The organism is Staphylococcus sp. HMSC069D12 (genome assembly GCF_001810405.1).
Lineage (GTDB): Bacteria > Bacillota > Bacilli > Staphylococcales > Staphylococcaceae > Staphylococcus > Staphylococcus haemolyticus.
Genome location: NZ_KV801108.1, coordinates 77,219 through 134,889, shown reverse-complemented (window position 1 = coordinate 134,889; position 57,671 = coordinate 77,219). Strand labels below are relative to the sequence as shown.

General features: G+C 32.6%; 54 protein-coding genes, 2 pseudogenes and 1 riboswitch. Of the genes and pseudogenes, 19 read left to right on the top strand and 37 right to left on the bottom strand.

Annotated elements, in window-relative coordinates:
* Positions 1-61: 61 nt before the first annotated feature.
* The 4 genes from HMPREF2737_RS06415 to HMPREF2737_RS06400 all read left to right on the top strand — a co-directional run bounded on the left by HMPREF2737_RS06415 (position 62) and on the right by HMPREF2737_RS06400 (position 4,477).
* Positions 62-922 (top strand): DMT family transporter, encoded by an 861-nt coding sequence (locus HMPREF2737_RS06415; protein ID WP_037548523.1) that lies wholly within the window; start codon positions 62-64, stop codon positions 920-922.
* 30 nt (positions 923-952) lie between these two features.
* Positions 953-1,453 (top strand): preQ(1) synthase, encoded by a 501-nt coding sequence (gene queF, locus HMPREF2737_RS06410; protein WP_011276427.1) that lies wholly within the window; start codon positions 953-955, stop codon positions 1,451-1,453.
* Between the two features lie 300 nt (positions 1,454-1,753).
* Positions 1,754-3,259: an S-Cys-Gly-3M3SH uptake peptide MFS transporter gene (locus HMPREF2737_RS06405; RefSeq protein WP_037548522.1), complete on the top strand. Its 1,506-nt coding sequence runs from the start codon at positions 1,754-1,756 to the stop codon at positions 3,257-3,259.
* A gap of 291 nt (positions 3,260-3,550) precedes the next feature.
* On the top strand, positions 3,551-4,477 hold the full coding sequence (locus HMPREF2737_RS06400) for a diacylglycerol/lipid kinase family protein (RefSeq protein ID WP_037548518.1): 927 nt from the start codon (positions 3,551-3,553) through the stop codon (positions 4,475-4,477).
* 78 nt (positions 4,478-4,555) lie between these two features.
* Here the strand turns inward: HMPREF2737_RS06400 and HMPREF2737_RS06395 are convergent, their stop codons facing one another.
* The 7 genes from HMPREF2737_RS06395 to HMPREF2737_RS06365 form a co-directional block, all read right to left on the bottom strand.
* Positions 4,556-5,083, bottom strand: a complete 528-nt coding sequence (locus HMPREF2737_RS06395) for a 5' nucleotidase, NT5C type (RefSeq protein ID WP_037548514.1) — start codon at positions 5,081-5,083, stop codon at positions 4,556-4,558.
* Between the two features lie 174 nt (positions 5,084-5,257).
* Complete coding sequence (gene hisC / locus HMPREF2737_RS06390) at positions 5,258-6,313, bottom strand: histidinol-phosphate transaminase (RefSeq protein WP_037548506.1); 1,056 nt, start codon at positions 6,311-6,313, stop codon at positions 5,258-5,260.
* Between the two features lie 107 nt (positions 6,314-6,420).
* Positions 6,421-7,935, bottom strand: a complete 1,515-nt coding sequence (locus HMPREF2737_RS06385; RefSeq protein WP_037548502.1) for a peptide MFS transporter — start codon at positions 7,933-7,935, stop codon at positions 6,421-6,423.
* Positions 7,936-8,102: 167 nt separating this feature from the next.
* Positions 8,103-9,617 carry an ABC transporter permease/substrate-binding protein gene (locus HMPREF2737_RS06380; RefSeq protein WP_037548499.1) on the bottom strand — a complete coding sequence of 505 codons (1,515 nt, stop codon included), beginning with the start codon at positions 9,615-9,617 and terminating at the stop codon, positions 8,103-8,105.
* Entirely contained in the window at positions 9,614-10,582 is a 969-nt protein-coding gene (locus tag HMPREF2737_RS06375) for an ABC transporter ATP-binding protein (protein ID WP_037548496.1), read from the bottom strand. Before HMPREF2737_RS06375 ends, HMPREF2737_RS06380 begins: the two co-directional genes overlap by 4 nt.
* Before the next feature lie 184 nt (positions 10,583-10,766).
* Positions 10,767-12,545, bottom strand: coding sequence for a DNA helicase RecQ (gene recQ, locus HMPREF2737_RS06370; protein WP_037548493.1), 1,779 nt, complete (start codon positions 12,543-12,545; stop codon positions 10,767-10,769).
* A 14-nt stretch (positions 12,546-12,559) separates the two neighbouring features.
* Positions 12,560-14,440: an ABC-F family ATP-binding cassette domain-containing protein gene (locus tag HMPREF2737_RS06365; RefSeq protein WP_037548490.1), complete on the bottom strand. Its 1,881-nt coding sequence runs from the start codon at positions 14,438-14,440 to the stop codon at positions 12,560-12,562.
* Between the two features lie 119 nt (positions 14,441-14,559).
* Between HMPREF2737_RS06365 and HMPREF2737_RS06360 the strand changes: the two genes are divergently transcribed.
* Positions 14,560-15,378, top strand: a complete 819-nt coding sequence (locus HMPREF2737_RS06360; RefSeq protein WP_037548488.1) for a ZIP family metal transporter — start codon at positions 14,560-14,562, stop codon at positions 15,376-15,378.
* 218 nt (positions 15,379-15,596) lie between these two features.
* On the opposite strand, the gene ltaS is transcribed toward HMPREF2737_RS06360, so the two are convergent.
* From ltaS to HMPREF2737_RS06325, 7 genes are all read right to left on the bottom strand, one after another.
* Positions 15,597-17,534, bottom strand: a complete 1,938-nt coding sequence (gene ltaS, locus HMPREF2737_RS06355; protein ID WP_037548486.1) for a polyglycerol-phosphate lipoteichoic acid synthase LtaS — start codon at positions 17,532-17,534, stop codon at positions 15,597-15,599.
* Positions 17,535-18,072: 538 nt separating this feature from the next.
* On the bottom strand, positions 18,073-19,077 hold the full coding sequence (locus HMPREF2737_RS06350; RefSeq protein ID WP_037548485.1) for a 5-oxoprolinase subunit C family protein: 1,005 nt from the start codon (positions 19,075-19,077) through the stop codon (positions 18,073-18,075).
* Entirely contained in the window at positions 19,065-19,781 is a 717-nt protein-coding gene (locus HMPREF2737_RS06345; protein ID WP_037548484.1) for a 5-oxoprolinase subunit B family protein, read from the bottom strand. The genes HMPREF2737_RS06350 and HMPREF2737_RS06345 overlap by 13 nt, the downstream gene beginning before the upstream one ends.
* Positions 19,782-19,805: 24 nt before the next feature.
* Positions 19,806-20,012: a hypothetical protein gene (locus HMPREF2737_RS06340; RefSeq protein WP_037548483.1), complete on the bottom strand. Its 207-nt coding sequence runs from the start codon at positions 20,010-20,012 to the stop codon at positions 19,806-19,808.
* Positions 20,013-20,069: 57 nt separating this feature from the next.
* Complete coding sequence (locus HMPREF2737_RS06335; protein WP_037548482.1) at positions 20,070-20,678, bottom strand: aminotransferase class IV; 609 nt, start codon at positions 20,676-20,678, stop codon at positions 20,070-20,072.
* Entirely contained in the window at positions 20,679-21,824 is a 1,146-nt protein-coding gene (pabB, locus tag HMPREF2737_RS06330) for an aminodeoxychorismate synthase component I (protein WP_037548478.1), read from the bottom strand. It abuts the gene before it with no gap.
* Positions 21,808-22,401, bottom strand: a complete 594-nt coding sequence (locus tag HMPREF2737_RS06325) for an anthranilate synthase component II (protein ID WP_037548470.1) — start codon at positions 22,399-22,401, stop codon at positions 21,808-21,810. Before HMPREF2737_RS06325 ends, pabB begins: the two co-directional genes overlap by 17 nt.
* Before the next feature lie 155 nt (positions 22,402-22,556).
* Positions 22,557-22,603: riboswitch (PreQ1 riboswitch) on the top strand.
* Positions 22,604-22,763: 160 nt separating this feature from the next.
* Here HMPREF2737_RS06325 and queC point away from each other — a divergent pair.
* The 4 genes from queC to HMPREF2737_RS06305 all read left to right on the top strand — a co-directional run bounded on the left by queC (position 22,764) and on the right by HMPREF2737_RS06305 (position 25,288).
* Positions 22,764-23,435 carry a 7-cyano-7-deazaguanine synthase QueC gene (gene queC / locus HMPREF2737_RS06320; protein ID WP_037548468.1) on the top strand — a complete coding sequence of 224 codons (672 nt, stop codon included), beginning with the start codon at positions 22,764-22,766 and terminating at the stop codon, positions 23,433-23,435.
* Between the two features lies 1 nt (position 23,436).
* Positions 23,437-23,856, top strand: a complete 420-nt coding sequence (queD, locus tag HMPREF2737_RS06315) for a 6-carboxytetrahydropterin synthase QueD (protein WP_037548465.1) — start codon at positions 23,437-23,439, stop codon at positions 23,854-23,856.
* The gene (gene queE, locus HMPREF2737_RS06310; RefSeq protein WP_037548462.1) at positions 23,856-24,572 is read left to right on the top strand and encodes a 7-carboxy-7-deazaguanine synthase QueE; all 717 of its coding nucleotides are present in this window, start codon (positions 23,856-23,858) and stop codon (positions 24,570-24,572) included. The genes queD and queE overlap by 1 nt, the downstream gene beginning before the upstream one ends.
* A 104-nt stretch (positions 24,573-24,676) precedes the next feature.
* The gene (locus HMPREF2737_RS06305) at positions 24,677-25,288 is read left to right on the top strand and encodes a DUF2273 domain-containing protein (RefSeq protein ID WP_037548459.1); all 612 of its coding nucleotides are present in this window, start codon (positions 24,677-24,679) and stop codon (positions 25,286-25,288) included.
* 50 nt (positions 25,289-25,338) lie between these two features.
* Here the strand turns inward: HMPREF2737_RS06305 and HMPREF2737_RS06300 are convergent, their stop codons facing one another.
* The 9 genes and pseudogenes from HMPREF2737_RS06300 to norA form a co-directional block, all read right to left on the bottom strand.
* Positions 25,339-26,328, bottom strand: coding sequence for a glycosyltransferase family 2 protein (locus HMPREF2737_RS06300; RefSeq protein WP_037548456.1), 990 nt, complete (start codon positions 26,326-26,328; stop codon positions 25,339-25,341).
* A 163-nt stretch (positions 26,329-26,491) separates the two neighbouring features.
* On the bottom strand, positions 26,492-27,331 hold the full coding sequence (locus HMPREF2737_RS06295; protein WP_011276452.1) for an aldo/keto reductase: 840 nt from the start codon (positions 27,329-27,331) through the stop codon (positions 26,492-26,494).
* A 238-nt stretch (positions 27,332-27,569) separates the two neighbouring features.
* Positions 27,570-28,946, bottom strand: coding sequence for a hemolysin family protein (locus tag HMPREF2737_RS06290; protein ID WP_037548454.1), 1,377 nt, complete (start codon positions 28,944-28,946; stop codon positions 27,570-27,572).
* A gap of 556 nt (positions 28,947-29,502) precedes the next feature.
* Positions 29,503-31,475: pseudogene (locus HMPREF2737_RS06285) on the bottom strand (fructose-specific PTS transporter subunit EIIC).
* Positions 31,476-31,480: 5 nt separating this feature from the next.
* Positions 31,481-32,401 carry a 1-phosphofructokinase gene (pfkB, locus tag HMPREF2737_RS06280; protein WP_037548451.1) on the bottom strand — a complete coding sequence of 307 codons (921 nt, stop codon included), beginning with the start codon at positions 32,399-32,401 and terminating at the stop codon, positions 31,481-31,483.
* 2 nt (positions 32,402-32,403) lie between these two features.
* Positions 32,404-33,159, bottom strand: a complete 756-nt coding sequence (locus HMPREF2737_RS06275; RefSeq protein WP_037548447.1) for a DeoR/GlpR family DNA-binding transcription regulator — start codon at positions 33,157-33,159, stop codon at positions 32,404-32,406.
* A gap of 153 nt (positions 33,160-33,312) precedes the next feature.
* Positions 33,313-33,792: a Cys-tRNA(Pro) deacylase gene (gene ybaK / locus HMPREF2737_RS06270; RefSeq protein ID WP_037548444.1), complete on the bottom strand. Its 480-nt coding sequence runs from the start codon at positions 33,790-33,792 to the stop codon at positions 33,313-33,315.
* 96 nt (positions 33,793-33,888) lie between these two features.
* Positions 33,889-34,374, bottom strand: coding sequence for a hypothetical protein (locus tag HMPREF2737_RS06265; RefSeq protein WP_037548440.1), 486 nt, complete (start codon positions 34,372-34,374; stop codon positions 33,889-33,891).
* Between the two features lie 260 nt (positions 34,375-34,634).
* Complete coding sequence (gene norA, locus HMPREF2737_RS06260) at positions 34,635-35,807, bottom strand: multidrug efflux MFS transporter NorA (protein WP_037548437.1); 1,173 nt, start codon at positions 35,805-35,807, stop codon at positions 34,635-34,637.
* A gap of 240 nt (positions 35,808-36,047) precedes the next feature.
* Between norA and HMPREF2737_RS06255 the strand changes: the two genes are divergently transcribed.
* The 3 genes from HMPREF2737_RS06255 to HMPREF2737_RS06245 all read left to right on the top strand — a co-directional run bounded on the left by HMPREF2737_RS06255 (position 36,048) and on the right by HMPREF2737_RS06245 (position 37,592).
* A complete protein-coding gene (locus tag HMPREF2737_RS06255) occupies positions 36,048-36,467 on the top strand; it encodes a PPC domain-containing DNA-binding protein (RefSeq protein ID WP_037548434.1) in 420 nt (139 codons plus the stop codon).
* A 232-nt stretch (positions 36,468-36,699) separates the two neighbouring features.
* The gene (locus HMPREF2737_RS06250; RefSeq protein ID WP_037548429.1) at positions 36,700-37,317 is read left to right on the top strand and encodes a DUF1361 domain-containing protein; all 618 of its coding nucleotides are present in this window, start codon (positions 36,700-36,702) and stop codon (positions 37,315-37,317) included.
* A complete protein-coding gene (locus HMPREF2737_RS06245) occupies positions 37,314-37,592 on the top strand; it encodes a hypothetical protein (protein WP_037548425.1) in 279 nt (92 codons plus the stop codon). Before HMPREF2737_RS06250 ends, HMPREF2737_RS06245 begins: the two co-directional genes overlap by 4 nt.
* A gap of 302 nt (positions 37,593-37,894) precedes the next feature.
* Here HMPREF2737_RS06245 and HMPREF2737_RS06235 read toward each other — a convergent pair.
* From HMPREF2737_RS06235 to HMPREF2737_RS06220, 4 genes and pseudogenes are all read right to left on the bottom strand, one after another.
* A pseudogene (locus tag HMPREF2737_RS06235) lies at positions 37,895-39,268 on the bottom strand (deoxyribodipyrimidine photo-lyase).
* Between the two features lie 98 nt (positions 39,269-39,366).
* Complete coding sequence (locus HMPREF2737_RS06230) at positions 39,367-40,932, bottom strand: SLC13 family permease (protein WP_037548415.1); 1,566 nt, start codon at positions 40,930-40,932, stop codon at positions 39,367-39,369.
* Positions 40,933-41,107: 175 nt separating this feature from the next.
* The gene (locus HMPREF2737_RS06225; RefSeq protein WP_037536459.1) at positions 41,108-41,404 is read right to left on the bottom strand and encodes a hypothetical protein; all 297 of its coding nucleotides are present in this window, start codon (positions 41,402-41,404) and stop codon (positions 41,108-41,110) included.
* 73 nt (positions 41,405-41,477) lie between these two features.
* Positions 41,478-42,407 (bottom strand): CobW family GTP-binding protein, encoded by a 930-nt coding sequence (locus HMPREF2737_RS06220; protein WP_037548410.1) that lies wholly within the window; start codon positions 42,405-42,407, stop codon positions 41,478-41,480.
* Between the two features lie 223 nt (positions 42,408-42,630).
* Between HMPREF2737_RS06220 and HMPREF2737_RS06215 the strand changes: the two genes are divergently transcribed.
* Positions 42,631-43,068 carry a global transcriptional regulator MgrA gene (locus HMPREF2737_RS06215; protein WP_037548407.1) on the top strand — a complete coding sequence of 146 codons (438 nt, stop codon included), beginning with the start codon at positions 42,631-42,633 and terminating at the stop codon, positions 43,066-43,068.
* Between the two features lie 148 nt (positions 43,069-43,216).
* Here HMPREF2737_RS06215 and HMPREF2737_RS06210 read toward each other — a convergent pair whose 3' ends face one another.
* Together HMPREF2737_RS06210 and HMPREF2737_RS06205 are read right to left on the bottom strand one after the other, a co-directional pair.
* Positions 43,217-44,878: an amino acid ABC transporter ATP-binding/permease protein gene (locus HMPREF2737_RS06210; protein WP_037548403.1), complete on the bottom strand. Its 1,662-nt coding sequence runs from the start codon at positions 44,876-44,878 to the stop codon at positions 43,217-43,219.
* Positions 44,875-46,506 carry an ABC transporter ATP-binding protein/permease gene (locus tag HMPREF2737_RS06205; protein ID WP_037548399.1) on the bottom strand — a complete coding sequence of 544 codons (1,632 nt, stop codon included), beginning with the start codon at positions 46,504-46,506 and terminating at the stop codon, positions 44,875-44,877. Before HMPREF2737_RS06205 ends, HMPREF2737_RS06210 begins: the two co-directional genes overlap by 4 nt.
* 304 nt (positions 46,507-46,810) lie before the next feature.
* Here HMPREF2737_RS06205 and HMPREF2737_RS06200 point away from each other — a divergent pair, with 304 nt between their 5' ends.
* The 4 genes from HMPREF2737_RS06200 (at position 46,811) to HMPREF2737_RS06185 (ending at position 49,603) form a co-directional block, all read left to right on the top strand.
* Positions 46,811-47,686 carry an undecaprenyl-diphosphate phosphatase gene (locus tag HMPREF2737_RS06200; protein ID WP_037536471.1) on the top strand — a complete coding sequence of 292 codons (876 nt, stop codon included), beginning with the start codon at positions 46,811-46,813 and terminating at the stop codon, positions 47,684-47,686.
* A 213-nt stretch (positions 47,687-47,899) separates the two neighbouring features.
* Positions 47,900-48,574 (top strand): hypothetical protein, encoded by a 675-nt coding sequence (locus tag HMPREF2737_RS06195; protein ID WP_037548395.1) that lies wholly within the window; start codon positions 47,900-47,902, stop codon positions 48,572-48,574.
* 6 nt (positions 48,575-48,580) lie between these two features.
* Positions 48,581-48,991 carry a YaiI/YqxD family protein gene (locus HMPREF2737_RS06190; RefSeq protein ID WP_370741139.1) on the top strand — a complete coding sequence of 137 codons (411 nt, stop codon included), beginning with the start codon at positions 48,581-48,583 and terminating at the stop codon, positions 48,989-48,991.
* 45 nt (positions 48,992-49,036) lie between these two features.
* The gene (locus HMPREF2737_RS06185; protein ID WP_037549149.1) at positions 49,037-49,603 is read left to right on the top strand and encodes an LOG family protein; all 567 of its coding nucleotides are present in this window, start codon (positions 49,037-49,039) and stop codon (positions 49,601-49,603) included.
* 90 nt (positions 49,604-49,693) lie between these two features.
* Here the strand turns inward: HMPREF2737_RS06185 and HMPREF2737_RS06180 are convergent, their stop codons facing one another.
* From HMPREF2737_RS06180 to HMPREF2737_RS06165, 4 genes are all read right to left on the bottom strand, one after another.
* Positions 49,694-50,239 (bottom strand): GNAT family N-acetyltransferase, encoded by a 546-nt coding sequence (locus tag HMPREF2737_RS06180; protein ID WP_037548391.1) that lies wholly within the window; start codon positions 50,237-50,239, stop codon positions 49,694-49,696.
* Positions 50,240-50,340: 101 nt separating this feature from the next.
* Positions 50,341-50,637 (bottom strand): hypothetical protein, encoded by a 297-nt coding sequence (locus tag HMPREF2737_RS06175; RefSeq protein ID WP_011276475.1) that lies wholly within the window; start codon positions 50,635-50,637, stop codon positions 50,341-50,343.
* A 180-nt stretch (positions 50,638-50,817) separates the two neighbouring features.
* Positions 50,818-51,306, bottom strand: a complete 489-nt coding sequence (locus HMPREF2737_RS06170) for an SA0632 family lipoprotein (RefSeq protein ID WP_037548386.1) — start codon at positions 51,304-51,306, stop codon at positions 50,818-50,820.
* Between the two features lie 65 nt (positions 51,307-51,371).
* On the bottom strand, positions 51,372-51,821 hold the full coding sequence (locus tag HMPREF2737_RS06165; RefSeq protein WP_037548383.1) for a GNAT family N-acetyltransferase: 450 nt from the start codon (positions 51,819-51,821) through the stop codon (positions 51,372-51,374).
* 125 nt (positions 51,822-51,946) lie between these two features.
* On the opposite strand from HMPREF2737_RS06165, the gene HMPREF2737_RS06160 reads away from it, so the two are divergent.
* Positions 51,947-52,636, top strand: a complete 690-nt coding sequence (locus HMPREF2737_RS06160) for a DUF1129 family protein (protein ID WP_037548381.1) — start codon at positions 51,947-51,949, stop codon at positions 52,634-52,636.
* A 153-nt stretch (positions 52,637-52,789) separates the two neighbouring features.
* Here the strand turns inward: HMPREF2737_RS06160 and HMPREF2737_RS06155 are convergent, their stop codons facing one another.
* From HMPREF2737_RS06155 to HMPREF2737_RS06140, 4 genes are all read right to left on the bottom strand, one after another.
* Positions 52,790-53,278, bottom strand: a complete 489-nt coding sequence (locus HMPREF2737_RS06155; protein WP_037548379.1) for a DUF456 domain-containing protein — start codon at positions 53,276-53,278, stop codon at positions 52,790-52,792.
* On the bottom strand, positions 53,278-54,498 hold the full coding sequence (locus tag HMPREF2737_RS06150; RefSeq protein WP_011276480.1) for an MFS transporter: 1,221 nt from the start codon (positions 54,496-54,498) through the stop codon (positions 53,278-53,280). The genes HMPREF2737_RS06155 and HMPREF2737_RS06150 overlap by 1 nt, the downstream gene beginning before the upstream one ends.
* A 43-nt stretch (positions 54,499-54,541) precedes the next feature.
* A complete protein-coding gene (locus tag HMPREF2737_RS06145) occupies positions 54,542-55,396 on the bottom strand; it encodes a LysR family transcriptional regulator (RefSeq protein ID WP_011276481.1) in 855 nt (284 codons plus the stop codon).
* Positions 55,397-55,538: 142 nt separating this feature from the next.
* Positions 55,539-56,150, bottom strand: a complete 612-nt coding sequence (locus HMPREF2737_RS06140; RefSeq protein WP_011276482.1) for a ribonuclease FAU-1 family protein — start codon at positions 56,148-56,150, stop codon at positions 55,539-55,541.
* Positions 56,151-56,371: 221 nt separating this feature from the next.
* Here HMPREF2737_RS06140 and HMPREF2737_RS06135 point away from each other — a divergent pair, with 221 nt between their 5' ends.
* The gene (locus tag HMPREF2737_RS06135) at positions 56,372-57,475 is read left to right on the top strand and encodes a 5-methyltetrahydropteroyltriglutamate--homocysteine S-methyltransferase (RefSeq protein WP_011276483.1); all 1,104 of its coding nucleotides are present in this window, start codon (positions 56,372-56,374) and stop codon (positions 57,473-57,475) included.
* The last annotated feature ends 196 nt before the right edge of the window (positions 57,476-57,671 follow it).

Here is a 57,671-nt window from a genome sequence, read left to right as displayed (position 1 = left end):
ATTAGCATTTGAATTATGCTACTATGTATACGGTAATTTATTACAAATGAGGCGATTAACCTTGAATCCAAAAGTTAAAGGTATTATTGCAATTTTAATTTCAGCTGTCGGTTTTAGTTTTATGTCAGTCTTTTTTAGACTCGCCGGAGATTTACCTGTATTTCAAAAATCCCTAGCTCGAAATTTTGTTGCAATGTTCATACCATTATTCTTCATATTTAAATATAAACAACCTATGTTTGGGAAATTAAGTAGCCAACCCCTTTTAATTTCTCGATCTACACTAGGCCTTATAGGTGTCTTATTAAATATATACGCTATAGATCATATGGTATTAAGCGATGCGGATACACTGATGAAACTTAATCCTTTTTGGACGATACTACTCAGTTTAATTTTTCTTAATGAGAAAGTTAGAAAATATCAAATCATTGCTATGATTGTAGCAATCTTAGGTATGTTATTTATCGTTAAACCAGAGTTTTCTTCAACAATGATTACTTCTTTAGCTGGATTATTTTCAGGTATCTTTGCTGCCTCTGCGTACACATGTGTTCGTGCATTAAGTAACAGAGAAGCACCATATACTATTGTTTTTTATTTTTCATTATTTTCAGTTGTCGTTTTAATACCGTTTTCAATCGCAACTTATGAGCCAATGACGACAATACAAATAATTTATCTTTTAGGGGCAGGTCTTTCTGCTGCAGTTGGCCAAATCGGTATTACACTAGCCTATAGTTTTGCACCTGCAAAAGATATTTCTATCTTTACGTATGCTTCAATCATTTTCACGGCTATATTCGGATTTATATTATTCGGTGAAACACCTGATTTCTATGCCCTTATCGGTTATGTCATTATTATTGGTGCAAGCTATTATATGTTCGAAAAGGCACGACGACAAAACCGCTATAACTAAACAACAATCTAACACTAAGGAGTGATTCAATTGACTCAAGGACGTCAAAAAGAAGAACTACAAGATATTACTTTATTAGGTAATCAAAATAATAAATATGAATTTGACTATACACCAGAAGTTTTGGAAACATTTGATAATAAACATCAAGGACGCGATTACTTCGTAAAATTCAATTGTCCTGAATTTACATCTCTTTGCCCAATTACAGGTCAACCAGATTTCGCAACGATTTATATTTCGTACATTCCAAATATTAAAATGGTAGAATCTAAGTCATTGAAATTGTACTTATTTAGCTTTAGAAATCATGGGGATTTCCATGAGGATTGTATGAATATCATTATGAATGACTTAATTGACTTAATGGACCCACATTATATTGAAGTTTGGGGCAAATTCACTCCACGAGGCGGTATTTCAATAGATCCATACACTAATTATGGACGCCCAAATTCTAAATATGAGAAGATGGCTGAACACCGATTAATGAATCATGATTTATATCCAGAAAAAATAGATAACAGATAAAAGATTAACTTAACCACTAAATTGTCAAACAATTTAGTGGATTTTTTCATTATTTGTGAGATTTTATTTAAATTTACTATTGCCTATTAGTGAATTAAAGCGTATTTTATTATTATCATTTAAAATTCCAAAAGAGTAAGATGATCTAAATAAAGCAACTTATTCTCATACAATTTTAAATCATCAACTCATTGACTGAAATTTCTAAAAATTTCTATTTTTAAGAAATTAATCAATTACACCTATCATATTCATGATTTTAAATTTCAGTCTTTAAAGAAAGAAAGGATTGGGATACATATGGCAACAAACAATTCCCATGAACAAGCTGTTCAAACAATACCTCAGCGAGGGTTCTTCGGACACCCTAGTGGTTTAGGAGTACTATTCTTTGTAGAATTTTGGGAAAGATTTAGTTATTATGGCATGCGTGCCATGCTTATTTTCTACATGTATGATCAAATTAAAAATGGTGGTTTAGGAATTGATCAAACGACTGCAATGTCTATCATGTCAGTCTATGGCGCATTAATTTACATGTCTTCAATTCCTGGTGCATGGGTCGCAGATAGACTATTCGGTACTAGAGGGGCAACCTTGATTGGTGCAGTACTCATTATCATCGGACATATTTGTCTAAGTTTACCATTCGCAATGTTCGGTTTATTTGCATCAATGTTCTTTATCATTATTGGTTCAGGCTTAATGAAACCAAATATTTCAAACATCGTTGGACGCTTATATCCTGAGAATGATACTCGTATGGATGCCGGTTTCGTTATATTCTACATGTCAGTTAACCTAGGTGCGCTTATCTCACCTATCATTCTGCAACATTTCCTAGACGTGAAAAACTATCATGGTGGTTTCTTAATTGCAGCGATTGGTATGGCATTAGGTTTAGTATGGTATATGATTTTCAATAAAAAGAATTTAGGTTCTATTGGTATGAATCCAACCAACCCGCTATCTTCTGAAGAAAAGAAAAAATATGGATTAATTGTAGGTATCATTGTAGCAGTCATTGCTATTGTACTATTAGTTACATATTTCACAAATACTTTATCATTCAATCTTATTAGTAATACGGTTCTAGTACTTGGTATAGCTCTACCAATCATTTACTTCACTACTATGATTCGAAGTAAAGATGTTACAGATGTAGAGCGTTCTCGTGTTAAAGCATTCATTCCGTTATTTATTTTAGGAATGTTATTCTGGGCAATACAAGAACAAGGATCAAACGTATTAAACATTTATGGTTTAGAACGTTCTGATATGAAAATGAATTTATTCGGTTGGACAACTAATTTCGGTGAAGCATGGTTCCAATCAATTAACCCATTATTTATTCTTTTATTCGCACCAATCGTATCTGCGATTTGGTTGAAAATGGGTAAAAAACAACCAAGCCTTCCAGTAAAATTTGGAATTGGTACGCTATTAGCTGGTGCTTCATACATTTTAATGGGACTTATCGGTATGAGTTATGGTGATACACACTTCTCAGTAAACTGGGTTATCCTATCATACGTTGTATGTGTGGTTGGTGAATTATGTTTATCACCTACTGGTAATAGTGCGGCTGTTAAATTAGCACCTAAAGCATTTAATGCTCAAATGATGAGTGTTTGGTTATTAACAAACGCATCTGCACAAGCACTTAATGGTACATTAGTTAAATTAATCAAGCCTTTAGGGCAAACGAATTATTTCATCTTCTTAGGAAGCGTTGCTATCGTAATTACAGTAATCATCTTAGCTTTCACTCCTAAAATTTCAAAAGCAATGAAAGGTATTCATTAATCACCTTTGTATTGTTAAAAGATGACATTTAAACAAAACAAATAATTATCTTTAAGCATCTTCATAGTAATTTTATAGCTATGAAGGTGCTTTTTTTATTTAAATTATCCTTATTGAGAAGATGACAAGGCATTTAAAAAAAATTCTATCTTGTCATTTCTTTGTATATCAACTAAAAAAATATAATGATAAATACTTAAGCATTTGTTTTACTCAAATTATAATTAAGCAAATAACATTTCGGGTAAATAAATGTTAAATCAGAGTAAATAAATGAAAGTAGGCATACGTATGGGTCAAAAATTTAATCATGGTGTTCTTTTTTACCATGAACATAGTGGTCTCAAAGATATATATGAAGGTTTAGGAGAAGTAACTAAATCACTTACTACTATGTGCAAACACCTATCAATTCAACTAAGTGAAAATGAAGGCGACATTATTAAGTATTGTGAAAGAATTAAAAATCAAGAATATAGTAGTGATGTTGATATCGTTTTTATCCTAGGTGGAGATGGTACAGTTAATGAATTAGTTAATGGCGTTTTAGCAAATGACCTAAATGTACCTATTGGAATTATTCCTGGAGGTACATTTAATGATTTCACTAAAACATTAAACTTGAACCCTAACTTTAGTAAAGCTAGTGAACAACTTAAAACGTCTCACTTGGAATCATATGATGTTATGAAAGTGAATGGCACTTATGTGCTTAACTTTGTGGGATTAGGACTTATAGTTCAAAACGCGGAAAACGTGCAAGAAGGTCGTAAAGATATCTTCGGTAAATTAAGCTATGTTGGTTCAACTGTTAAAACATTAATGAATCCAGAAGATTTTGATTATACATTAACTGTAGATGATAAAGAACTTAATGGTAATACCTCTATGCTAGTCGTTGCTAACGGTCCTAATATCGGTGGCAGTAGAATACCACTTATGGATTTATCACCTCAAGATGGTAAAGTGAATAGTTTCATTTTTAATAAACAAAATTTTACTATTCTCAATGATGTATTCAAAAAACGCGATAGTATGGATTGGAATGAAATTACAAACGGAATTGATCACATAGCCGGCAAACATATTACATTATCGACGGATCCAGTTATGAAAGTAGATGTTGACGGTGAAATTAGTCTTGAAACGCCAATTACAATTGAAGTTCTACCAAAAGCACTTCAGATTCTAACTTTTCCAGAGAATGCTGAACAATAAGAATTTATTATACTAATATAAAAGCGATTAAGGTTAATGATTGGATTATCATACCTTAATCGCTTATTTTAACTACTCCTATAGAAAGAATGCTTCTACATCTTTCCAACCGTTAACACGTTTAAAACGTTCTTCACTTACATTGTGAGACGCAGTAAAAATGATTGGTTCACCTTCAAATATTTGTAATTGACGAGGATTATCATCTATTAAATAATCAGTTTTCACTACATTTTTACGACCACAGAAGACAAATTGCTGCGGATCTAAAAATGGAAAGAATTCAAGTAACCAGTCATATTTATCATGAAATGAAGTTGGAACATCCATAGCTGCAGTAGCAATGTAAACATCATATTGCTCAGTCAATTTCTTAACGACTTCTTGTGCATGGGGCATAACAGTTAAGTTTCTAAAGAAGCCTGGCGCTCTTAAAATATCACGAACTAAACCATCATGCTCTGGTATTACATTTTTAAGCTTTTGTCCATTTAAAGACTCAACTGTAATTCCTAATTCCGTTTTTACGTTAACCGCTTCAATAATTGCACCTAACGTGTCTGCTAATACTTCATCCATATCTATTGCTATAGATTTTCTAGACATACTATCTCTCCCTTAATCATCACCTATATACTTCTAAAGTATAGCAAAAATTTAAAAGGGAGTGCTACAAGACATTTAGAATCTATTGTACCCCCCCTTGCATAATCAACTTATGATGTACTTCTAAAACTCAACTAATCATTTTAAGTTAAAGAGCTTACGTATTTGACCAACTTAATAATCAAAATGTTTTAATACATCAATCATTCTGTCATTTTGTTCTGGGAATCCGATTGTAATACGAACGCCAGTTGGAAACGGACGTGTGATACAACCCACTTTTAGTAACGCTTCATATAATTCTTGTGCTTTTTTAGTTGCAACAAATACAAAGTTCGTCTGACTAGGTAAAAAATGTTCACTTTGTGGTATCTCAAAGAATTTTTCACGTTCTTTAGCATTTTTAGCTGTAATATCTTTCAAATAAGCTTGATCTTCTAATGCTGCAATCGCTGCGTATTCTGAAATACGAGTGACATTGAATGGTGGTCGAATGATGTTCCACTTTTCAATAGCTTCATTTGTAGCTACGACATACCCTACACGCAACCCAGCTAATCCATATGCCTTAGAAAATGTTCTTAACAAGAATGCATTATCAAAGCGTTCTTGCAATTTCAATGTATCTGGATAATCTTCTGCTGTCACAAATTCAAAGTAAGCTTCATCAATCAATACAGGCACATGACTAGGTACGCGTTCTAAAAAGTGTTCCAATTCATCATGATTGAAATAGGTTCCAGTCGGATTATTCGGATTACATAACCACACTAAAGCAGTCTCTTCATCGACCTCTTTAATAATATTCTCTAAATCAAACCCACCACTTAGTAGAGGTACTTGAACAACTTCAGCAGATTCTACAATTGCATTATGATAATATTGTCCAAATGTGCCTTCACTTGTAACAATTTTATCTCCAGGCGTTAGCACTGCTCTTGAAATCATCAAGATGACTTCGTCTAACCCTGCACCAAATAGAATTCGAGAAGGATCCACGTTCAAATGTTCACTAATTGTCTTACGTAATGAAGGTGAGCCAGTCTCAGGATAATAAAATAACTCATCCAAATGTGCTTGAACTGCTTGCTTTGCTTTTGGAGAAGGACCGTATAAATTTTCATTTGAAGCAAGTTTATATAATTCTCCTTCTATACCGTGCTTTTCTTTAAGTGCTTGTGGTGATAATCCTGGTTGATATGCTGCTAATTGATTTAATTGTTGTTTCATTGCCAACCACTCCTTTTTCAAAAAATTAAAATGTTTATTTAATTATAAACCTGTTCCTCTAACATTGTTAAATTACAAGTCATTGACTAGTTAAAATTTATATTAACTTAATGTACACCATTCATCGCTCTCTTAACCATTGGAGAAATAGCTACTAAGATAACACCAATAAGCAGTGTAAACAATCCTGAGTATAAGAAGAACTCTTTCTCACTAATAATCTTAAATAATACAACGATTTGGCTATTGAGACTTTGTGCAGTGGCGTTACTGAGCATCCACAATGCCATCATTTGTGCAGAGAACTTTGCAGGTGCTAGTTTAGATGTTACAGATAACCCTACTGGTGAGATACATAATTCACCTAACGTGATTAAGAAGAAACTTAACACTAACCATATAGGGTGAATCAAATGCGCATCACTATTCAAAGGTATAATCATAACTAAATATGATAAACCTGCAAAGATGGCACCCAATGCAAATTTATATACTGTATTTGGATTATGTCTGCCTAATTTAGTCCATAAACTAGCAAAGACAGGTGCTAACATAATAATAAATACTGGATTGACAGACTGGAACCAAGCTGCTGGTATGTGGAAATCTAACACACCATTAGTCAATTTAACTAAGCTAAGTTCTGTCTTCTGGTCAGCAAAGTTAGCCAAAACGGTCGAACCTTGTTCTTGAATCATCCAAAATGCAACAGACGTAATAAACAACGGTATGTAACTATAAATTCTAGAACGCTCTTCTTTGTGCGTCTTATTACTTGATAACATATAAACAAAAATACAAATTGGTAACACGATACCTATAATCGTTACAATGACACTGAAACTAGATAAACTCAATTTTCCAATAAATTGCAAGATAAGTAGGATAATTGCGAAAATTATTACGACAGTACCAGTAATAATTGATAATTTTTTGATTTCTTCTTTTCGAAGTGGGTTAGGAACGCTTAAACCAGCCAATCCTAGATTCTTTTTATTTGTAATAAAATAAGTGACTAATCCGATGAACATCCCTATAGCTGCTACCGCAAAACCAAAGTGGAACCCTAGTCTTGTTTGTAAGTAACCTGTCGCAAATGGTGATAGGAAACTACCTAAATTGATACCCATATAGAAAATAGTAAAAGCAGCATCTAAACGTCTATCATTATGGTCATATAATTCACCAACTGTAGTTGAAATATTAGGTTTCAATAAACCTGTACCAATAATAAGAAGTAATAGTGCTATCATTACTACTGTTAAACTACCTGGTATCGTTAACATGATGTGACCAAACATAATTAATATGCCGCCATAAAATAATGCATGTCTTGTACCAATGATTCTGTCTGCTATCCAACCCCCGATGGTACCAGACATATAGATGAGTGCACCATATAATGATACGATTTGTAACGCTGTACCCTGCGGTAAGCCGAAGCCACCTTTACTAACTGAATAGTAGAGATAATAAGCTAGAATAGCTTTCATACCATAGTAACTGAATCGCTCCCAAAATTCAGTAAAGAATAGTGTACTTAAACCTTTGGGATGTCCAAAGAATCCCTTTTGAGGCACACTCTTAACAATTTCTTGTCTCGAATAATTTCTAGTATTCACATTCTCCCTCCTAAAAACATACACGCTTTTTGTGTATTTATAGAATAGTGTAATTAAAAATAATTCAGATTACAATTGTATTTACAAATTTTGCTCTGTAAAAAAAGAACAAAACAACGAACTCATGATTAATTCGTTATCTCGTTCCAACATTTTCACGTGACTATTTATTTTACTAAACCTTCTTTTTCAAGATAATGTTTCGCAACATTATACGGATCTTCATTTTTTACGGTAACTTTGTAATTCATTTCTTGCATCTCTTCATCTGAAATTTTACCCTTTAATTTGTTGAGCGATTTTTTAATTTCTGGATGTTGTTTTAAGAATTTTTCTTTAAACATTGGTGCACCTTGATATGGTGGGAATACGTGTTTATCATCTTTTAAGACTACCATATCATATTGTTTTAATTCTGCATCTGTTGAATATGCGTCAATTAAATTAATGTCACCTTTTTCTACTGCAGTATAGCGTAATTTAGGCTCCATTTTTTTAACATTAGATAAGTTGAGACCATATGCTTTTGCTACAGCTTTATAACCATCAGATCGATCATTAAATTCCATAGTGAACCCTGGTTTAATTTTATCTTCAACCTTTTGTAAATCACCAATTGTTTTAATATTATTTTCTTTAGCAAAGTCTTTCTTCACCGCTAAAGCATACGTATTATTATATTTCATAGGTTTTAACATCGTCATGTCATATTTCTTCTCTAGACTTTGTTTAGCTTGTTGATATACTGCATCTTCTTTTTTGGATTTTAAATCTTCTTTAGTTAATTCACCTAAAACTGTCCCTGTAAATTCTAAATATCCATCGATGTCGTCTGATTTTAATGCATTAAATAGGAATGATGTTTTACCCATACCATCTTTAACATCAACTGTATCATCCGTTTCATCCTCAATTAAAATTTTGTACATATTAGTAATAATTGAAGGTTCTGAACCTAATTTACCTGCAAGCGTAATTGTGTCACCTTTTTTACCGAAAAGTGGTACAACAATGACTAATAGTATAATAAGAATCATTGCACCTACAGTGATTAGTAGTTTCTTATAAGATAATTTCTCCATATAACGTAGTATTAAATCAAACATAATTGCGAGTAGTGCAGCAGGAATCGCTCCGATAAGGATTAGAGACGTATTGTTACGGTCAATACCTAGTAAAATTAAATCCCCTAGTCCACCAGCACCAATTAATGCGGCTAAAGTTGCTGTACCGATAATTAGAACCATAGCAGTACGAATACCGGCCATCATCACTGGCATAGCTATTGGCAATTCTACTTTAGTCAAACGACGCATCGGTTTCATACCAATACCTTTAGCAGCTTCAATAAGAGACGGATCAACTTCAGTAATGCCTGTATATGTATTTCTCAAAATTGGCAACAGTGCATACACAACTAATGCAATAATTGCTGGCACGCGACCAATACCAAATATTGGAATCATTAACCCTAATAATGCCAATGACGGAATGGTTTGTAATATAGCAGCAATATTCATAACGACTTCAGATAACCGCTTCGTCTTCGTTAAAGCAATCCCTAATGGCACGGCGATTAAAATTGCGATTAGCAGTGCAATAAATGAAATTTGGATATGTTCCAAGATGGTCGTAAGTACTTCGCCTTTACGATCATCGAGTGTGCTAAATAATTCGCTCATGCTTTAGCCCCCTTGTCGTTGTCTATCTCAGATAAATACTTAAAGATATCTTCACGTTTTAAGAGTGATTGCGTAGAGGTTGATATATCATTAACAATAACCGCTTCATGTTGGGCTAATGTAGAATAAACTGAACGTAATTGCACATCACTATTAATTTCCGGATAATCATGGTGTGTTTCTTTTTCTGTGAGTGGCGAAGTAATATTAAGATCTTTCAACTGTAAGCTTTCTTTATCTTGTTCTAAATGGCTTCCCATAAACTCTTCTACAAATTTATTTTTAGGTTGATTACGGAATGCTTGTGGTGTATCTATTTGTTCAACATGTCCATTGTTAAGTAAACAAATTCGATCACCTAACTTCATAGCTTCTTGAATATCATGCGTTACAAATACAATTGTCTTTTTGATTTTAGTTTGTAATTCTATTAAATCATCTTGTAGTTTTTCGCGACTGATTGGATCCAGTGCACTAAAAGGTTCATCCATCAATATAACTGGTGGATCTACAGCTAATGCTCTTACTACACCAACCCTCTGTCTTTGACCACCTGATAATTCATCTGGTTTACGATCTCGATATTTTTCAGATTCTAAACCAACCATTTCAAGTAATTCGTCAACACGTTGATCTATATCTTTATCTTTCCATTTTTTCATCTGTGGAACCTGTGCAATATTCTCTTTAATGGTCATATGAGGGAAAAGTGCGATTTGTTGCAACACATATCCAATATCCCATCTCATTTCATAAACAGGATAATCACTTATTGGTTTATCTTTAAAATAAATATAACCTTCACTTAACGGAATAAGTCTATTAATCATTTTCAAAGTAGTTGTTTTACCACACCCTGATGGACCTATGATTACAAAAAACTCACCCTCATTAATTTTAAAACTTACATCATCAACTGCCACATTATCCCCATAGCGTTTTGTTACATTTTTAAATTCAATCATTTAGTCACCTTCATTTGCTCTACTTATTCAAATAGTTTGCATTCTTATTCCCTATTTAAACATGTTTAATGAGGAATTCATATTAAATTAATCTAAATATAGAAATTACATTTAAAATTAATAATGTGACAATAGAATAAAGGTAAGGTTCGCTACAGAAATAGTAACAACCTTACCTTTCACTTTATATACTCGCTTTATATGAATGTATAATTTCTAAGAATTTTGGGCAATAATGTTTCAATTTATAGCTACCAACACCATCTATTGATATCATTTCTTGTTTGGATTCTGGCTTGTGTTTAGCAAACTCTTCTAACGTGTAATCAGAAAAAATACTAACCGGTGCAATATCCAATTTCTCACTTAACTTACGTCGAACTTCAACTAATTCACTGTATAATACTCGATCTACACCTTCAACTGTATTGATATAGACTTTTTCTTTGGATTTTTGTTTAAATGGTGTCGTAAATACTTTCTCTTTATTGTTAAGTAACTTTTTAACACTTTCATCACATATTAAGATTTCATCATTTTCGTTTAAAAACCCTTTGAAGCGCAATTCATCAATTAAATGACTTAATTCTGAAGTGGTATAATCTTTCATCAAACCATGTGTTGTCAACTTATCATAATCATTATATTTAATATAATCACTTGTTTCTCCACGCAAGACTTGAATGATTATGCTATAGCTTTCTTTTTGACGCATGCGTGCGATACAACTAATGATCATTTTAGCTTCTTGCGTCATATCATATGTTTTATTTTGTTGAATGCAGCTACTACATTGCCCGCACTCTTCTAATTTTTCGTTAGGTTCAAAGTAATGTACTACAGTCGCTTCAAGGCATTTTTTCGTTTTCGTGTATTGAATCATTTTAGTGAGTTTCTCACCCATTTTATCCTTATAATCTTCATCAGCCTGTGAAACTGTAATAAAATATTCATGCAATCCTTTATCACGTTCACTAAATAAAAGAATGCATTCACTTTCTAATCCATCACGACCTGCACGGCCTGCCTCTTGATAATATGATTCTAAATCACCTGGCATATTATAGTGTATAACGTATCTAACATTTGATTTATCTATCCCCATACCAAAAGCATTTGTCGCTATAACAACCCTCACTTTATCATATACAAATTCGTTTTGAGCAGTCTCACGTTCTTTATTTGTTAAACCAGCATGATAAATTGCCGAAGAAACATTGATAACATCTAATGCTTCTTGTAACTCCTCAACTTGTTTACGTGTAGAGCAATAGATAATTCCTGCTTGTTCTTTATGTTTCTGCACATAATCTACAACAAATTTCTGACGTTGATAGGTAGGATTCACTTTAAAAATAAGATTCCGACGTTTCGTACTTGTTTTTACTTCATCTCGTCTATCGATGTTTAATTTTTCCATAATATCTTGTTGTACTTCTGCAGTAGCTGTTGCTGTTAGTGCAACGATTGTAAAGTTTTGAGGTAACGTGAATACTTTCTTAATTACACTTTGATAGCTAGGTCTAAAGTCATGCCCCCACTTAGAAATACAATGTGCCTCATCAAATGCGATAAGATGAATATCAATTCGACTTAATAAACTTAAAAAATATTGATTATCAAAACGTTCTGGCGCAACATATAAAAACTGAATATGACCTTTCATTAAATCATCTTCGATTTCTTTTTGTTGCTTCTTAGTTAAACTACTATTTAAGAATGCTGCTTTAATCCCCATTGCTTTAAGTTGATCAACTTGGTCTTTCATTAAAGATATTAGTGGACTAATTACAATTGTCGTTCCACCTAACATTAATCCAGGAACTTGGTAGCAAATTGATTTACCACCACCTGTAGGTAATACACCTAAAACATTATGATGATCCATTATTTTAGTAATGATTTCTTTTTGACCAGGTCTGAACTTGTCATACCCAAAATAATGCGATAATGTTGCTTTCATACTTTACATTCCCCTTATTGCTCTTTTAGTTCTTCTAATTCACTCCATCTCGTGATGTCTGTTTCATATGTTAGTTCTAATTGTTCTTTCTCTTCATTTAATTCTTTGATTTTGGCATAATCAGCACTGGCCTCAATCATCTCTTCATCTATTTCTTCTAAGCGTGTTTCAGTTTGTTCTATACGATCCATTAAAGTTTCGTATTCTCGTTTTTTCTTATAAGACAACCCTGATTTTTTTCGCACCGTTGTTTTTTGTTTTGGTTGTTGTGCTTGTTTCTCTAGTGCAACTAATTTATCCTGCTCTTTCTTATAAGACTCATAATCTTCAAAGGCACCTACAATACGTTCCATCTTTCCGTCATGAATATACCAGTACTCTTGAGCGACTTTATTTAAAAAATAGCGATCATGACTAACAGTTATAACTGAACCACCGAAACTACTAATATAATCTTCTAAAATAGTTAATGTTTCTGTATCTAAGTCATTTGTCGGTTCATCCAGTAACAGTACATTAGGTTGATGCACGAGTAATCTTAATAAATATAAGCGTTTTTGCTCTCCGCCTGATAATTTGTATATCTTCTTACCATGTGTTGAGCTTGGGAACAAGAAACGTTCTAGTAATTGAGTTACAGAAATTGAAGTTCCATCCTTCTCTTTAGCCACTTCACTCTCTTCTCGTAGGTAATCAATCATACGTATATCTCTATCTAACGTTTCTTCTGTTTGTTTAAAGTATGCTACTTTTACAGTTTGGCCAATTTTAAGTGTGCCTGTATAATCGTTCTCTTCTCCGCTTAAAATATTTAATAACGTGGTCTTTCCAGCTCCATTTGGCCCAACTATACCAATACGTTGCCCACTTTGAATAACTTCAGTAATATCTTCAAATAATGTTCTGCCGTTAATTTGTTTTGAAAGTTGTTCCAACTCATACACTTGTTTGCCTAATCTTGAATACGCTAGACTCAGTTGCCCTTTATCTTGAACGTGTTGAGCTTGTACTTCTGATTCCAAATCATTAAAACGATTGATACGCGCTTGTTGCTTTGTAGTTCTTGCCTTGGCGCCAGCTCTCATCCAAGCTAATTCTTGTTTATATAAAGCCTTTTGTTTTTCTTGTTGTTTTTGTTCAATAATTTCATTTTCTGCTCGCATTGCTATGTAATCTTCATAATTACCTGGATAAGATTTTAATTTACCTCGATCTAATTCAATGATTCTACTCGCAATTTCATTTAAAAAGTAACGATCATGGGTTACGAACAATACAGTATGAGGGTACTGCTTCACATAATTAATTAGCCATGTTATGGATTCAAAGTCTAGGTGGTTTGTAGGTTCGTCTAATAATAATAAATCAGGTTGTTCAATAAGCGTTTTAGCTAGCACAACACGTTTTTGTTGACCACCTGACAGTTCGTTCACCTTTTTAGTCGTATCATTAATACCTAGTTTAGATAATATGGTTTTAATTTCAGCATTATAATCCCATGCACTATTTTGGTCCATAGCCTCTTGTGCTTCCATCATCTTTTGAAAATGCGCGTCATCTTGTTGTTGTGTATATGCATTAACTGCTTCTTCGTAAGCTTTTATAATTTGAAGAGTCGTTGTGTCTGAGGTAAGTACAGCTTGAAAAACAGTCATATCTCCATCTAGATCCTGCTTTTGAGAAGAATACCGTATACGATATTGATTAGGATGCGTAATATCAGCTGTATAATCATCATCTATATTCCCGATAACTTTAAGTAGAGTACTTTTACCAGTACCATTTATTCCAACCAATCCTATTCTTTCATGTTCAGAAATAGATAGGTTTAAATCATCGAAAATGATTTTATCCGCATATGATTTATTTAAGTTCTCTATTTTATACGCTTCCATGCATCTACTTCCTTTTCCAAATTGAAATATCGAATTTTTTAAATATTTTTGATAAGCTTAAATCAGTTCTATATATTATACACCTTTTTAGGCTTAAATGATACAAGGAGACAAGAGTTATGATTGACTTTTTCGAAAATTTACCGCCTTATATACAGGCGCTTTTAGCAGGTATTATTACTTGGCTACTCACAGCATTAGGTGCTGCTTCTGTATTTATATTTAAATCCGTAAATGAACGAATACTAACATCTATGCAAGGATTTGCTGCGGGCATTATGATAGCTGCCAGCTTTTGGTCTTTATTACAACCCTCTATTGACTATGGTAAAGATGGTAGTTTACCTGCTTGGTTACCTGCTGCAATTGGCTTTTTATTTGGTGGTATCTTTATACGTGTCCTCGATTCAGTTATTCCTCATTTACATCAAAGAATTGGCGATAAGAGTCAGTACCGCGAGGGTGTTAAGACTTCTTTAAGTAAGAATACATTATTAGTACTAGCTATTACGTTACATAATATTCCAGAAGGACTATCGATTGGTGTTGCTTTTGGTGGTATAGCAACTGGAAATAGTCAAGCTACATTTCTAGGTGCTTTAGGGTTAGCAATTGGTATAGGAATACAAAACATTCCGGAAGGTGCAGCATTATCTATGCCTATTAGAGCGGCAGGCGCGTCTCGTTGGAAAGTGTTTAATTACGGACAAGCTTCTGCGATTGTAGAACCTATCTTTGCTACTATTGGCGCTGCATTGATTTTAGTTATTACACCTGTTTTACCTTATGCATTAGCTTTTGCAGCTGGAGCTATGATATTCGTTGTTGTTGAAGAACTTATACCTGACTCACAATCTGGTAACAACACGGATTTAGCAACACTAAGTCTAATGTTAGGCTTTACAATTATGATGATTTTAGATGTAGCGCTTGGATAAAATTTGCAATTATCACAGATATTTAAATTAACTATTAATCAGCAATTATTTAAATTACAACATCATTTAAGACATGTATCTATAGCATCAACTATATATTGCAACTCAACATGTTGCACATAATCAAAATCATATTAAAAAAGACAATTTCTATTTATTTCAATAGAAATTGTCTTTTTTCATTAGTCTAAAAAATTTATATTATAGACTCTACTTGATTATTTTTGGTTCCCTTTAGGACCAGTTTTGTATTCATATTTAGACGGGTCAATTTTTTTAAAATCAGGATTTTTATAGAATCTGAGCAAGTCACCATTTAAGACATTGTCACTCATTTCTAAATCTTTCTCAACCTGTTTCTTATTCTTATCTAAATCTTTAGGTTCCGTTTCTAATAATTCATTAGTTTTATTAGAATATGCTTTACCGTTTACATATTTGTAATCTTTCGTAATGAAATCACCATTACGGAATGGAATTACATCATTATGATCTTTAGATAACATGTCAGTACCAAACATTAAGAAGTTTTTAGAGTCTATTCCTACTAAATGTAATATAGTAGGCATAACATCCATTTGACCAGCATATGTCTTATCTACTGTACCTTCTTTACCAGGAATTTTTAGCCAGAAACCTGTACGGTTTAAGTCCATAAATTTCGCTGGCGTAATCTTTTCACCTAATAATTTTTCCATCGCATTATTATGGTTCTCTGAAATACCATAATGGTCACCATAAATCATAATAACTGAATCGTCGTATAAACCTTTCTTCTTAAGATCTGTTACGTACTCTTCAAGTGCTTGGTCTAAATAATGCGCTGTTTGAATGTAACCATCAACAGTTGAATCACCTGTATTAGGTTTATCAATATCTGCATCTTCCTCACTCAATGTGAATGGGTAGTGGTTTGTTAATGTAATTAAGTGTGAATAGAATGGTCCTTTCATTTTAGATTGATATTCTGCTGACTCTTTAAAGAACGGTTTATCTTTTAAACCTAAGTTAACAATATTATCGTCAGACATATCATAATATGTTGCATCGTAGAACTTATCAATACCAAAATGTTTATAAACTTGATCACGGTTCCAGAATGTTTTGTAGTCACCGTGCATAACATCAGAAGTATAACCTTGCTTTTGATCTAATATAGCAGGTAATGATTGGTAAGTATTATCACCTTTTAATGAATACGCAGAACCTTGTGGTAAACCATAAAGGCTGTTATCCATTGTGAACTCAGCGTCTGATGTTTTACCTTGACCAGTTTGATGGAAGAAGTTTGGATAATATCTAAAATCTTCGTTACCTGTCGATAATTTATTTAAGAACGGTGTTACTTCTTTACCATTCACCTTTTTATTGATTAAAAATGTTTGGAAACTTTCTAGATGTATTTTAATAATATTTTTCTTCTTAGCAGCACCAAAATACTCTGAATTTGGTGTTGTATTTTTTTGTTTCGTGTAATTCAATACTTTAGTTAGGTCATCTTCAGAAGCCAATGCTTTTTGTTGGTTATTCTGGATCGTTTTAACGCCATCATAAACTGTAAAGTTATATGGACCTAAATACTTCACTAAATATTTATGGTCAAACGTACGTGTTAATAACTCAGGACGATCTGTTTCAGCAAAAGCTAAGTTCAAGAAGAATAATGCTACTGAAGCAGCCATTACAACCGGTACAAACTTTTTACTGAAAACACGCTTATCTAACCAACTTCCTTTGAAAATAAGGATAAATAGATAAATAATAGTATCTATAAAGTAAACAAAGTCATACCATTTAAATGATGCCCCAACAGCACCACCCATAGACTCAACATTCCCCGCTTGGTTAAGTGTACTAAATGTTAAAAAGTCTGAGAAGAATCTAAAATAAACTACATTTGCATATAGCAAGAATGATAGTAAAAATCCTCCAATAAAGATGAACCAATATGCTTTTTTTCCTTTAAAGAATAAGAACACACTTAAAATAAGCGCGATTAAACTATATGGATTCATCAATAGTATTAAGTTTTGAACTAGTCCTTTAACACCCAAAGAAAAATCAACATAATATGAAAAATACGTCTTCAATGTCACTGTAAAAACAGTCAGTAAGAAAAACGCAAAAAGACTTATTTTCTTTTTGTGTAAACTCATGTATGTTTCCTCCGTTTATAGTTATTCAACTTTGAAGAAATGTTAAAGACTTAACCGAAGACTTAAACACTTACTCAAATATGACCGTTATGCAATTACTTACTAATTTTTAAATTTCGCTATTTTAATTTATTAAGAATATGTCATACACATACATTAAATACAAACGATAATTCACTCTTACATATTTGTCCCAATGACGAACTATCCGTTAGTAATGCCTTATGTATACAATGTTGGATGCTATTCTATTTAATTATTAATAAAATATTAACAAATTATGAACTTTGTAATATTATTGTAATATTGCCCGTAGTTCAATATATAAATATATAGTATTTTTACTCATTTATCAAGAAAAAACATCTTTATATATCGACATCTCAATAGTTTGTCACAAATATATACAAGTATAATGATGACGCACTGATTTATTTATTATAGCTTCTTATATGATATTTTTAATCAGACTATAGACCTACTCAATCTATTAAAAAAACCGTTTAAATAAGTCGTACATTTAATTAATTATTAACAGTTATTTCATCATTTCTAATTGCATTCTGAATTCAATGCCGTGAAACAGTTGATTCATCCAATTGCTAAATTTTACAACATTTTTTTCAGCGGTTTCAATATCAATAAATTGGAATTTCAAACGTGACCCTTGTGGTTTCTGTGCAAGTTTAGTCAAATGATAACTCGCAATCGTTCCAATTTGAGGGTAACTTCCTATTGTATAATGATCGTTTAATAAGATAATCGGTGTACCATCTCTTTTAACTTGAATCGTTCCTCTTTTAACAGATTGATGTGCAGGCATATCATCGTAATATGCTTTTATCTTCTCACCATCTAATAACATACCAACACGATTTGATTTATTAGTTACTTTATATTCGCTTTTAATAAAATGGGATTGCGTTTCCTTATCAAAGTCTTCAGTACCTTTATTAGCGATAACATGAAACACGTCAGAGATATAGTTGAACGACAATGCATAACCATCAATACCCCAATCAGTAGTACGCTTTTCTTTTAGATTTTCAAACAACTTATGATGACGTTCAGTATATTCTCTTTTCATTTCAACTTCATCGCCATTTTCAAGTTTACGCCCGTGATAGCCACCAATGTGAACATTTAAATCTGTAGAATTCGAACCCAGCCAACTGTCTAATTTAAATCCTCCACCTATAGCAAGATATACACGTGACGTTTTATTTGTTTCTTTAAAAGATAACACATCATCTTTACCTAAAAGGTATAGTTTATAAGGTTTTACTCGCAGGTTTTGTGTATAAGCTTCAAAATTTTGACCTGTTAATGCAATTAAAGTAGGTTCAGTGAATCGAATTTTAGCCATAATATGTGTCATTTCAAGTGTTGCTTCATTCTTGTCATTAGCGACAAGACGATTTGCTATTTCATGACCTAGCGTGTCTAAAGCTCCACACGGAATAACACCTGCATATTCATATCTATGACGCCCGAAATCTTGGAAACTACTAAACAATCCGGCTTTTTCTATTATGATTGACATGGTTTAAATTCTCCTAATTCAATATCTTTGCGTTTTTCTGGTTTGAAAGTGACATTATCTCCTAATTTTAGCAGTGTAAAATCTTCTTGTTCAGGAGTAAACAACGTTATAGGCGTGTACCCTATCACTAACCAATCATTATATGTATCAGTTGTAACAATCCCGCATTTTTTCCCTTCAATAATAACTGAACCTGCAGTAACAAGTTTCTTCTTATTACTTGTATGATTAACATACAATGCTTCATTCATTCCAGTTAAATATGGAAAGCCAGGAGCATAGCCCATCATAGAGACAAAGTAAGCATTACCAGAATGTAATTGAATAAATTCATCTTTTGTTAATTCGTAATACTCTAGCAAATCCTTTAAATCGGGACCAAATTCATCACCATGAATAATAGGAATTTCATAGGTCGTGCTCTCATCTTTGTTCATTTCTAATTGTTTTATTTCTTCTTGTATAGATGTTACTAATGCCTTCATATATTGAAAAGGTGAAGTAATATTATGATGTTTAATCATATCTCGAGCATCATAGCAAATCATCATATCTGATTCAGTAGGAACAATTTCAGTTATAAATGGTAAATCTTTCTTTAATAAATGATTACGTACTGCGATTAACTCAGTTGTTACATTTTTAGATACATCTTTTTCAACCGCAATTACAATTGCTTGATCTCCCTGACTATAAATCTTCATAACTCCACCTCAAAATAATTATATTTAATGATGATAAAATATATTTAGAAAATCAACCACATAAGGAATGATTGAATTAATTAAAAAATAAATGAATACACATTGAATTAAAACGGTAACGGTTGCCACAATACGTGCCTTAATGAGTGCATTATTATTTAAATATCGATCTGCTAAATATTTACTTATCACATTTAAAATCACAATAATTACAACCCATAATATTGCCATAATTCACTCCGTTAGTTCGTTTTTATCAATAAATACGCATATATTTCCAATATTATTTTATAGATAAATAGACACATCGGCAACCTCTCGTAAACTATTTAGTAAATAGATACGTACCTGCTGATTATTTAATTTCTCACTGAGTTCTGTTTTAGTATAATTTTTGATTGAAAGTTTTCCTTCATCTATAAGAGATTGACGCATGCACCCCAATAAAAAGTCGTTGTCATAACTCGGCGTATAGCATGTACCATCTTCCTCTATCATGATATTACCAATATCAAATTCCAGAATTTTACCTTTTTCATCATATAATAATATTAAATCTGTCTCATGATCGTGTGTTAAATGCTGGCGTTCTGTAGTTTTGTTAATGATATATCGTTCGTTATAATGCGTTTGAACTTGCTGAAATTTAGCCGTAAATAGCGACTTTTGAGATAAAGGTTTAATTACATAATTCATATCGCCAGTTTTATCTATTTCTATTTTAAGTCGGAACGTGCCCTGTTGATGATTTTTTATAATCTTTTTTACAAGATGTAACCAGTTCTCCTTTGAAAAGGCATAACCCAAACGTCCACATGATTGTTGTATTCGATTAATATGATATTGAAGTCTTGGAATTTCACCATTTTCCAGACGCATCGTTTCAAACAAATTCATTTATAACATCTCCAATATCTTTGTTTTATCTCGAAACTCTTGTACTTCTTTTTCAGGTATAGAATCAATTGTAATACCTGCACCTACACCGTAATGAACTTTCTCATTTCGATACTCAAGCGTTCTAATTGGAATATTAAATATCATTTTATCATCCGGAGATAATAATCCAATTGTGCCACAATAAATATTTCTAGGATTAGGCTCAAGCGCTTTAATGTATGACATCGTATTAAGTTTCGGTGCGCCCGTAATGGAACCACATGGAAACAGCGCTTTTAAAATATCAGTCAAACTCGTTTCGGCTTCTAATCGACCCGAGACCATACTCGTCATTTGATAAACAGTCTTATAACTTTCTATAAAGAATGGCTTATTAACGTGTATAGTTCCTGGCTTAGAAATTCTAGAAATATCATTACGCAATAAATCAACAATCATTACATTTTCAGCACGATCTTTAAGAGAGTTTTTCAATATGTCATAATTCATCAAATCTTCATCTTTATTAATACTACGTGGCATTGTCCCTTTCATCGGTTTACTTACGACTACATTTTCTTGGTTATTAAATGCTCCTTTTTGAAAGAATAATTCAGGAGAAATTGAGGCAACTTTAATCTCTTCTACATCTAATAATGCAGTATAACCACCATTATTTGTCTGGGTTAAATAATAATATAAATCAGAGATTGGGTAATGGATATCACTAACTAAACGCGTTGTATAGTTCACTTGATACGTTTCTCCATCAGTGATTGCGTCTTGAACTTGTTTGATCTTATCTTGCATTTCTGCATCACTCTCCAAAAAGCGAAACTGATGTTTAGGTATGTAGCTTTGTGAAAGATTGTTAGACAGATGTTTAGCCATATTAGGATTGAAACTATATGCAAGAGCTATGACTTGATTATTATCCAATTCATGCGTAGCCATTTCCTGATTAAAAAATTTTGCCGCTTCATATGTAAGATAAAGTGCTACGTAACGTCCGTTTGATTGTTCATCTTGAGCAAAGCGAACTACTGCACCGATGTCATTCAAAGTGTAAGCCACCTTTTTAGAGGCATACGTGCCAAAATTCAATGCTACTGTTTCAAAATGGTCAGGTGTCGTATAGTATCGATAATTAAATGCGATTTTCATAGTCTATCCCCACTTTTTCTAAAAATAGTCGTATCTGTTCATGACCATATTCACTTAAAATAGATTCAGGATGATACTGAACGCCATAAATAGGATATTTATTATGTTCAAAAGCCATTATAATCCCCTCTTCGTTATAAGCTGTCATATTTAAAACGGTAGGAATATGATTTTTATCTGCAATGAGTGAATGATATCTCATTACTTCAAACGATTGAGGTAGTCCTTTAAATAGTCCAGTTCCTCTATGAGTTAACGTTGTGGTATGACCGTGAACCGGCTTTAATCCATGAATAATAGTACCTCCATAATATTCATAAATAAATTGGAAACCTAAACAAACACCTAATATAGGAATTTCACCCTCAAATTGATTCATAATTTCAATTAAAATTGGATAGTCACTAGGTTTACCTGGACCTGGCGAGATGACAATTGCCTCTACGTTAGATGACCTTAATAGATCAACGGAAACGTCATCTACCTCGTATACAACTATCCCTTTATCAGTTTCTGTCTTAAAATAATCTATTAAATTATATGTAAATGAATCTTTATTATCTATAACTATAATCATTTATGTCGCTCCAACTCTATGTTAAATAACTTCATCTATAACCTTATTATAATTAATAATTTTTTGAAAATGTAAGGGTTTACTATTTATATTACTTTAAAATATAGCTTGATTTTAAGAAGTGAATATATTACGCTAACTAGCGTACTAAAAACTCAAAAGAGGTTCCTAGCTGAAACCCTCTATAAAAAACTAGACAATAATCGAAATATTTAGTTTGAAGGTAACATTACTTTTATATAACTAGTTGAAATGTTTCTAAGTCTATCTTTTTTATAGAGATAGACTTTTTTTATGTTCTCATGGCTAGGTTAGAGACAGCATAAAGTATGATCTAATCTTTTCAAAAAAGGAGAATATTCATGACAAATCAAAATTTAAACAAGGACAAAGCCATTGTAGTATTTAGCGGGGGGCAAGATAGCACAACGTGTTTATTTTACGCTAAAAAACATTTTAAAGATGTTGAATTGGTAACATTTAATTACGGTCAACGACATGATGCAGAAATTGAAGTTGCTACACGCATCGCAAAAGAGCAAAATTTAAAACATCATATTTTAGATATGTCACTATTATCACAATTAACTCCAAACGCCTTAACACAACATGATATGGACATTGAAACTGGTGAAGACGGTATTCCAAACACGTTTGTACCAGCACGTAATTTATTATTCTTATCATTTGCTGGTGCATTAGCTTATCAACGCAATGCCAAACATATTATTACCGGGGTTTGTGAAACGGACTTTTCAGGTTATCCAGACTGTCGTGATAGCTTTATTAAATCAATGAATGTAACGCTTAGTTTATCTATGGATAAAAACTTTGTTATTCATACCCCTTTAATGTGGTTAGACAAAGCACAGACATGGGAACTTAGTGACGAATTAGGTGTTCTAGATTATATTCGACACAATACACTTACATGCTATAACGGTGTTATTGGTGATGGTTGTGGAGAATGTCCAGCATGTCAATTAAGACAACGTGGTCTACAACATTATTTAGAAATAAAAGGAGCGAATTAAAATGATTCAACAACTTTATCCGTCAGTTACCCACCCCTATAGTTTTGAACTTAATAAAGATTTTAATTTTTCAGCCGCGCATTACATTCCAAGTGAAGATGCCGGTAAATGTATGAGAACACATGGACATACTTACTTTGTTAATTTAACAATTGCAGGGGATAAACTTGATCATAATGGTTTCTTAATCAATTTTAGTGATTTAAAAAAACTAATCCACGACCAATTCGATCACTACTTATTAAATGATTTACCTCAACTTAAAGATAAGAGTCCTTCAACTGAAGTTGTAGCTCAAACAATATATAAAATGGTCCAAACTCATCTACAAAACTGTGATAATCAACCTCAATGTGTTCAAGTTTATCTACGTGAAACGCCGACTAGTTATGTCGTATATCGCCCAAAGGAGTATAAATAATGGCTGCTAAAATTCCAGTACTAGAAATTTTTGGACCTACGATTCAAGGTGAAGGACGTGTTATAGGTCGCAAAACGATGTTTGTTAGAACTGCAGGCTGTGATTATCGTTGTAGTTGGTGTGACTCTGCTTTCACTTGGGATGGAAGTGCTAAAGAAGACATTCAGTTAATGACAGCTGAAGAAATATATAATCAACTGAAAAAAATCGGCGGTGACTGTTTTGATCACGTTACGATATCTGGAGGTAACCCAGCACTAATTAAAAGTATACAAGATTTAGTGGATTTATTTGAAGAAAAACAGATATACACTGCTTTAGAAACTCAAGGAAGTAAATTCCAACCATGGATGAGACAAATTAACGATTTAACTATAAGTCCTAAACCACCAAGCTCTAATATGAAACCTAACATTGACATATTAGATAGTGTAATCGAACAATGCATTGAATCAACACTTAATTTAAAGGTCGTTATTTTTGATGATGATGATTACGAATTCGCCAAAATGATACATCATCGCTACCCAAACATTCCTTTTTACTTACAAGTAGGTAATCCCTACCTAGATGATGATGTTGACAACCATACAGAGAAACTTTTGAATCGATATGAAGCATTAGTTGATAGAGTGATGGCTAGTAATGCTATGAACCAAGTTTATGTTTTACCACAGTTGCATACGTTATTGTGGAGTAACAAAAAAGGTGTTTAATAATTACTTTATAAATGAAAAATATTTTTTAAGTGTTTTGAAATGATTAAGTTTGTTTTAATTGGTATAATGTTCTAATGAACTATGTGAGATAGGAGTACAGCATGATTATATATGTATTAATTAATATCGCCGTAGTGCTTGGTGTACTCGGCTTTGACTTATATAAGCACCAATTCAAGCAACTTAAATTTAGCTCCGTATTAATAGCAATAACGATTAACGCTTTAATTAATGCTATCGTCATCGACAAATTTAATTTTATAACATTATGCTCAATCGCTTTTTTTATATGTTGGTTGGGACTTCAATATTACTTGAATCATCAACACTATACACTTGTTATTTATGAGTATAAATCTATTGCCTTGATATTTTCTATCATAATAAGTTGCTCATTATTTATTACCTATGGATCAAGTGATCAATCAATTTACATGTCTGTTCCATACTTAGCGCCAACAATATTCTTAATAGGTGCTAGTGCGATATTTTTAGGTACTTTCTCTAGAGGAGAACTTGGAATTTTTAAATTTATAAAAAAGCTTAAATTTCCAATTACTATAGGCTATATGCTTATTATAATTTCGATTGTATTATTAACTATTTTGACACCATTCTGGTATATCTTCTTAATCATTTACATTCTTTTAGGTATCTATCTAGCATGGCAACTTAAAAATACTAATTTAAAACCTCATATAGAAAATAATTAAACGCTTGAAGTTTCATCATTTAAAACTTCAAGCGTTTATTTTGATTTTTATTAATGTACTTTTTCTTTCTCTTGCTCTACTACTTTGAGATCGTGCGTTGGTTCTTTTAAATTTGATGCTTGCACAATATATTTAGGTCGTTGCTTAACTTCATAGTAAATTCGTCCAATATATTCACCTACTACACCAATAGAAATCAATTGAATTCCGCCAATAAGTAATACCGCAGCTATCGTTGTAAAATAACCAGGATTATTAATGCCATTGACCATTATACCTATCAGCAGATACAAGATATAAACGATACTTAAACTGAATATCGTCATTCCTAGATAAATCATCGCACGTAAAGGTTTATTATTAAATGAAATTAGCCCATCAATACCATAATTTAATAATTTAGTGAATGTCCATTTAGAATGACCCGCTTCTCGTTCTACATTTTGATATGTAAAGATTTTAGTATTATAACCAATCCATTCAAATAAACCTTTTGAAAAGCGGTTATATTCTTTAAGAGAAGCCATTGCTTTAACTGCACGCTGACTCAATAATCTAAAGTCACCGACACCGTCTATGAATTCAATGTCTTCGACAAAGCTATTTATCAATTTATAATATAACTTAGTCATTGACTTACGGGCTATGTTCTCTCCTGTTCGATCTCGCTTAGCAATAACTTGGTCATACCCCTCTTGGAATCCTTCTATCATTTGTGGAATGAATTCTGGTGGATGTTGTAAATCTCCATCTACCATCACCACAGCATCACATTCCACACTATGTTGAAAACCAGCTATCATTGCTGATTCTTTACCAAAATTTCGGCTGAAAGAAATATATTTAACATGTAGATCTAAGCTTGCTAAATATTGAACATGGTCGATTGTGTTATCTTTACTACCATCGTCGACAAATAAAAGGTCATAATCATACCCTTTGTCCAAACTATCTTTCATCAAAATTTCAGTCAATTTGTCGTAAGTTTTTGTTACGACTTCACCTTCGTTAAAACAAGGCACAATGACTCTGATTTTCATTAAATTACATCCTTTTCATCATTCTTAGTACTATTTTATCAATAAAATAAATAACTATTCTACTAAAAACTATGCAATTAACAAATAATTAATAAAAATTAAATAAAAAATATACAATCATTTTATAATTTTCAATGTCTGATTCCATTTAATAGAAACCAATTTATTTCAAATCACCTATACTCACTTCATCAGGATCTTTACCTTGACGCGCATTGCGATTTAAACTATCTATTTCAGCTATTTCTGTTAGTTCTAGGTTGAAATCAAATATATCATGATTTTCTCTTATACGTGATGGTGTTTTAGATTTTGGAATGACAACACGATTATGTGCCACGTGCCAACGTAATACGATTTGCGCTGGTGTTTTATCATACGCTTTTGCTAGTTTTGTTATAGTAGGATCGTCTAACAATCCTCTGTTTCTCATTAATGGCATCCATGCAGTAACTACTATATCATGCTTATCACAGAAATCTTGGACTTCCTGTTGATTAAAGTAAGGATGTACTTCAATTTGATTAACTTGTGGTACAATATTAGTTTCACGCATTAATTTTTCTAAGTGATGCACTTTGAAGTTACATACTCCAATTGCTTTTATTTTACCTTCTTCATATAATTTTTCTAATGCCTTATATGTTTCAATATAAAGTTCATTTTTTTCGCAAGGCCAGTGAATTAAATATAAATCGATATATTCTAAACCTAAATTATTTAATGAGCGATTAAAATACTCAAGTGTACTATCATAACCTTGATGGTCGTTCCATAGTTTAGTTGTAATAAACAAGTCTTCACGAGGCACTCCACTATTTTTTAGTGCTTTACCGAGTGCTTCTTCATTGTTATAAAAATATGCTGTATCAAATGCACGATAACCATCATCTAATGCAGCTTGAATCGCTGTTTCCATTTCTTCATCTGTAACCTTATAGACACCTAAGCCAAGTCTCGGCATCGGATAACCATTGTTTAAAATTTGTGTGTCATTTACCATAATATCTTCTCCTAACGTTCTTGATAATTTTAATCTAGTAGTAATTAGGATAACTCTAATAGAGTCTATTGAACAATTAAAAGGACTGGAACTGAATTCTTTAGAATTCGTTGTCCCAGCCCTCAAAATTGAAAAGAGCTGAGAAACACTTCATTTAGAGCGCCTTCTCAGCTCAGTCAGCTTATGCAAATTTGCGATATAGCTTTGTATAATATTAATTCATCCAATACTCTTTAAATTATTCACGACTTTCATCGCTATTATCTTTTTTATCTTCACTTTCATCTTCGTCTTTACCGAATGTTGGTCTATTATTGATGAACTCATATTTAAGTACAACCCAAACTAGTTGATGATTGTCCATTTCAGACACAATCCAACGATCATATTGCGTATCGATATGATCTTCAACTTGTAAATTAGTGTTGTGGGCTTGGAGCCAACCACCTATTGTATCAATGTCTTCTGAATCTTCAAATTCAATGTTGAATTTTTCATTGAGGTCATCAAGAAGGACACGTCCATTAATCTGATACGTATCTTCACCAAGTTTAACGATATCATTTACTTCATCATCATCAAACTCATCACGTATTTCACCGACAATTTCTTCAAGAATATCTTCCATTGTTAAAATACCAGCTGTACCACCGTACTCATCAATAATTAAACTGATATGTACGTGTTCACGTTGCATTCTAACTAACGCATCACTAATGGGAGTTGTCTCTGAAATCATCGGTAATTCATGGATATAATTATTGATTTTGATAGGTTTTCCAGAAGCATACTCTGTTAAGAATTCTTTAACGTTAATGAAACCTTTAATATGGTCTTTGTCTCCATCCTCAGTAATGGGGTAACGTGTAAATTGATGTTCTTTAATCGTCTCTAATAATTCGTCAACATTAAATGGTTCATTTAAAGTCACCATCTGAGTACGTGGTACCATGATATCTTTTGCATGTCTCTCATCAAATGAAAAGATATTTTGCATATAGTTTAATTCTGTTTGATTGATTTCTCCACCATTATAACTGTTGTTAATAATGATCTTAATTTCCTCTTCTGACATAGCATCAGTTTGAGCGTCTGGATCAACACCCAACATTCTAATTATCACACGTGCTGAACCATTCATTAACCAAATCAAAGGTTTCATTATATTACCGAAATAGTACAATGGTCTAGCGTAAGTTAGGGCTAATTTTTCTGTATGTTGAATTGCTATAGATTTCGGTGCTAATTCACCTAATACTACGTGTAAGTAAGTCACTACGATGAATGAAATTACAAATGAGATTGTTGTAGTTAATGCATCAGGTAACTGTAATAAGTTAAATAGAGGATGCAACAATTTTTCAAATGTTGGTTCCCCTAACCAACCTAATCCTAATGAAGTAACTGTAATACCTAATTGACAGGCTGATAAATAATAGTCCAGATTCGCAATCATCTTTTTGACAATTTTAGCGCTACGATTACCTTCTTCAGCTAATTGTTCAATACGCGTTGAACGTACTTTAACTAATGCAAATTCTGAACCTACGAATACTGTTGTTAATGCTATTAATAGAAAAAATATTACTAAATTTATTATGGTCACTGTATCCAATTAATTCCCTATTCCTAGGGATTCACCTCCAAATAAATGTGTCCCATATGGGTAACACGAATTTAATTCGTAATGTGCTTTGACGATATAAAAACATGTTAAGGCCTTCCCATTGCGACACCCCCGAAAAAATGTATTACTTTTATTTTATCATATATTAATTACCAATAGTTGATTGTAACGCTTTTGATTAAAAAGTTACAACTTATCATTAAAAACTAATATTGCGTAATAGTCAAGAGAGGACTACACTAAAGCGCTTGGAAGTCACAAAGCATAAATTCTTTATCACTAAAACGCTTTGCTTCCTATGAAATACTCTCATATGTCTACCCATTTTTACATATTTTAATGACTCTATATCAATTTGAAATGATAATGTTTTATTATCACTGTAATTTATGACTAAGACAAAAATGAAGCAAGACATAATTCATAATAAATTCATTATCTTGTCTTAATCTTGATAATATAGACTCCTCGTCTAGTTATGAAGAATAAATTAAAGTATTAAAAAAATCTCTCGCCCAATTATTAGGGCAAGAGATTTTTATTTCTATTCATCCATAGCTTTTGAAGCTTCAATTTCGTTTTTAGTTACTTTTGGTTTCAATAAACCATACATAATTGCTGAAACAAGTGTACCTACAATTAAAGCAATTAATGTTTGTAAGATATGACTAAAGTCAGTCGCTGCAATAACAATGATACCACCGTGTGGTGCATTGATTCTTGAACCTAATGCTAATGCAATTGCACCACCTACACCTGAACCTACCATCATTGATGGGATCACACGTAATGGGTCAGCTGCAGCAAATGGAATTGCACCCTCAGTGATGAATGATAAGCCCATAACATAGTTTGGCACGATAGAACCACGTTGTTCTTTAGTGAATTTACGTTTAAAGAATATCATTGCTGTTGCGATTGCTAATGGTGGAATCATACCGCCTACCATTGCTGCAGTAATTGGTGTGGCATTTCCTTCTGTCAATGCTGCTGTAGCGAATACATATGCTGCTTTGTTAAATGGTCCACCCATATCGATAGCCATCATTGCACCGATAACTAAACCAAGTAATACAATATTTGAACCTGATAAGCTATTTAATCCATTTAATAATAAGTTATTTAACCATGCTGCTGGCGGGTTAAATGCATAAATCATTAATAAACCAGTGATAGTTACACTTAATAGTGGATAAATTAACGTTGGTTTTAAACCTTCAACTGCTTGTGGTAAGCCACGTGTAATATATTTAATACCTTGTGTTAAGTAACCTGCTAAGAAACCTGCAATAATACCACCAATAAATCCAGAACCACCAGAAATTGCTAACATACCGCCAACTAAACCAGCTGCGAAACCTGGTTTATCTGCAATACTACGAGCGATGAAACCTGATAAGATTGGAATGATTAAGGCAAAGGCACTCTTATTACCTATATTCCATAATTGTTCTGCAAAAGCGTTGTGCTCAGAGCTTTTAGGGTCAAATGAGTTAGCCCCGAATAAGAATACAATAGCCATCAAGATACCACCAGCAATTACTAAAGGTAGCATATTTGATACACCGTTCATTAAGTGTTTATAGAACGCTTTACCAAAGCTTTGTTTCTCATTACTATCACTATCTGCAGATTTAGAGTTACCACCACGTGCTACAAATGGTTTACGACTTGTATCAAGTGCTGTGTTAATAAGTTCTTCTGGTCGTTTGATACCATCAGCAACTGGTACTTCAACTACGTTTTTACCGTCGAAACGATCTGTTTCAACATGAACATCTGCAGCTACGATAACACCTGTCGCACGTTCGATGTCTTGTTGAGTTAAATGGTTTTTAATACCGCCTGAACCATTTGTTTCAACTTTCATTTTAACGCCCATTTTATCGGCTTGTTTTTTCAATGCATCGCGAGCCATATAAGTATGTGCGATACCTGTAGGACATGCTGTAACAGCTATACATAAGGCTCATTAGTATCTGTCGTATTTGCAGAACCACTTGTCGCACCAGCGGTCGCTGCCTCTTGTTCTTGTGCTTCTTTTTCCTCTTCTTTAGTTGCTTCATCATCCGCATTATCAATAATTTGAAGCACTTCTTCAGGAGAGTTAGCATGTAGTAAGCTTTCTCTCACTTTATCATCCATTAAAATACCAGATAATTTAGCTAGTGCATCTAAGTGTGTTTGTGCGCCACCTTCTGGAGCAGCAATCATAAAGAATAAATGTGCTGGTTGACCGTCTAAACTTTGGTAATCCACACCTTCCTTAGATTTACCAAAAGCAATGGCTGGAGATTTTACTGCTGCTACTTTTGCATGAGGAATAGCAATTCCTTCTCCAATACCTGTTGTACTTTGTGATTCACGATTATGGATTGCTTCTTTAAATTGAACAATATCACTTAACTTGCCAGCTTTATCTAATTGATTCACTAATTTATCAATGACACCATTTTTATCAGACGCTGATAAATCCATAGCAATTGTATCTTTTGTTAGTAATTCTGTTATTCTCATTAATTTCACTCCCCATCAAGTACTGTAATAGTAACCTGTGATTTAATTTTTTCTATATCTTCTATTGTCGCTAAATCTTCAGTAAATGCCGTTGCTGTCCCAGAAGAAACAGCTTGTTGAAATGCATCTTCAAGTGATAATCCAGATTCAAGACCTGCCACCATACCAGCAACAGTGCTATCTCCTGAACCAACCGTATTAACAACTTGTCCTTTAGGATTTTGAGCTTTTATACTACGTGCTTTATCTATATAAATTGCACCATCTCCACCTAAAGATATAATGACTGATTGTGCACCTTCTTTTAAGATTTCACGACCATACTTAACAACATCTTGGTCACTCTCAACAGTCATATCAAACATTTCTTCTAATTCATCTTTATTAGGTTTAATAAATAATGGTTGATATTTTAGCACTGTGTTAACTAAATCTTTTTCAGCATCAACCACCAATTTTGCACCTGTGCTTTGAGTTATTTCTGCAATTTGAGCATACGCATCACTTGGAATACTCTTAGGTACACTACCAGCAACAATGACTGTATCTTCCTTTGTTGTCTGTTTAATTTGATTTAATAATGCTAGGAATTGGTCATCAGTAATAGACGGTCCAGGTGCATTAATTTCAGTTTCGTCACCAGATTTAAGTTTTACATTAATACGTGTATCACCATCAACTTTAATAAAGTTCGTTTTAATTTGACTTTCTTCTAATGTCTGAGCAATAAATTCTCCAGGAAAACCTCCAGCAAATCCTAATGCTGTAGATGGTACACCTAGTGTTTTTAAAACACGAGATACATTGATACCTTTTCCACCTGCAAATTTATAAGTAGATGTCGCTCTATTTAACCCTTTTATTTCAAATCCATTAGTAAACATAATGTAGTCAATAGATGGATTGAATGTTACTGTATAAATCATGGTTACCCTCCTATAAACACATACTTCTCTTTATATTGTTCAAAATATGAAAGTGCTATTGTTTGCTTTGAAACCACCATTTCAACATGGTTTTGACTAATTGGCACATGTGCAAAATAAACTTCATCTATTTTTGAATGATCAAGTAAAACATATGATTGATTTGCTTGTTCCATGGCCTTCTCTTTTATTAGTGCCTCTTTTTCATCTGGCGTCGTAAGACCATATTTTAAATCTAAACCATTCATTCCTAAAAAAGCCTTATCAAAACAATAACGACTCAAGGTATCAAGTGCACTAGCACCTACTGTGGCAAATGTTGTTTCTTTAACCTGTCCACCTATCATCAAAGTTTTGATGCCTTGGTTAAGTAACTTTTCAACATGTGTTAACCCATTTGTAACCACTACAATATTTTGTGCTTTAATGAATGGAATCATTTCAATCGTTGATGAACCAGCATCCATAAAAATGCAGTCATTATCTTCGATGAGTTTTGCAGCAAATTGACCAATCACTCTTTTTTCTTTTAAATTTTGCGACAATTTATCCGACAGAATTGGTTCATTATTTCTATTACTATTTAATGTTGCTCCTCCATGAACTCTTTGAAGTCGACCTTGTTGTTGCAATTTCGATAAATCTCTTCTAACAGTTGAAGCGCTGCAACCTGTTCGCTCTATTAATTCTTGGAGTGTGAGAAAATCTTTTTTCCTTAATTCCTGAAGTATTAAGTCATGTCTTTTTTCAGAAATCATGTAACCACCCCGCTTCAACTCACATTATAATGTGTACGCTTACACTTTTCAATCACAAATTGTCAAAATCAATCAAAAACATTCATTTCGGTTTAAAAATTAACAGATATTACACAATTTGTCATCCCATTTGTAATATCTGTCACTATATTGCTATTTTTGAGTAATGTCTTCTACTTGTGCATTTGTCATTGAAACAAGATCTTCAAGTTGTAACACAATTTGAATTCCTCGTTGTCCACCACTCACGATAATTTTTTCGCGTAAAGAAGCAGATTGATCAATTGTAGTTGGAAATAAATGTTTCATACCTACTGGAGAACAACCACCTCGTATATAACCTGTTACTTGTTTCAAATTATCTAATGGCATTAGCTGTAATTTCTTTTCATTAACGACACTTGCCGCTGCTTTCATATCTAATGACTCACTGACTGGAACTACAAATACGAAATGATCATGTTCAGCATTTTCTAATACAAGTGTTTTAAAAACATCATGGACATTTTCACCGACTAATTCTGCAACGCGTTCACCATCCATATGCCCATCTTCCAATTCAAATGTTTTGACTTCATAATCTATTTTGGCTCTGTCTAACATACGCATCGCATTTGTTTTCTTATGTTTCATACACGTTCACCTCAAATTCATCTTTAATTATAATCTTACTACGCTTTCTATGAAAAATAAAAAGAGCGCTCTTCTCTATTATAAGAAAAGGCGCGCTCATTGTGCGTTATTAGATAAGGCTTCTATTTTACCCGTTTTATTTACTGCAATATTACTACTTTGTGATTGATGGTTTGGATTCAATTGATACGTAATATCTTGATTCGTTTCACCACTACGTTCTAAATTGACCACTTTACCATATTGATGATTCGTATAATTTTGAGCAATTATTCTACATTCTTCAGAAGAATATTCATGCTTATTACTATTTGCATTGTCATGGGAAGTGGAATCTATTTTATTATAGTGTGTTTCCATTTTGCGTTCATCGGAATTTTTCTCTGATGCTTTAGCTGTGTGACTTGTAGTAATATCTAACATTTTTTCAGTTGCAGAGACACTACTCATCTTTGAAAATGTAGAAATTGTCTGATGCACTTTAGCTAAGGCATTTTGGTTTGTAGCTATAAATAATAAGAAAGCTAGACATAACGATAAAATTACAGCCACCATACCTAAAAGTATGTTTTTTAAATTCATCTCCTTACCCACATTTCTCTCTAAATTTTTATTTATCTTAACATATATAGAGAGTAAAAATAATTATGTAGACTGCAATTTAAAATAACTGTAATCTTTGTAATACTTCTATTAATAATCGACGCTATATTGTTACAATTTAACAACATAAATTTAAAAACAAGCAATGACATCGTCAATTTTTCAATTAAAAACGAATGATGTCATTGCCTATTTCATTTAATATTCATATTATCTCTTACTTATCTATTCTATGGTCTTTACTTCGTTGTGTGTTTTCGACGTCTCGTTGCTTGCAGTGCTTTTTCAACAAAAATAATCACGATACCGAACAACATAACTATGATTGCCATATATAAAGGAAATTCCACGTTAACATCAAATAAAGCGCCTGCTACTAATGGACCTACAAAGTTCCCCATACTAGTAAATGTGGAGTTTAATCCACCCGCAAAACCTTGACGATTACCTGCAATGTTAGAGAAGTAGTTCGTAAGTGCTGGACGAATCAAATCGAATCCAATGAACACGATAAAACTAATAAACATGATCGTCCAATAACTATGCGACAAGATTAATAAACCAAGTACAATCGCTGAATAGAGTAATGACCAGATAATAAAGGTTAATTCAGTCATGTATTTCATAAATTTGTCGAAGAAAAAGACTTGGAATACCGCTCCTGCTACGCCACCACCAACAATTGCGATTGAAATATCACGTGGTGTATAGTTGGCTTTCTCAGATGTATAAAGTGAGAATAATGTTTCAAATGCTGATAGACCAAATGCCAGTACTAATGTCAAAATAATTGGCGTAATAAATACTTTCCAGTTAATTTTTGTAAATACTTCCGGTTCGATTGAATGGAATCCTTCAGTTGTTTCTTTGCGTGGATTATGAATTAATAATAAAGACATGATAAATGCTAATACACCTAAAGTTCCCGCAAAGTAAAATGGAGCTCGATGAGAGAATTCCGCTAAAAATCCGCCAATCCCTGGACCTAGAATAAAGCCTGAATTGATAATAGCTGACATGTACCCAAAGTTCTTGGCTTTGTCTTTAGCTCGTGAAATATCTGCAATCATACCAGTTACACCAGGCATTACCATTCCTGCACTAAAACCACCTAATATACGAGAAGCGATTAATACAGGAAAATGATGACCGATAGCGAATAGAAACTCCGATATGGCAAATAGAACTAGACCAATGCAAATAATTAATTTTTTTTCAAGTTTATCAGCCATCGTACCACCGAATGGTGAAATAATCATTTGAGATAAGGCAAACACTGCTACCAATATGCCTAAGTCGCTACCTTTTAGACCTAAATCTTTCAAGTAAACGGGGAGTACAGGTATTACCAATCCGATACCTACAAAGATTAAGAAAATATTGAAGTACAATGTAAATAATTGTTTTTTCATGATGACACCTCATTTCATTTTTTGTTTGGTAAATTTCATCATTTCATTGAAGATCAATTTTAATCACGTTTCTGATTAAATATAAATGAGCTACGTCTAATAACATAGTTGAAAATTACATAATATTAGGACATTGTATACTATTTAACTTCTATATTACAATAGTAAGATTTAAATTCTAAGCAATAAAACTTACTGGCTAGTATAATGTAGGTAACTTATCAAATTGAGGTGACGATGATGAAATATAATAAAGATGGTCAAACGTTTCTTTTAGTGCTAGACAAAGGCGAAGATATTGTAGAAGTCCTAACACAATTTGCTGTGGAGCAAGAAATGAAATTCGGTTCAGTTAGTGGTATAGGCGCATGTGACAACGTAACGTTGAATTTTTACAATTTAGACACTCAAAAATATGAAGCACGTGAAGTTAATGAAGCTTTAGAACTAACAAGTTTACTTGGCAATATTTCACATATTGATGATAAACCATTTGCGCATTTACATGGAACATTCGGAACACATGATTTCCAAACATTGAGTGGTCATTTAACGAAAGCTATTGTATCAGCTACGGCTGAAATAGTAATTCAAATGACTAACTTAGATGTTAATCGTACACATGATGAAGAAACTGGATTGAACTTATTAAGACCTTAATGCAATTATATAAATTAAATTAGCCCATAGATGACATATTTAGATATGCATATATGGGTTATTATATGTATTCCTCATTTATTACATTAAAATAGCGTTTTATATCTTTAAATTTCTTTTGACTAGATAAACATAATGCTTAAATATTTGATTACCATTTAGGTAACCTTTATTATTAATCATTGACTAACTAAAATAAACTCTTATTTTTTCAAAGAAAGTAGTGTATAACATGACTTCGCGTTATATTGCCAGAATATATTTCATAATACTTTTCACATTCTCACTATTTGAAACACGTGTTTTTAATTTTATGAGTTTAAACCTCTTTTTAGCTTATATACCATTTGAGTTATGTTTACTATTAAGATTATTTAAGCCAAGAAAAAAATATGAATGGCCACTATTTTTAATATTTGGTTTAATTTTTGTATTGCTAGTGCCTAATACGTTTTATATGCTAACGGATTTAATTCATTTAAATCAATTTACATTTGATTTTTATGTTCAATTAAATATTATGGAATGGCTGTATTTTACTTACCTATTATTGGGCGTCTTTTTAGCAATGTATTGTATGATTCTTATATTTATAAATTTGATGCATTTCACTTCAAACTTATGGCTAAATCGTACCCTAATTGTAGTTCTTATGTTCTTAAATGGTTTGGGCATTTATATGGGTCGTTTTTTGAGATTCCATACTGTTCATTTGATCACTGAACCTTTCACTATTATTCATCAGGTGATTGCATATTTAAATACACAATCCATAACATTTATTTTACTTATGGTATTACTACAAACCGTAATCATTATATTCGTGAAAGGAGTGAGAGTGGCAAAATGATTTGGCACATTTTGATTCTTCTAATCATTATTATTGCTTTACAACTCATTATTGGACATTTCTTTCATAAAAATGGTTTTAGTATGACACATAGTATTATCCTTATGTTATTACCACTTGGTATTGGTTTGTATCTCGTTCAAATTTTTTATTATGAACGCCGTTATCCTAAATGGGAAGTGCCATTAAATGTCAAACTACGATTAAAATATATGTATTTGGTTACTTTCTTAGAATACATAGCCGTATATATATGCTTATTTGCCTTAAAATAACACTCAAAACCTTGGTGAAAGTAAGTGTTCACACATTTACGTAAGTAGTTCTAATATAGATAATGAAACGTAGTTGAGTGCGGGGGCCCAACAAAGAGAATTTCTTAAAGAAATTCCACGAGCTAAGCAAGCTGGGGTGCGGGGCCCCAGCAAAGAGATTTTCAACAAGAAAATCTACAAGCTAAGTAAGCTGGGGTGTAATAAATTTTGGAAAATATTATTTCTGCCCCACTCCCTTCTAACAAAAGTAAATTGGAGTGGGGCAGCATTTAATTTGATTGCTATCTCACTCCAATTATTTTTTATATTTGTTTAAATACTGACATAACATGATCTCTTGCTTCTTTATGATCGACTAGTGGTTTTGGATAATCCTGACCTAGTTTAATACCTTCTTGTTCTAACTCCGCTTCATGTTTAATAGGTTCATGTAATAATTTAGGAGTAACATCATTTAACTGTGGCATAAACGTTTTAATGTATAAAGCATCTTTATCAAATCGTTCACTCTGACGACTTGGATTAAACATTCTAAAGTAAGGAACAGCATCTGTTCCTGTAGATGCAGACCATTGCCAACCATGTACATTTGATGCGGAATCAAAATCGATTAATTTTCTTCTAAAATAATCCTCACCCCAAGTCCAATCAATGAACAAATCTTTCGTTAAAAACTGTGAAACAACCATTCTCATACGATTATGCATAAATCCAGTTTAATTTAGTTCAGTCATTGCTGCGTCAACTATTGGAAAACCAGTATGTCCTTCACACCAACTTTTAAATTCATCCTTATTATACTCCCATTTAATATCACGATATTTTTCATTAAATGCCTCATGAGCTGTGTTTGGATATTGTGTCATTAACACATAATAGAACTCTCTGAACATCAATTCTCGTATAAACTGTTCAATATTATGTTCGTCCTCTTCATAACGCTCTAACAATTGAGTAACAATTTGTTTAATGTCTATTATGCCATAAGCTAAAATGATACTTAACTGACTCGTTAAGACTTCAGGCAAATATTCACGATTGGTTTCATAATTTTGTATGTCTTGTTCTATGTAATCATTCCATTTTTTAATTGCTTTTGATTCTGAAAGACCAAACTTCGAATAATCTTGGTTTAACTTTTGCTGAGATTTCACGAATAAATCGGACAAGCCTTTTAATTTATAGGCATAAGAGTCATGCTTTCTTAGTTTGGAACGATGTGCCTTATAAAAGCTGGTAAACACTTTGTATGGTTCCCCTTGTTTGTTCATCGTAGCGCTTGGTTTGAAATAGTGATTGGCACACACTGTGGTAACTGTAATATTTTGCTTGTTAAAAGCCTTTTTTAAATGACGAATATCATAACTTTCTTGATGATAACTCATAATATCGCCAGCAACAATAACTTCACTGATAGATTTATCCTCACAAAAACCTCCTAAATCACTATAGTCTAACAAGAAGGGTTCAATATCATACTGTCTTAAGTCATTTAGAAATGATTGCATTACACCAAAATAATAATTTGCTTTCATGTCTGTGTCATCTTCTTCGAATATTTCCTGTGGAATAATGAGGTAGCATTTCTCAATATCCTCTTTATTTTGATGAATATATTCAAATAAAGGATTATTATTAATTCGGAAAACGCGATTTAGTATTACACCTATAGTCATCATTTCACTCCTGTTATTAAAGGTTCATTAACTTTACCCTTTTTCCAATAATTAAAATCAGAAACTTTATGTTTCGACCTAATGGAAAACCAAAGTCTTTAAACCAATCCTAACCATTTCCAATACGTCAAACTAAATATAATCACTAAGATATAGGCAATAACCGTTAATGGTACACCTGTCTTTAGGAAGTCTTTAACTGTGAATGTACCCGTACCATAAGCAAGCATGTTTTGTGGTGCGCTAACGGGTAATAAGAAACCAAAGCTAATTACAAATTGTTGAATTAGAACAAATCCAATCGATTGATCACCTAAATGTAATGTAGCTGTAAGTGATATAAATACTGGTATAAGCGCCGAAGATAAACTTGTTGCACTCGCAAACCCAAGATGAATCAAGATATTAAATAGTGTTATAAGAGCAATAGTAGCTATGAGTGGCATATGTTGTAACCCCATAAGTCCGAAGGTTTGGTCACTCAGCCACTGTGCAGCGCCTGTTTTTAATAGTACATTCCCTAGTGAAATCCCTACTCCAAATACTATAATTGTTCCCCAAGGTATTGTTTTTTCTACACCTTTCCATGTAATAACACCAACTTTAGGTGTTAACATAATTGCCAAAGCAATTAAAGTAATGGACGCAGAGTCTATAGGATGTAGAATCTTTTCAGTAGACCAGAAGAAAAGTAATAACACAGATATAATTATCAGACGCCATTCTCTAAAAGAGACTGGTCCTAATTTATCTAATTCTTCTTTGATCAATTCTTTACCGCCTTCAATTTCTTTATGTTCAGGTGGCATCACTTTCATCATGATAAAGAATAATGCGATTGACATAAGGATAGACCATGGTGCAGCATATAAGAACCATTCTCCCCATGACACATCGTGTCCTAAGTTCTGATTAATAAAATTAGTAGCTACAATATTTTGAGCAGCCGCTGTTTTTATACCAATGTTCCAAATCGAAACGGCCTGGACTGCTGTAATAATTAAAAGTGATGCAAGTTTACTTTCTTTTGATACTTTGAATGCGGCAATCATACCTAATAAGATTGGTACAACTGCACCCGCTCTTGCAGTTGCTGAAGGAACAAAGAAAGCTAGTAAAATTGAAACTAAGATTGCACCGATAACAATATTACGTGTTTTATTACCTACAATTGATAGCACTAGTAAAGCCAAACGTTTATGTAATTGCGTCTCTTGCATCGCTGCTGCCAAAAATAATGCCGCTGCTACTAATGCAACCGCAGATGTCGAAAATCCACTAAAGGCATGCGTTAATGCATTTCCCGTGCCTAACCAATCTGCGCCAGATAATATTTTATCTCCCTCTTTTGGATTACCTAGTTTTTCTGACAGTTGTTGGACTGGACTAAATCCACAAATTAAAATGATTAAACCTAAAATCATTGTTGCTGATACTGGATACGTCACAGCTTCGGTTACCCACATAATAACGGCAAACGCTAAGATGGCAAGTGTTCCTTTTGCCATTATTGGTAACCCTGCTGGTGTTGGTAATAACAAGATAATTAATAAAACGGCAAAGCTTATAATAATCCAAAATGGCTTATAACCACTTTTACTCTTTTTTTCCTTTTTATTTTTTAAAAGGTTGTTATTCTCCTGTGTAGCCTGCACTTTTTCCATAGTTACCACTCCCTTAATTCGTCAAATTCAGTATATCAAGAAAGCGCTTCAACGATGATAGAATGTGACAAAATATACAAAATATTCACTTTTTATATTATTTTGAGCATAAAAAAACTTTGTGATAATGTCTTATTGACTATCACAAAGTCTATGTCATTCTTAACAAAATTATTTAACCAAAAATTTCACGATTTAAGCCAAACACATATAATAGCGTAAAGAATGTAGCCGCACTCAAAACAGTCAAAATTAAAGATAAAATAAGTGTTCGTTTGAAGCGATTAATAAAAGCTATGAATAAAATACCTAAATTGTATGCAAAAAAGAGTCCAAATAAAGCCATTGTCACTTTAATGTTAGTATAAAATATATTAAACAATAGTACGATAATAGCAAAAACTGTATAAGGAATCGTAATACATCTAAATTCAAAACGAATTTGCTTCGTACGTTTATCCTCGTTATTCATGGTCAAACCCTCCTATTTTTATTATAAAACATAAAAAAGTAAACGCCTATGTCATAACTGTGACAAAACGATATTATGTGAATTGAATCATATCAAGTTGATTACGTAATCTATCTGTATCTAATGACTCTCCAATGATAACGATAGTCATCGGTACGTCTTTATCGATAATGCCATAATCAGGTAAGCCCATTGCATATTGAAATTCATATGTTACTTCTGGTAGATCTCTAAACTTCACAAATCCTTTTAAGCGAAGTACACTATCTGGCAAACGCATTATAAATTGATAAAATAACTGACGGTCTATTGCTGCTGTAAATGTATACTGCATCGACTGAATCCCATGATGATGTGTATGTTTATGCTGAATTTCATTATGTTGAATCACTTTACCGTTGATTTGTTCATCATTAAATTGACTATAAGTGGTAATAATTATAGGCGCTTGTGGATTGAGTTTATTTAAATTTTCTTTAACGTCGTTAAGTGCTTCTTCACCTATTAAATCAGTTTTATTTAGTATTATCGTATCACTATAACGTAATTGTTCTTCTAATAACTGAGTTGTTGAAGGACTATAGACTTCTTTTTTAGTAAATCTTTGTGCATCTACAATACCAATAATTGTTGGTTCATGAATATTTTTTATTATTGTAGGGTCTTGGCAAGCCGAATAAATCTCAAGGGGATGCGCTAAACCAGTTGCTTCTATAAGAATATGACTCGTATCTGTTTGATCAATCAACTGTTTCAATTGGTTAACTAAATTGTTATTTAAATCACAGCATACGCAGCCATTAATTAATGAATGAATGGAAACATCATTTCCAAGTAATAAACTATCAACGTCAAAAGATCCAAATTCATTCATTATAATTATTATTTTCTCATCTTTTTTTAATAATTGCTCTATATAATGTTTTAGAAATGTAGTTTTACCACTTCCTAAAAAGCCATTTACGATTGTAATTGATATTTTTTCATTTTTATTATTTATCATTTTAAAATCTCTTTTCTTTTTAAAATTAATTTGAATATGATAATATATGTATTTATTTTAGATTACACTTGATTAAAATAGAAATATCTTCTAGAATTTAAACATACTTTAATTTTAGCATGGCATTGAGACGAAGTGTGTTGCAAGTTATATTTTATACAACATAGACGAAATTTAATCCGAAACATAGAGAGACGGATAGAATGTCTGGAGGAGAACTTTAATGTCTGAACAACATAATTTGAAAGAGCAACTCTGCTTTAGTTTGTACAATGCACAAAGACAAGTTAATCGCTACTATTCAAATAAAGTCTTTAAAAAGTACAATCTTACTTACCCACAATTTTTAGTGCTAAGTATTTTATGGGATGAATCTCCTGTAAATGTTAAAAAGGTAGTTACAGAACTAGCTTTAGATACTGGTACTGTATCACCTTTATTAAAAAGAATGGAACAAGTTGACCTCATCAAACGCGAACGATCTGAAGTTGATCAACGTGAAGTATTTATTCATCTTACTGAGAAAAGCGAAAAAATCAAACCTGAATTAAGCGATGCAACTCAAAAAGTCGCGAATGCTTCTTCTTTAAGTAATGATGAAGTACATGAACTCAATCGTCTATTGGGAAAAGTCATCGATGCTTTTACCGAGTCAAAGTAAAATGACATGCTAATACTAAGCCAATTAAAGTTATTCGTTTCGAATCAAATTACTATATATTTATCAATAACGAAAAGCCTGAGTTATCTATAACAGATACCTCAGGTTTTTCGTTTTAAGACAAGGTATGCGTATACTTAAACATTGTCTAATTCATTTTTAATAAACGATTTAAATAATGGTTGCCATGACTTAGTTCATCATAACTCCCTTGTTCTTTAATCTGTCCATCAATAAGAACAACTATCTTGTCGAAATATGGCAGTAATTTTAAATCATGCGTTGCAATAACCAATGTTTCAACTTGTTCATCAATCATTTGCATCACTTGTTTAGTATTATCCTCATCTAATGCAGTCGTTGGTTCATCTAATAACCATATTGGGGAACCTTTTAGAAAAAGTCGCCCTAGTGCAATACGTTGCATCTCACCACCTGATAATGTGTTTCCATCTAAAGTGATTGTTTTTTCTAGATCTAGATAGCCTAAATTGAGGCTCGTTAAGACACGTTGAATGACATCATCACTTTTACTAGAGAACATATTGTAACGTAATGTACCATCAAATAATTGTTGTGATTGTAAAAGAACATTAAGCTTTTCAAAGCGAATGTCTTCATCTAGTTGTGATATGTTCTGACCATCAAGAGAAACTTGTCCTTCATCGATATCGTACAAACCACTCATAATTTGTAATAATGTACTTTTACCTGAACCAGATGGTCCAACAATCGCTACTTTCTCCCCTTTCCCAACAGTTAAATTAATATTGGATAACGTTGGTAATTCTTGATGTTCATAACTAAACGATACATTCCTAATATTGTAGACGTTACTCTGTTTTGTTACCAATGATTGCTTAGATTGATCTACTGGATATGATAGAACATCATTTAAACTATTTAACGTTTCATCTGTATCTGCTTTATAATATGCAAAGTTACTCATAGGCACTGTTTGTTCGAATAGAGTTAACATCATCAAAACAATACTCGTTAAATACACAACATTTAATTGTCCTTCTTTAACTTGAATAAATCCCAATGCTAAGGTAGCAAATATAGCGATCATTGCGATTATATTTAGCATATAATCATATAAAGTTAAAAATCTCGTTTCTTTCGATTGCATTTTGTCATACGATTCTAATGCGTTCATTAAATCTTCACGATAGGCTTCTGCATTGTTAAAACGATTTAACTCAGCATAGCCTTCTTTATAATCATAAAATTGGGTAATCGTAGTTTGTTGCTGTTGTGCAACTTGTTGCTTCAATTTACCTGCACGTTTAGCACTCAACCACGGTACAAGCCAAAGTGAACACAACATACTTATAATGATAACTATAGCATGCATAACACTAAAATATACCAATGTTACTGCTGCAATAATTGCTGTGAAACCAATGACAACCGGTGGATAATAGACTCTTAAATAGATGTTTTGTAAAGCTTCGACTTTGCTTATCATTTTAGTCAATAAATCAGCAGATGAATATTGGCGATATAAATTAGGTACTCTAGGGATTAATGTTTCTAAAAATTGAACCCGAACATCTCGTAACATTGTAAATGTCGTTTTATGTGATAGTAAACGCTCCCCGTATCTTGCAATCGCACGTATAAAACCGAACAACTTAACTGATACAACTAACACCATTAATGCATATAAAGGTGCGCCTAAAGCACTTTGAGTTACCATGTACCCACTTAAGAAGAACATTGCTAATGCAACGACACTCCCAATAACACCCGTCAATATTGCTAATATTAAATCTTTGTCAGGTCGAAATCGAATTTGTGGTTTCACACTAAGTCACCACCCTTTTCAAGTCTTACAGAAATCGTTTGATCATCTTCAACTAAGTAACCATCTTTTATAAATAATCGTCGCGTTGCTTGACGAAGCGTTGAATCGCGATGGGCAATCATAATCATCGTTACCCCTTCAAAATGTTGTGAGATAACTTGTTGAATAACAGTTTCAGTCTCTATATCCAGGCCAGTCGTAGGTTCATCAAAAGCAACAATATCAGGATTCATCAATAATACCCTTGATAACTCAATACGACGCATTTGTCCGCCTGATAGCATTTCTCCACCTTCACCTATTCTGCTATGAATACCATTTTTTAGAGACATAACCTTTTCTTTTAGACCAACCATCTCTAACACATGAAGAATTTGGTCGTCATCAACTTTTTTAAACATTGCTATGTTATCTTTAATTGATGCTGAAAAAATATAAGGATTTTGACTGAGCATTCCAATTTGATTAACACATTTGTTAAAGGACACATGCCCACTCGTCGGACGTACTATTTGAGTAAGTAATTTGGCTAAAGTCGTTTTACCTGCACCACTTGGTCCTACAATAGCTACATTTTCACCCTTATATATCTTGAGCGATATATCACGAATGTCATAAGAAGGACTATTAGGATACTGATAGTTGACGTTGCGCATCTTAATAAGTGATTCTTGTTGCTCTTTTACTATTTCTCGATTAGTAAGCGGTGTGTTTTCAGAATCTAAAAATTCAAAAACTACATCACTAGCACCCTCACTTTGCTTACCTGTGTGGAAAGCTTGTCCTAAATCTTTTATAGCATTATAAAATTCAGGAGCTAATATAATTGCAATAGCTGCTGTTTTAAAATCAATATTATGAAAAACAACAAGACTTAATGCTGCTTCTAATGCAACCAATCCAATACCAAGCATACTTATGAATTCGAGCATCAAACTTGATAAAAATGCACTCTTTAATATGCGCATCGTTAAATCTCGAAATTGTGTACTATCTTCGTATACTTGTTTTTTCGTGTGGGCTGTCTGTCTAAAAAGTTTAAGTGTAATCAGTCCCTTAGACACATTAAGAAAACGTTGGCTAAACTGATTTAAATACGTCATTTGATCTTTTGATTCATCACGTGTTTTAAGTCCAAAAATGATATAAAAAAGTGGAATAAACGGTGCTGTAACTATCATTATTAATGCAGTATTTAAATGAATAAAACACATTGCTATGATAATCATTAAAGGGATCATCATAGATTTAAAGACCTGTGGCAAATAATTTTTAAAAAACGGGGATAGTCCGTCTATTGTCTCTGTTAAAATATTAATTTGCGTTCCTGTAGCAATAGTTGATTCTTTCAAAACAACTTCTCGACGCAATTGATGTTTAACTTTGCCAGCTAACATATCACCTAATCTTAAGTTAATCATATTCAATGTTGCTCTAAGAATTAAAACGATTAAGATGATAATCAATAATGAATTTACAGAACTCAAATGATTGTAAAGCACTCGATTTAAAAAACTCGCAATACATATATTCTGAACCACTACTGTTATTGCTAAGAACATACTCACAATTCCCATAAATAATGGAAATACTTTATAATTAAAGACTAAATTCATTAGTTTTTTCACTTTATCTTCACCTAATTTATTATTATAAAAGGTTCTCAAATGTTTATCATTTAATATCTTTTAAAAAACAGTGACAATATAATGAACATAACATCTCATCCTTAAGTCCGTTGCGGTAAGTTACGTTATATCAGTAAATTAATAAAGGTACTGCGATATATTGTATATAAAATCAATTATTAGTTATCTCATTATTATTAGCGTTGATTTGATGCGTTATGATATTATAGAAAAGTGAATTTTGACAACAATATATTTAAAGACAACAATATTTTAAATTTTTAATAAAAGAAAGAGGTTACTTATGATTATTATCGAGTTTATCAAGGGCCTTATCTTAGGTATTGTCGAAGGTTTAACTGAATTTGCTCCAGTTTCATCTACAGGTCATATGATTCTAGTGGATGATATGTGGTTAAAATCGACTGAATTTCTAGGTCCTCATTCAGCTTTTACATTTAAAGTCGTAATTCAATTAGGTTCTGTTTTTGCTGCGGCATGGGTATTCCGTGAGCGTTATTTCGAAATGTTACATATTGGCAAGTATAGAAACACTTCAATAAATGAAGAATTTCGTTCTAAACCACGTCGATTAAATTTACTACACGTATTAGTTGGTATGATTCCAGCTGGTATATTAGGTGTGTTATTCGACGATTTTATTGAAGCACATTTATTTAGTGTTCCTACTGTAATGATTGGTTTATTCTTAGGTGCAATTTATATGATTATTGCAGACAAATATAGTAAAAAAGTTCAAAATCCTAAGTCAGTTGACCAAATCAATTATGTTCAAGCATTCGTAATTGGTATCTCTCAAGCGGTAGCAATGTGGCCTGGTTTCAGTAGATCTGGCTCTACGATTTCAACAGGTGTCTTGATGAAGTTAGATCATAAGTCTGCTTCTGACTTTACCTTCATTATGGCTGTACCTATTATGCTAGCTGCAAGTGCACTATCATTAGTTAAAAACTATCAATATATTGAACTTGCACATATTCCATTTTATTTAATTGGATTCTTGGCTGCCTTTATTGTTGGCTTGATTGCAATCAAAACATTCTTACACTTAATTAATAAAGTTAAGTTAGTACCATTTGCAATTTATCGTATCGTATTGGTAATTATTATAGCCATTCTTTACTTCGGCTTTGGAATTGGTCAAGGCATTTCAGGTTAATTATAAATCAATCTAATAATGTCTTTACGTCACATAACATCGTCAAAGATTTAATCTTTGGCGATTTTTTTAGTCAATTAGCTGACTAAGACGCTCTCTTAACCTACCTAGTTTTACTCAAGTTAATATAAGGGTTCTAGCTAGTTCCTTCGTTTAGTATGATGTATCATAGGGTAATGAAGATAAATAGTAAATCTAATGGAGGCAACGAGTATGGACAAAAAGAAAATCATTAAAACGGCGATTAATGTTTTACCAATCATTATTGTGCCACTAGTAGTAGAACGTAAGCGTATTAAATCTCATCCTGAGGTACAAAAAGCAACTCATGCAACGTCAAATGCAGGACAAGCGATTGCGAATAAAGCAACAGGTGCAAAAGAGTATTTAGGAGATAAAAAACAAGAATTCGACAACAAACGTGAATTAAAGAAAATTGCAAAAGAAAATGACCCTGAATACATTCAGAAAAAAGGCGAAAAGTTAGCTAAGAAAAACTATAAAGAAGCTGACAAAATGAATAAAAAACTTCAAAAAAATATCGAACAACGTCATAAAGAAGAAGAAAAAGAGCGTGAAAAGAACGAAAAACAACGCATTAAAGACATGAAAAAAACTCAAAAATATCAAGAAAAAGTTGGTTTAACTCCTGGTAAACTTGATGATGAGACAGAGAAAAAAGGCGAAAAACTTGAGAAAGATAATAAAAAAGACGTTAATAAGTTAGATAAAAAGCTCCAAAAAATTATTGATAAACGTCATAAAGAAGAAGAGAAATTACAAAAGCAAGAAGAAAAAGCACGCATCAAAGAAATGAAAAAGTTCAAAGATTATGAGGCTGAAAGTATTGTTACACAAAATAAAAATGAAGATAACAATAAGGCGTAATGCTTTATGACACGTGTAATCATTGATGGAGATGCTTGTCCAGTAGTTGATTCAGTAATTGAATTAACTATTGGGACAGGCATTTTTGTTACCATTTTACGCAGCTTTAGCCATTACTCAAATAAAGTGCTCCCGAATCACGTTGAAACAATTTATGTTGATGATGGACTTGATGCTGTTGACTATAAAATTGTAAAGCTAACTACACTAGAAGACATTGTAATAACTCAAGATTATGGACTTGCCAGTTTATTACTATCTAAAGTTAAGATTGTAATGCACCATAAAGGGCATTTGTATCTTTCAAGTAACATAGATATGTTATTACAACAACGTTATAATAATGCACAGATAAGAAAGCAAGGCGGTCGTCATAAAGGGCCTCCCCCTTTTTCAAAAGAAGATAAAAAAATTTGAGCGTGCATTTAAATCAGTTATCAAACAACTATAGGAGGAAGAATAATGAAGCGAATTGCAGTATATTGCGGTGCTAGTAAAGGTAAAGACCCCATTTATGTTAAAGAAGCATACGAACTTGGTAAATATATGGCTGAGCAAGGTTATGAATTAGTTTTTGGTGCAGGTTCTGTAGGTATTATGGGTGCAATTCAAGATGGTGTATTAGATCACGGTGGACATGCTATTGGTGTAATGCCTAAGATGTTAGATGAAAAAGAAATCACTAGTCAAAAAGTGAGCGAACTTATTCTTGTAGATTCAATGCATGAACGCAAACAAAAAATGGCGGAACTTGCAGATGCTTTTGTAATGGCCCCTGGTGGCGCTGGATCTCTTGAGGAATTTTTCGAGACTTATAGTTGGGCGCAAATTGGCATTCATGAAAAACCAATTGCCGTTTATAATTTAAATGGATTCTTCAATCCACTTCAACAACTTATAAATAGTATGATTGAAGAAGGGTTTATTGATGAAAAATATAAACAATTAGCACCTTTATATAATTCTAAAGAAGATTTAATTAATGGGTTACTTAATTTTAAACCCTTAGGTATACGTACATACGATTAATTATAAAGCGACATGTTTTGGACTATTATATTTATAAAAGTGATTATTTATCACATAATATAACTATCCAATCTCATGTCGCTTTTAATCTTATATTGATAATTGTTTATAATAACGTACTTGTCTTTTTAACATATGATATTTGCTTAACTCTGGTAATTCAAAATGGTCATATAATGTCATGCCAATTTTTTCCATTACTTTTCTAGAAGGCAAATTATTTTCTGCAGTAAAGCTATAAATAGCTTCAATCCCCTTTTCTTTGGCAAATGCTAATACAGCTGTTGCACCTTCAGTGGCAAGTCCGTTACCCCATACTTCTGGAATAAGACGCCATCCAATTTCATACAGTGGTAATTCCTCAAATGGGTATTGGCTATCTTGAGGTATATAATTAACCCCAATAAAACCAAGCCATTCGCCAGTCTCTTTAAGTTCAACTGCAAATAAGCCTATACCGTTTTCTTTAATAATGTCATCCATTTTTTTCATATCTAATTCAGAACGTCGATAACTTAATAAACTTGGAAAATAGCGTCGCACTTGAGGATTAGCATTCATCTTTTGAAATGGCAATAAATCTTCTTGCTTCCAGTCTCGTAATTTAAGTCTTTCTGTTTCTATATATGTAGCCATTTTCAACACCCCATTTTAAAGAAATACATGAGTAAAAAAGTGCGATATGGATATAGACCATAGCACACTTTATCCGTCTTTAAATTTGATTGAGTAACTAATTAACCTCTAGATATATAACTAACGAGTTCAATGTGTACTGGAATCTCTTTTAAACGATCACGTTGATCTTTAGGTGCAACAAAAGTTGCATCTACAAAGTCATTACGATGGTTAAGTTTAAATGTAGCTACAAATGTGTCGGTATCAGATTCAAAGTTTGGTAAGTGTGCAACCACACGTTTGATTTCACCAGTAGAATCAACAATTGTACGTCCAGTAATATTTTCAATTTCACGTCCTAATTCAGGTAATGTGATTTCGCGACCTTCTAAAATGTGAAAATCTTGTTCATGCATGTGTCATCTCTCCAATATTATAGTTTATGATTAAACGTTTTATTATGTAGTTAAGCTTAATTTATACAATGATTAAATTGTGAATTGTAAATGATTTAGATTTAGTTTACCCTATATCCGTACATGTCAAACTTGACGTATGAGGCCGGCTAAATTGCCTTCATTATTTAAGTAATTTTATTAACGGCTACTTGATGATGTATCGTCTGAGCTACTTTGTCCACTTGTAGCATTTTCACCGCTATTTGATTGACCCTCTTGAGTATTATTAGATTGGTTAGATTGCTGTGAATCACTACCACCATTTGCCTTAGAAGTATTCGTTTCGTTACTTGAAGTGCTATTTTCAGTGGTACTTTGGCTCTTAGACTGTTTGTATGTATCGCTATCTGATGATTGATTTGAGTCACTACTATCACTTTCATCACTTTCCGAATCATCTTTAGCTGATTCTGTCGCAACTGAATCATCCACTTCTTTTTGAAGCTTTTCACGTTGGTCGTTAAGTTTCTCTTTTTGCTTTTCTAAGTCTTTCTTTTGATTTTTCAAATCATCATTTTCTTTTTGAAGTTCTTTAACATCTTTCTCTAATGATGCTCTTTCATCACTTTTACCGCAAGCAGACAACATAAGTGTCGCAGAAAGTAGAAGTATCAACCATTTTTTCATACTTATCTCCTTTATTACGAATGAGTAATATTATTTTAACATGAATTAAGAACCTATTCATTTGTTTACCTTAGGTCTTTACGCATTTTTACATGACTTATCGCATAATCATTCGCTTTATTGAGCTCAATCATTGCATCATTTGTAGTATCAACCATACCTTCAATTGATTTAGCACCCATTGCAATCGCCCAATTTTCTAAAGCAATCTTTAGACGCTTAGCATGACCCAGTCCTCGAAAATGAGGGTCAGTGTATATCATCTCAGTGATTACTTTTTCTTGAACAGCCTCAAAATGACCCCAAATAAACGAAATTAAGCACCGTGTGTCTTCGCTCAGTTCAATTAAAATTATATCATTACTGTGCTTTAATCGTTGAATAATCATATCTTGACGTAATCCAATTGATAGATGTGTCGCATTGTAATGTATTTCTCGCTTTTCAATATAATATTCTTGTATCTTTGCGATGGATTCAATCCATTCTATATCTTTAACAGTTAGTTTTCGCATAATGACTTCCTTTATGTTATACATTATATTCTATATTTATCTATGGTATGATTATCCATATTTAACATATAATAATCTATTATTATTAAAAATAAAATAAGTTTAGACGTTAAGGAGCTTAGTCAATGAAATCCACTGCGAAATTAGCACGTGAAAATAATGTAAAATCATTGCGCCTAAATAATACAGATAGAGAAATCTTTGAAAATTATATGACATACATCCGCGCTGATTTACGCGTCAATCCGCATGACAGTGAGGTAATGCTAAGTCGTATATTAAAAAGATTATTAGAAGCTGAGAATGAAGGTACGTTAGCATTAGAGTTTTTCGAACATAATCCAAAAGCACATGCTAAAAAAGAAATTAAATCATTGCCTAATGAAACGTTTCAAAATATATTTAAGTATATTTTCAGGAATTTTATTTTTTTAATTGGTATTTTTTGTTTCTTTAAAGGCTTTATTGGCTTTTTTATTGGTGGAGATAATAATAAAGTTTACTTGTATACATTTCCGATTAGTGTCATAGCAGGTTTATTTATTATTTTTATGTTTATATTAGTCATATTTAAGACGGTTCAACTTCAAAGTTTCAATAATTCACATTGGGTGTGGTTATTTAATTACACTATTATCGCTTTACTGTTAGTCGCTCTATTTTATGTCTTTTTTATTCCGCAATCATTTTTAGCTTTTGGTCCTTACATTCTTATTAGTAATTGGTCATTTATTATAATTTCAGCCATCATTACGCCGATTGCTTTTTATATACAACATCATTTTGTTAACAAAGATTCAAATACTATCTTATAATACGTTGTCACGATGAACTAAGACTTGTAAAGTAGCATTTTACAAAAAATAAAAAAGGTTAAGCATCTGTATCGTACGTGCGCAATGACGTTCTCAAAAGACGAATTGAAAACTCAAAGCCACTTTGATATGAATGACTTAACCTTTTTTTAATTATCCTACTAAAAACACATCTATAAAGAACCAAATGACCATAATGAACATAATTAACGCTTGTGCAACCGAACTCGCTAAAAATGCTACTACAGATCCAATGCTTGCTTTAAGTGCTTTTCCAAAATCAAAATCTTGCACTAATTCTACAATGAGCACTGCTATAAAAGGTACGATGATAATACCGAATGGTGGAAGGACGAAGCACCCAGCAATCACACCTATTAACGCAGCATATTCACCCAATTTAGAACCGCCAAAGCGATTTACAAAGTATTTATTCATTAAAAAGTCAGATACTAAAATAAATACAGTGAACAAAATCATAGCTACATAAAATATCCATGATAACCCATCTTGAGAGAATCCAAATTGATAAATTAAGAATCCTACCCATAGCACAAGTACAGATGGAATAATAGGCTTAATTAAACCTACAAATGCTAAAACAAATGATAATAGTATTAATATCCATAAAACAACTTCCATTACTTAACTTTCACATCCGCTTCCGTATATTTTTGATCTTTCGTAAAGAATATCAATATCATTCCTATGAAAATAGATGTTGCTGAAACAAAGAAAACATTCTCCAATCCAACCCAATGGCTCATTGCACCACCTAATAAATTTCCTAACAACTGTCCAATCACCATTGCATTCGCAAATAATGTTGAAGCATAACCTGGGAAATCAGGTAAAATATCTTGGAAATAGCTAATACCTAATCCGAGTAAGATAGCTAAAAATAGTGCTAAGAAGATTTGTCCGATCATCATAGCATAGATATTTTCAAAAACACCAATACTAAAATAGAAGGCACCACCACTAACTGCACCTATGATTAACAACGTTCGAGTAGCTAACTTAGCAGATAACATACCTAATATAACCATAAAGGGAACTTCTAAGCCGGCACATAAACTTGCTAGCGTTCCTACATATCCCTCTTGCTCCTTAAGATAATCTGTGACAAATAGCGGCATATTCATTGTGTACATCCATTGACCTATATGTAATAAAATAAATGCTATAAATGGAATAAATAGTGTTTTATCTTTAAGCATATTAGGCGCAGTCTTCTCAATATTGGCTGTACCACCAACTTGCTCTTTTGCTGATAAATTTAAATCTTTATAGAAGAAGATTTGTAAAACAAGTGTGAATAATAAAATAAAGACGGTGCCACCAAAAAGTCCAGCATATCCCATAAATTGAATTAAATACGCTCCGATTAACGGACCAAATAAGAAACCAAAAGAAAACATAGAGCGTAAAACAGTATTGGCAAATTTAGCATTATTTCTTGAAGATGAAACGTTAATGGATTCACGTGCAGATGCATATAATTGTGGCATTGCTGGAGCGAATAACCCTTGAAAAATAGCGTATACAATAATAAACAACCAAATATTATGAATATAAAAATAAATCGAGAAACTAATAGCCCCCATCATTAGTGCACTAATGATGAGTACTTTTCTATTAATGCTATGCGTATCTGAAAAGCGAGCGACAATAGAATTGACTGTAAATTGACTCACTGCTGCTAGGGCAAGCAGAATACCGAATTGGTTAGTTGTCATCCCTAGCTCTTTAGTCGCGAATAAGACGAAGTAAGGTACTGTGATGGCAATCCCCATACCTAATAGCATCATATTCACAACGAATAATTTGTAGTTTTTTATATGCAACAATACTGCAAACATTTTTCTACCTCTATTCTTTTTTAATTACACGTTATCCTAATGATTAGCGAATAAAGTTAAGCATCAAAGTAACAAATGACTCAACTTGAGGGAGTTGTAACATGCTACTGTCATAACTCATAAATGTTGAGCGAATAAGTGGTTGATTGTCGATGTTTACCTTTTCAAATTCAAACATATTTTTATCTATATTTTTCATCATGATTTCCGGAAGAATCGTAACCCCTACACCACTTACTAACATTTCTTTGCATGTAGCAACTTGATCCACTGTTATCGTTGCATGATAGTCTTGTCCAAGATTCTCATTATACCATTCTTTAATTTGATTAATATAGATAGGATCAGCTTGAAACTCTATGAAAGGTAATTTAGAAACCTCGCTCTTTCTTTCTTTTGGGTAGATAAAATAATGATCATCGTCAAAGAGGTGTGTATTAGTCAAGTTCATTACTTTATTTCCTCGAGTTATCATCACATGATAGTCTCTGTGATTTGCTTTAATTTGTTCTGTAGAACCTACTTGAACTTGTATCTCAACATTTGGAAATTGTGAATTATATAAACTTAATACTTCTGGTAATAACGTTTGACCAATCAATGATGAGCAACCAATTGAAATGGTACCATTCACTTCTCCAATATGTGCTTGCATTTTATCAAAAAATACACGCTCTCGTTTTAACATGTCACGAGCGTGCTCAATAATCATAGCACCCTCAGTGGTAGTGATTAATTGTTTCTTTGTACGGATAAATATGTCTACACCAAATGAATGCTCTATTGCTTTAAGTCGTTGTGTTACAGCTGGTTGAGAAATATATAATATTTCTGCTGCTTTACGTAACGTCTTGGTTTCATCTAATGTAATTAATAATCGATAGTCTTCTATTTTCATAGCTTCCCCCTACTAATGTTTATTCATGAACATGGCTATGAGCAACAAAAAAGTTTAAGACCGAAACGAAAACTATATAAACAATGCTTCACATTTACTTATCGTTCCGCTTCGCTCCTAATATTAAAGGCTTAAAGTTCCATTATTTCCCTTTATTTACATGTGGCTTATGATGTTGAATATGTTTTTTATACGTCTTATTATAATTTGGCTTTTTCAACTTACCAACCATCTTGTTATAGCAATACATAATTCGATTATTAACATCATCAAAATTTTCATTGATTTCAATCATTACTTGATGCGCAATCATATAAGCTTCATGATATTGTTTTTTAGTGATTTGTTCATTTTTTAATGCTAATTTCAAATCATTTTCATCAACGAGCTCATATTCTCCAGTTGATGGTAACACAAGCACATCCAAGAATAAATCGAGTGTTCTAGCATTGCCCTTTTGAGTAATATTCTTAATATTGATATCGAAGTAATACTCCAATGGATTTCCTTTATCATCAAACATTGCAGTAATACTATATCGTTTCTTTTCCGGCAAAATCTGCAACCATTGATAATTGTCATCAGCAACAATTATATTCTGGCCTACTACCGTCACCTCTAAAGGTTCACGAACCTTCTTCATCGTGACCAAGCCAATAATACCCTTAAATCTATTATTATTTACCTTAACTTCTATGTAATCACGTTCTAATAGGCGACGCCAGTGACGTTTATCTATATATTTAATTTTCATAAAGCCACCAACTCCTTGTCATTATTATATTAAACTAACTAATTGATGTCATCTTTGGTCGTTTTTAATTGAATTACGCACATAAACATATAAAAATTTTCAATTTTATTTTACTACAACTAATTAATTTTTAGGGAAAATTGACAAAAATACTCGTATTTGTTAGTTTATGTTTATATTATCTGAAAATTCTAAATAAATTGATGAAGGAGGAACTGCTATTGACTTACAGACCTTTTAAAGCAGACCATGTTGGAAGTTTGTTACGACCTCAAAGATTAAAGGACGCTCGCGCTAAATATAATCAAAATGAAATCAGTGGTGCAGAGCTAAAACAAATAGAAGATGAGGAAATCGACCGTATTATAGAGAAGCAATTAGAAATAGGTTTACATAGTATTACTGATGGTGAATTTCGAAGAAGTTGGTGGCACTTTGATTTCTTAGAAAATCTAGATGGTGTCGAAGGTTACACTCCTGATCACGGGCTAGAATTTGAAGGACTAGAAACGCGTGCCCATAATGTAAGAGTAGTTGATAAAGTTAGATATAATCCTAATCACCCCCATTTTGACCATTTCAAGTTCTTATATGACAGAGTTAATGGACGCGCTACCGCAAAAGTATCAATTCCGAGTCCAAACCAATTATTCCACCCTAACATATTGAATGAAGATATTTATCCAAATATTGAAGACTTTGCTCATGATATTTCTGAAGCTTATCGCCAATCATTGCAACATTTTTATGATTTAGGTGCAAGATACATACAAATAGACGATGTATATTGGGCTGGTCTGACTGACGGTACACATAAAGTTCGAGGACGTCAACGTACAGATGAAGAAAAAGTTCAAGCTCGTGAATTAGCATATAAGGTAGTAAATGATGCTGTCGAAGGTCTTCCAAAGGATTTAATTTTAACTACACACATTTGTCGTGGTAACTATCAATCAACATGGGCAATTTCAGGTGGTTACGAAGCGATTGCTCCGTATTTATTTAAAGAGCACCTGCATGGATTTTTCTTAGAATATGATGATGAGCGTTCTGGCGACTTTGAGCCTTTACGCTATTTTGATAAGGAGGCTTATGCCGTACTAGGTTTAATTACTTCTAAGACACCCGAACTTGAAGATAAAGAATTAATTAAACAACGTATTAAAGAGGCACAACAATACATCTCTCTAGATCAAATATGTTTGAGTCCTCAATGTGGATTCGCTTCAACTGAAGAAGGTAATCAGCTCACAGAAGAAGAACAATGGACTAAATTAAAATATGTTGTAGAGCTATCTAATGAGTTATTAGGCAGCGCTAATTAACACCTTATTGAATTCTAAAAAGAGCCTGAGCATAATTCAATGACTCAGGCTATAAATATATATTGGCAGAAGTTGACCGATTTAAAAATGCGCTTTTAACAAGCTTTTTTTAATTCTAATCAACCTTGCCTGGTGGGCGAGGCCTCAACAAAGAGAATTTTTTAAAGAAATTCTACAGGCTAAGCAAGCTGGGGTT

Excerpts from the sequence above, each read along its gene's own strand:
- HMPREF2737_RS06405 (WP_037548522.1), top strand. The coding sequence starts at position 1,754 with ATGGCAACAAACAATTCCCATGAACAAGCTGTTCAAACAATACCTCAG.
- HMPREF2737_RS06400 (WP_037548518.1), top strand. The coding sequence starts at position 3,551 with ATGGGTCAAAAATTTAATCATGGTGTTCTTTTTTACCATGAACATAGT.
- HMPREF2737_RS06395 (WP_037548514.1), bottom strand. The coding sequence starts at position 5,083 with ATGTCTAGAAAATCTATAGCAATAGATATGGATGAAGTATTAGCAGAC.
- hisC (WP_037548506.1), bottom strand. The coding sequence starts at position 6,313 with ATGAAACAACAATTAAATCAATTAGCAGCATATCAACCAGGATTATCA.
- HMPREF2737_RS06380 (WP_037548499.1), bottom strand. The coding sequence starts at position 9,617 with ATGAGCGAATTATTTAGCACACTCGATGATCGTAAAGGCGAAGTACTT.
- HMPREF2737_RS06375 (WP_037548496.1), bottom strand. The coding sequence starts at position 10,582 with ATGATTGAATTTAAAAATGTAACAAAACGCTATGGGGATAATGTGGCA.
- recQ (WP_037548493.1), bottom strand. The coding sequence starts at position 12,545 with ATGAAAGCAACATTATCGCATTATTTTGGGTATGACAAGTTCAGACCT.
- HMPREF2737_RS06365 (WP_037548490.1), bottom strand. The coding sequence starts at position 14,440 with ATGGAAGCGTATAAAATAGAGAACTTAAATAAATCATATGCGGATAAA.
- HMPREF2737_RS06360 (WP_037548488.1), top strand. The coding sequence starts at position 14,560 with ATGATTGACTTTTTCGAAAATTTACCGCCTTATATACAGGCGCTTTTA.
- ltaS (WP_037548486.1), bottom strand. The coding sequence starts at position 17,534 with ATGAGTTTACACAAAAAGAAAATAAGTCTTTTTGCGTTTTTCTTACTG.
- HMPREF2737_RS06350 (WP_037548485.1), bottom strand. The coding sequence starts at position 19,077 with ATGTCAATCATAATAGAAAAAGCCGGATTGTTTAGTAGTTTCCAAGAT.
- HMPREF2737_RS06345 (WP_037548484.1), bottom strand. The coding sequence starts at position 19,781 with ATGAAGATTTATAGTCAGGGAGATCAAGCAATTGTAATTGCGGTTGAA.
- HMPREF2737_RS06340 (WP_037548483.1), bottom strand. The coding sequence starts at position 20,012 with ATGGCAATATTATGGGTTGTAATTATTGTGATTTTAAATGTGATAAGT.
- HMPREF2737_RS06335 (WP_037548482.1), bottom strand. The coding sequence starts at position 20,678 with ATGAATTTGTTTGAAACGATGCGTCTGGAAAATGGTGAAATTCCAAGA.
- pabB (WP_037548478.1), bottom strand. The coding sequence starts at position 21,824 with ATGAAAATCGCATTTAATTATCGATACTATACGACACCTGACCATTTT.
- HMPREF2737_RS06325 (WP_037548470.1), bottom strand. The coding sequence starts at position 22,401 with ATGATTATAGTTATAGATAATAAAGATTCATTTACATATAATTTAATA.
- queC (WP_037548468.1), top strand. The coding sequence starts at position 22,764 with ATGACAAATCAAAATTTAAACAAGGACAAAGCCATTGTAGTATTTAGC.
- queD (WP_037548465.1), top strand. The coding sequence starts at position 23,437 with ATGATTCAACAACTTTATCCGTCAGTTACCCACCCCTATAGTTTTGAA.
- queE (WP_037548462.1), top strand. The coding sequence starts at position 23,856 with ATGGCTGCTAAAATTCCAGTACTAGAAATTTTTGGACCTACGATTCAA.
- HMPREF2737_RS06305 (WP_037548459.1), top strand. The coding sequence starts at position 24,677 with ATGATTATATATGTATTAATTAATATCGCCGTAGTGCTTGGTGTACTC.
- HMPREF2737_RS06300 (WP_037548456.1), bottom strand. The coding sequence starts at position 26,328 with ATGAAAATCAGAGTCATTGTGCCTTGTTTTAACGAAGGTGAAGTCGTA.
- HMPREF2737_RS06295 (WP_011276452.1), bottom strand. The coding sequence starts at position 27,331 with ATGGTAAATGACACACAAATTTTAAACAATGGTTATCCGATGCCGAGA.
- pfkB (WP_037548451.1), bottom strand. The coding sequence starts at position 32,401 with ATGATTTATACAGTAACATTCAATCCATCTATTGACTACATTATGTTT.
- HMPREF2737_RS06275 (WP_037548447.1), bottom strand. The coding sequence starts at position 33,159 with ATGATTTCTGAAAAAAGACATGACTTAATACTTCAGGAATTAAGGAAA.
- ybaK (WP_037548444.1), bottom strand. The coding sequence starts at position 33,792 with ATGAAACATAAGAAAACAAATGCGATGCGTATGTTAGACAGAGCCAAA.
- HMPREF2737_RS06265 (WP_037548440.1), bottom strand. The coding sequence starts at position 34,374 with ATGAATTTAAAAAACATACTTTTAGGTATGGTGGCTGTAATTTTATCG.
- norA (WP_037548437.1), bottom strand. The coding sequence starts at position 35,807 with ATGAAAAAACAATTATTTACATTGTACTTCAATATTTTCTTAATCTTT.
- HMPREF2737_RS06255 (WP_037548434.1), top strand. The coding sequence starts at position 36,048 with ATGAAATATAATAAAGATGGTCAAACGTTTCTTTTAGTGCTAGACAAA.
- HMPREF2737_RS06250 (WP_037548429.1), top strand. The coding sequence starts at position 36,700 with ATGACTTCGCGTTATATTGCCAGAATATATTTCATAATACTTTTCACA.
- HMPREF2737_RS06245 (WP_037548425.1), top strand. The coding sequence starts at position 37,314 with ATGATTTGGCACATTTTGATTCTTCTAATCATTATTATTGCTTTACAA.
- HMPREF2737_RS06230 (WP_037548415.1), bottom strand. The coding sequence starts at position 40,932 with ATGGAAAAAGTGCAGGCTACACAGGAGAATAACAACCTTTTAAAAAAT.
- HMPREF2737_RS06225 (WP_037536459.1), bottom strand. The coding sequence starts at position 41,404 with ATGAATAACGAGGATAAACGTACGAAGCAAATTCGTTTTGAATTTAGA.
- HMPREF2737_RS06220 (WP_037548410.1), bottom strand. The coding sequence starts at position 42,407 with ATGATAAATAATAAAAATGAAAAAATATCAATTACAATCGTAAATGGC.
- HMPREF2737_RS06215 (WP_037548407.1), top strand. The coding sequence starts at position 42,631 with ATGTCTGAACAACATAATTTGAAAGAGCAACTCTGCTTTAGTTTGTAC.
- HMPREF2737_RS06200 (WP_037536471.1), top strand. The coding sequence starts at position 46,811 with ATGATTATTATCGAGTTTATCAAGGGCCTTATCTTAGGTATTGTCGAA.
- HMPREF2737_RS06195 (WP_037548395.1), top strand. The coding sequence starts at position 47,900 with ATGGACAAAAAGAAAATCATTAAAACGGCGATTAATGTTTTACCAATC.
- HMPREF2737_RS06190 (WP_370741139.1), top strand. The coding sequence starts at position 48,581 with ATGACACGTGTAATCATTGATGGAGATGCTTGTCCAGTAGTTGATTCA.
- HMPREF2737_RS06185 (WP_037549149.1), top strand. The coding sequence starts at position 49,037 with ATGAAGCGAATTGCAGTATATTGCGGTGCTAGTAAAGGTAAAGACCCC.
- HMPREF2737_RS06180 (WP_037548391.1), bottom strand. The coding sequence starts at position 50,239 with ATGGCTACATATATAGAAACAGAAAGACTTAAATTACGAGACTGGAAG.
- HMPREF2737_RS06175 (WP_011276475.1), bottom strand. The coding sequence starts at position 50,637 with ATGCATGAACAAGATTTTCACATTTTAGAAGGTCGCGAAATCACATTA.
- HMPREF2737_RS06170 (WP_037548386.1), bottom strand. The coding sequence starts at position 51,306 with ATGAAAAAATGGTTGATACTTCTACTTTCTGCGACACTTATGTTGTCT.
- HMPREF2737_RS06165 (WP_037548383.1), bottom strand. The coding sequence starts at position 51,821 with ATGCGAAAACTAACTGTTAAAGATATAGAATGGATTGAATCCATCGCA.
- HMPREF2737_RS06160 (WP_037548381.1), top strand. The coding sequence starts at position 51,947 with ATGAAATCCACTGCGAAATTAGCACGTGAAAATAATGTAAAATCATTG.
- HMPREF2737_RS06155 (WP_037548379.1), bottom strand. The coding sequence starts at position 53,278 with ATGGAAGTTGTTTTATGGATATTAATACTATTATCATTTGTTTTAGCA.
- HMPREF2737_RS06150 (WP_011276480.1), bottom strand. The coding sequence starts at position 54,498 with ATGTTTGCAGTATTGTTGCATATAAAAAACTACAAATTATTCGTTGTG.
- HMPREF2737_RS06145 (WP_011276481.1), bottom strand. The coding sequence starts at position 55,396 with ATGAAAATAGAAGACTATCGATTATTAATTACATTAGATGAAACCAAG.
- HMPREF2737_RS06140 (WP_011276482.1), bottom strand. The coding sequence starts at position 56,150 with ATGAAAATTAAATATATAGATAAACGTCACTGGCGTCGCCTATTAGAA.